Source organism: Alistipes sp. An31A (genome assembly GCF_002159425.1).
GTDB lineage: Bacteria > Bacteroidota > Bacteroidia > Bacteroidales > Rikenellaceae > Alistipes > Alistipes excrementigallinarum.
In genome coordinates, this window is sequence record NZ_NFIO01000009.1 from 57,672 (window position 1) to 111,051 (window position 53,380).

Annotated in this window: 44 protein-coding genes (1 of these 44 running past the window's edge); 15 read left to right on the plus strand and 29 right to left on the minus strand. The window is 63.5% G+C overall.

The genetic code is table 11. From position 1 onward, the window contains the following. On the minus strand, positions 1-1,321 hold the 5' portion of the coding sequence (locus tag B5F90_RS08430) for a sodium-translocating pyrophosphatase (protein ID WP_087362363.1). 896 nt of this gene lie to the left of the window's left edge; 1,321 of the gene's 2,217 nt are visible here — the first part of the coding sequence; its start codon is at positions 1,319-1,321; the stop codon falls past the left edge of the window. Between the two features lie 378 nt (positions 1,322-1,699). Then, on the minus strand, positions 1,700-4,120 hold the full coding sequence (locus B5F90_RS08435) for an outer membrane beta-barrel family protein (protein ID WP_239307773.1): 2,421 nt from the start codon (positions 4,118-4,120) through the stop codon (positions 1,700-1,702). 368 nt (positions 4,121-4,488) lie between these two features. Between B5F90_RS08435 and mgtE the strand changes: the two genes are divergently transcribed. Then, positions 4,489-5,856: a magnesium transporter gene (gene mgtE / locus B5F90_RS08440; RefSeq protein ID WP_087362364.1), complete on the plus strand. Its 1,368-nt coding sequence runs from the start codon at positions 4,489-4,491 to the stop codon at positions 5,854-5,856. Between the two features lie 374 nt (positions 5,857-6,230). On the opposite strand, the gene nqrF is transcribed toward mgtE, so the two are convergent. From nqrF to B5F90_RS08470, 6 genes are read right to left on the minus strand one after another with little or no spacing between them, the layout of a single operon-like run. Further along, positions 6,231-7,493 (minus strand): NADH:ubiquinone reductase (Na(+)-transporting) subunit F, encoded by a 1,263-nt coding sequence (gene nqrF / locus B5F90_RS08445; protein ID WP_087362365.1) that lies wholly within the window; start codon positions 7,491-7,493, stop codon positions 6,231-6,233. 22 nt (positions 7,494-7,515) lie between these two features. Continuing rightward, positions 7,516-8,124 carry an NADH:ubiquinone reductase (Na(+)-transporting) subunit E gene (gene nqrE / locus B5F90_RS08450; RefSeq protein ID WP_087362366.1) on the minus strand — a complete coding sequence of 203 codons (609 nt, stop codon included), beginning with the start codon at positions 8,122-8,124 and terminating at the stop codon, positions 7,516-7,518. A gap of 10 nt (positions 8,125-8,134) precedes the next feature. Beyond that, positions 8,135-8,791 carry an NADH:ubiquinone reductase (Na(+)-transporting) subunit D gene (locus B5F90_RS08455; protein WP_087362367.1) on the minus strand — a complete coding sequence of 219 codons (657 nt, stop codon included), beginning with the start codon at positions 8,789-8,791 and terminating at the stop codon, positions 8,135-8,137. After that, the gene (locus tag B5F90_RS08460) at positions 8,784-9,674 is read right to left on the minus strand and encodes a Na(+)-translocating NADH:ubiquinone reductase subunit C (protein WP_087362368.1); all 891 of its coding nucleotides are present in this window, start codon (positions 9,672-9,674) and stop codon (positions 8,784-8,786) included. Before B5F90_RS08460 ends, B5F90_RS08455 begins: the two co-directional genes overlap by 8 nt. An 8-nt stretch (positions 9,675-9,682) precedes the next feature. After that, complete coding sequence (nqrB, locus tag B5F90_RS08465) at positions 9,683-10,792, minus strand: NADH:ubiquinone reductase (Na(+)-transporting) subunit B (protein ID WP_087362408.1); 1,110 nt, start codon at positions 10,790-10,792, stop codon at positions 9,683-9,685. A 20-nt stretch (positions 10,793-10,812) separates the two neighbouring features. Continuing rightward, complete coding sequence (locus B5F90_RS08470) at positions 10,813-12,168, minus strand: Na(+)-translocating NADH-quinone reductase subunit A (RefSeq protein ID WP_087362369.1); 1,356 nt, start codon at positions 12,166-12,168, stop codon at positions 10,813-10,815. A 187-nt stretch (positions 12,169-12,355) separates the two neighbouring features. Here B5F90_RS08470 and B5F90_RS08475 point away from each other — a divergent pair, with 187 nt between their 5' ends. From B5F90_RS08475 to B5F90_RS08495, 5 genes are all read left to right on the plus strand, one after another. Further along, the gene (locus tag B5F90_RS08475) at positions 12,356-12,964 is read left to right on the plus strand and encodes a TatD family hydrolase (protein WP_087362409.1); all 609 of its coding nucleotides are present in this window, start codon (positions 12,356-12,358) and stop codon (positions 12,962-12,964) included. Further along, positions 12,961-13,692 carry a tRNA threonylcarbamoyladenosine dehydratase gene (locus B5F90_RS08480; protein WP_087362370.1) on the plus strand — a complete coding sequence of 244 codons (732 nt, stop codon included), beginning with the start codon at positions 12,961-12,963 and terminating at the stop codon, positions 13,690-13,692. The genes B5F90_RS08475 and B5F90_RS08480 overlap by 4 nt, the downstream gene beginning before the upstream one ends. Positions 13,693-14,055: 363 nt before the next feature. Further along, entirely contained in the window at positions 14,056-15,012 is a 957-nt protein-coding gene (locus B5F90_RS08485) for an NAD(P)-dependent oxidoreductase (protein ID WP_087362371.1), read from the plus strand. Between the two features lie 12 nt (positions 15,013-15,024). Further along, positions 15,025-15,531, plus strand: coding sequence for a prolyl-tRNA synthetase associated domain-containing protein (locus B5F90_RS08490; RefSeq protein ID WP_087362372.1), 507 nt, complete (start codon positions 15,025-15,027; stop codon positions 15,529-15,531). A 56-nt stretch (positions 15,532-15,587) separates the two neighbouring features. After that, a complete protein-coding gene (locus B5F90_RS08495) occupies positions 15,588-16,031 on the plus strand; it encodes a YbjN domain-containing protein (protein ID WP_087362373.1) in 444 nt (147 codons plus the stop codon). Positions 16,032-16,274: 243 nt separating this feature from the next. On the opposite strand, the gene B5F90_RS08500 is transcribed toward B5F90_RS08495, so the two are convergent. Further along, a complete protein-coding gene (locus tag B5F90_RS08500; RefSeq protein ID WP_087362374.1) occupies positions 16,275-16,589 on the minus strand; it encodes a hypothetical protein in 315 nt (104 codons plus the stop codon). 4 nt (positions 16,590-16,593) lie between these two features. Continuing rightward, positions 16,594-16,848 (minus strand): hypothetical protein, encoded by a 255-nt coding sequence (locus tag B5F90_RS08505; protein ID WP_087362375.1) that lies wholly within the window; start codon positions 16,846-16,848, stop codon positions 16,594-16,596. 133 nt (positions 16,849-16,981) lie between these two features. On the opposite strand from B5F90_RS08505, the gene B5F90_RS08510 reads away from it, so the two are divergent. Further along, positions 16,982-18,499 carry a hypothetical protein gene (locus tag B5F90_RS08510; protein WP_087362376.1) on the plus strand — a complete coding sequence of 506 codons (1,518 nt, stop codon included), beginning with the start codon at positions 16,982-16,984 and terminating at the stop codon, positions 18,497-18,499. A gap of 413 nt (positions 18,500-18,912) precedes the next feature. On the opposite strand, the gene gpmI is transcribed toward B5F90_RS08510, so the two are convergent. Both gpmI and alaS read right to left on the minus strand, forming a co-directional pair. After that, on the minus strand, positions 18,913-20,439 hold the full coding sequence (gene gpmI / locus B5F90_RS08515) for a 2,3-bisphosphoglycerate-independent phosphoglycerate mutase (protein WP_087362377.1): 1,527 nt from the start codon (positions 20,437-20,439) through the stop codon (positions 18,913-18,915). Positions 20,440-20,849: 410 nt separating this feature from the next. Next, the gene (alaS, locus tag B5F90_RS08520; protein WP_087362378.1) at positions 20,850-23,471 is read right to left on the minus strand and encodes an alanine--tRNA ligase; all 2,622 of its coding nucleotides are present in this window, start codon (positions 23,469-23,471) and stop codon (positions 20,850-20,852) included. Positions 23,472-23,917: 446 nt separating this feature from the next. Here alaS and B5F90_RS08525 point away from each other — a divergent pair, with 446 nt between their 5' ends. The 3 genes from B5F90_RS08525 (at position 23,918) to B5F90_RS08535 (ending at position 26,575) form a co-directional block, all read left to right on the plus strand. After that, positions 23,918-24,934: a M23 family metallopeptidase gene (locus tag B5F90_RS08525; protein ID WP_087362379.1), complete on the plus strand. Its 1,017-nt coding sequence runs from the start codon at positions 23,918-23,920 to the stop codon at positions 24,932-24,934. Positions 24,935-24,936: 2 nt separating this feature from the next. After that, on the plus strand, positions 24,937-25,887 hold the full coding sequence (locus B5F90_RS08530; protein WP_087362380.1) for a M23 family metallopeptidase: 951 nt from the start codon (positions 24,937-24,939) through the stop codon (positions 25,885-25,887). A 76-nt stretch (positions 25,888-25,963) separates the two neighbouring features. Continuing rightward, a complete protein-coding gene (locus B5F90_RS08535; RefSeq protein ID WP_087362381.1) occupies positions 25,964-26,575 on the plus strand; it encodes an HAD family phosphatase in 612 nt (203 codons plus the stop codon). Positions 26,576-26,835: 260 nt separating this feature from the next. Here the strand turns inward: B5F90_RS08535 and B5F90_RS08540 are convergent, their stop codons facing one another. The 3 genes from B5F90_RS08540 to B5F90_RS08550 all read right to left on the minus strand — a co-directional run bounded on the left by B5F90_RS08540 (position 26,836) and on the right by B5F90_RS08550 (position 31,035). Beyond that, a complete protein-coding gene (locus B5F90_RS08540; RefSeq protein ID WP_087362382.1) occupies positions 26,836-27,117 on the minus strand; it encodes a hypothetical protein in 282 nt (93 codons plus the stop codon). 359 nt (positions 27,118-27,476) lie between these two features. Then, positions 27,477-30,323, minus strand: a complete 2,847-nt coding sequence (locus B5F90_RS08545) for a PD-(D/E)XK nuclease family protein (RefSeq protein WP_087362383.1) — start codon at positions 30,321-30,323, stop codon at positions 27,477-27,479. Positions 30,324-30,327: 4 nt separating this feature from the next. Next, on the minus strand, positions 30,328-31,035 hold the full coding sequence (locus B5F90_RS08550) for a DUF2807 domain-containing protein (protein ID WP_087362384.1): 708 nt from the start codon (positions 31,033-31,035) through the stop codon (positions 30,328-30,330). Between the two features lie 121 nt (positions 31,036-31,156). On the opposite strand from B5F90_RS08550, the gene B5F90_RS08555 reads away from it, so the two are divergent. Then, on the plus strand, positions 31,157-34,522 hold the full coding sequence (locus B5F90_RS08555) for a UvrD-helicase domain-containing protein (RefSeq protein ID WP_087362385.1): 3,366 nt from the start codon (positions 31,157-31,159) through the stop codon (positions 34,520-34,522). Between the two features lie 847 nt (positions 34,523-35,369). Here the strand turns inward: B5F90_RS08555 and tsf are convergent. From tsf to mce, 9 genes are all read right to left on the minus strand, one after another. Next, positions 35,370-36,200 carry a translation elongation factor Ts gene (gene tsf / locus B5F90_RS08565; RefSeq protein ID WP_087362387.1) on the minus strand — a complete coding sequence of 277 codons (831 nt, stop codon included), beginning with the start codon at positions 36,198-36,200 and terminating at the stop codon, positions 35,370-35,372. A 45-nt stretch (positions 36,201-36,245) separates the two neighbouring features. Then, on the minus strand, positions 36,246-37,133 hold the full coding sequence (gene rpsB / locus B5F90_RS08570; RefSeq protein ID WP_087362388.1) for a 30S ribosomal protein S2: 888 nt from the start codon (positions 37,131-37,133) through the stop codon (positions 36,246-36,248). 210 nt (positions 37,134-37,343) lie between these two features. After that, positions 37,344-37,730 (minus strand): 30S ribosomal protein S9, encoded by a 387-nt coding sequence (gene rpsI, locus B5F90_RS08575; RefSeq protein WP_087362389.1) that lies wholly within the window; start codon positions 37,728-37,730, stop codon positions 37,344-37,346. 8 nt (positions 37,731-37,738) lie between these two features. After that, positions 37,739-38,194, minus strand: a complete 456-nt coding sequence (gene rplM, locus B5F90_RS08580; RefSeq protein ID WP_087362390.1) for a 50S ribosomal protein L13 — start codon at positions 38,192-38,194, stop codon at positions 37,739-37,741. 628 nt (positions 38,195-38,822) lie between these two features. Next, positions 38,823-40,034: a sodium ion-translocating decarboxylase subunit beta gene (locus tag B5F90_RS08585; protein WP_087362391.1), complete on the minus strand. Its 1,212-nt coding sequence runs from the start codon at positions 40,032-40,034 to the stop codon at positions 38,823-38,825. Between the two features lie 5 nt (positions 40,035-40,039). Then, positions 40,040-40,501: a biotin/lipoyl-containing protein gene (locus B5F90_RS08590; protein ID WP_087362392.1), complete on the minus strand. Its 462-nt coding sequence runs from the start codon at positions 40,499-40,501 to the stop codon at positions 40,040-40,042. A 13-nt stretch (positions 40,502-40,514) separates the two neighbouring features. Continuing rightward, complete coding sequence (locus B5F90_RS08595; protein WP_234025752.1) at positions 40,515-40,844, minus strand: hypothetical protein; 330 nt, start codon at positions 40,842-40,844, stop codon at positions 40,515-40,517. A gap of 17 nt (positions 40,845-40,861) precedes the next feature. Next, entirely contained in the window at positions 40,862-42,427 is a 1,566-nt protein-coding gene (locus B5F90_RS08600) for an acyl-CoA carboxylase subunit beta (RefSeq protein ID WP_087362393.1), read from the minus strand. A 156-nt stretch (positions 42,428-42,583) separates the two neighbouring features. Beyond that, entirely contained in the window at positions 42,584-42,994 is a 411-nt protein-coding gene (gene mce / locus B5F90_RS08605) for a methylmalonyl-CoA epimerase (RefSeq protein WP_087362394.1), read from the minus strand. A gap of 601 nt (positions 42,995-43,595) precedes the next feature. Here mce and B5F90_RS08610 point away from each other — a divergent pair. After that, a complete protein-coding gene (locus B5F90_RS08610; RefSeq protein WP_087362395.1) occupies positions 43,596-44,060 on the plus strand; it encodes a hypothetical protein in 465 nt (154 codons plus the stop codon). Between the two features lie 41 nt (positions 44,061-44,101). Beyond that, entirely contained in the window at positions 44,102-45,232 is a 1,131-nt protein-coding gene (meaB, locus tag B5F90_RS08615) for a methylmalonyl Co-A mutase-associated GTPase MeaB (protein ID WP_087362396.1), read from the plus strand. Positions 45,233-45,336: 104 nt separating this feature from the next. Here the strand turns inward: meaB and B5F90_RS08620 are convergent, their stop codons facing one another. Further along, complete coding sequence (locus B5F90_RS08620; RefSeq protein WP_087362397.1) at positions 45,337-45,957, minus strand: trimeric intracellular cation channel family protein; 621 nt, start codon at positions 45,955-45,957, stop codon at positions 45,337-45,339. A gap of 906 nt (positions 45,958-46,863) precedes the next feature. Beyond that, positions 46,864-47,577: a Sir2 family NAD-dependent protein deacetylase gene (locus tag B5F90_RS08625; RefSeq protein ID WP_087362398.1), complete on the minus strand. Its 714-nt coding sequence runs from the start codon at positions 47,575-47,577 to the stop codon at positions 46,864-46,866. Positions 47,578-48,438: 861 nt separating this feature from the next. Between B5F90_RS08625 and B5F90_RS08630 the strand changes: the two genes are divergently transcribed. Together B5F90_RS08630 and B5F90_RS08635 are read left to right on the plus strand one after the other, a co-directional pair. Continuing rightward, positions 48,439-48,819 (plus strand): hypothetical protein, encoded by a 381-nt coding sequence (locus B5F90_RS08630; protein ID WP_087362399.1) that lies wholly within the window; start codon positions 48,439-48,441, stop codon positions 48,817-48,819. 9 nt (positions 48,820-48,828) lie between these two features. After that, positions 48,829-50,994, plus strand: a complete 2,166-nt coding sequence (locus tag B5F90_RS08635) for a hypothetical protein (protein WP_087362400.1) — start codon at positions 48,829-48,831, stop codon at positions 50,992-50,994. Between the two features lie 267 nt (positions 50,995-51,261). Here B5F90_RS08635 and B5F90_RS08640 read toward each other — a convergent pair whose 3' ends face one another. From B5F90_RS08640 to B5F90_RS08650, 3 genes are read right to left on the minus strand one after another with little or no spacing between them, the layout of a single operon-like run. Next, a complete protein-coding gene (locus B5F90_RS08640) occupies positions 51,262-51,714 on the minus strand; it encodes a hypothetical protein (RefSeq protein ID WP_106634532.1) in 453 nt (150 codons plus the stop codon). After that, positions 51,711-52,172, minus strand: coding sequence for a hypothetical protein (locus tag B5F90_RS08645; RefSeq protein ID WP_087362402.1), 462 nt, complete (start codon positions 52,170-52,172; stop codon positions 51,711-51,713). The genes B5F90_RS08640 and B5F90_RS08645 overlap by 4 nt, the downstream gene beginning before the upstream one ends. Before the next feature lie 11 nt (positions 52,173-52,183). Continuing rightward, positions 52,184-53,143 carry an SPFH domain-containing protein gene (locus B5F90_RS08650; protein ID WP_087362403.1) on the minus strand — a complete coding sequence of 320 codons (960 nt, stop codon included), beginning with the start codon at positions 53,141-53,143 and terminating at the stop codon, positions 52,184-52,186. Positions 53,144-53,380 lie beyond the last annotated feature (237 nt).

Sequence of the window (53,380 nt, forward strand, 5' to 3'; positions counted from 1 at the left end):
TGCCCACGGCCGCAATGCCGATGCCGTAGAGGCCCAGCGAGAGGTTCTGCGGTTCGAGCATGTGGTGGACGTCGAAGCCGATGGCGCAGAGGTAGGCCACGATGATGGCGGCGCCGATGGTCACCACGGGAATCGCCGTCGAAATCATGCCCGAGCCCACGCCGGCGATAATCACCGTGGCGGGACCCGTCTGCGCGCTGCCGGCAATCTTCTGCGTCGGCTTGTAGGAGTGCGAGGTGTAGTATTCGGTCGCCTGGCCGATGATGATGCCTGCCACCAGACCCGTGATGACCGAGAAGGAGAGGCCCAGCCAGTTCTCGACGCCCAGCAGGTAGAGGATGCCGAAGGTGGCCAGCGCGATGAGCAGCGAGCTGAAGTTGACCCCCACGCCCAGCGAGCGCAGCAGCTGGCGCATCGTGGCCCCCTCCTTCGTGCGGACGAGGAAGATGCCGACAATCGAGAGGAGGATGCCCACGGCGGCAATCAGCATCGGCGCCAGCACGGCCCTGAGCTGCATCGCCTCGCTGCCCGACGAGGCGAAGGCCGCCGCACCGAGGGCCGCCGTCGCCAGAATCGAGCCGCAGTAGCTCTCGTAGAGGTCGGCGCCCATGCCGGCCACGTCGCCCACGTTGTCACCCACGTTGTCGGCGATGGTCGCCGGGTTGCGCGGGTCGTCCTCCGGGATGCCGGCCTCGACCTTGCCCACCAGGTCGGCGCCCACGTCGGCCGCCTTGGTATAGATGCCGCCGCCGACACGCGCAAAGAGCGCCTGCGTCGAGGCGCCCATGCCGAAGGTGAGCATCGTGGTGGTGATGACCACCAGCTTCTGCGGGCCCGCCACGTCGACGAACGACTCGAGCACCACGTACCAGAACGAAATGTCGAGCAGGCCGAGCCCCACCACGACGAGGCCCATCACCGCACCGCTGCGGAAGGCCACCTTCAGACCGCGGTCGAGCGACTGCCGCGCGGCGTTGGCCGTGCGGGCCGAGGCGTAGGTGGCGGTCTTCATGCCGAAGAAGCCGGCCAGACCCGAGAAGAAGCCGCCCGTGAGGAAGGCGAAGGGAACCCAGCCGTTCTGCACGCCGGCACCGTAGGCCAGGTAGGCGAAGAAGAGCGCCAGCACGACGAAAATGATGGCGACGACCTTGTATTGCTGACGCAGATAGGCCATCGCACCCTTGCGGACGTGCGCCGCGATTTCGCGCATGCGCTCCGTGCCCTCGTCCTCGCGCTTCATGGCGCGGTAGAAGGCCCAGGCCATGCCCAGTGCGACGACCGAGGCGGCCGGCACGGCCCAGAAAATCGAAGGAATGTTCATAACGGTATGTAAATTTATGGATTGGTCGAATACAAATTTAAGAAAAAATCGGGCGTTCTGTTCCCGATTTCTCCATTTTTTATTTCGAAAAATAATATCGAAGTATCGTTTCGAAACCTCCGCGCCACCCATCCATGCCCAAAAACCGGCTGAACGCGCCCGACCCCAACCAAACCGACTGAGCCCAACCGAACGCAACCGACCAAACCGACCGAACCGACCGGCCGCCCTGCCCCGCCCGGGAACAAACAGCCCCGCACCGGTTCGTACCGGTCCGGAACCGCCCCAACCGGGGACCATCTACCCTGCCCGTAATCGGGCACTTCCCGCACCGGAATCAGCCGGACCCGACCGGCCCCTCCCGGGCCAGAGCCCGCGCTACAGACGATTCAGTTCCTCAAGGTCGCGGTCGCTCCTGCGCTCGCGCCCGGCAGGGGCGCCGAAACGATAGGTAAGGTTGAACTTCACCTGCCGCGACTCCCATTTGCCCCAGTTGTAGAGGTAGAATCCTTCGTAACGGCTCGTACTGTCCCAGTTCGAAGTCCAGAAGAGGTCGCTCACGCCGAGGCTCGCCTCGAGGCGGTCGCCAAGGAACTTGCGGCTCAGCGCCACATCGACGCTGCCGGTCGGTTCGCACACCTCGATGGCCTCGCCCAGACGCCGCGTCGTGAAGCTGCCGCCGAGCTCGAGCCGCAGACGTCCCGGCAGGCGGAAGGTGTTGCGCAGCGAGAAGATGGCGGCCAGACGCTTCAGGTCGAAGCGCCGCATGCGGTCGTAGGCGATATCGTTGTTGAGCCAGTAGCAGGTGGCACCTGCCACGGCATCCCACCAGCGGGCGACGCGCACCTGCTGGAAAAGCTCGAGCGCGAGGCGGTGCTGCCGCCCGAGGTTGCGGGGTGTCATCACCAGACGCTTCACGTCGAGCGTGTCGCTGATTTGCGTCCTATAGTCGGTCAGACAGGTGTACGACGCCGTGACGGCCGTTTTGCGCCAGCTCCACGAGAGCGCCACGCGATGGCTCCGCTGCGGTTCGAGGAAGGGGTTGCCCTGCCAGCAGGTAAGCTCGTCGAGCATGTATTCGAAAGGATTGAGGTCCTGATAGGCCGGGCGGTCGATGCGGCTGCCGTAGGAGAGGGCGAAGGTGCTCTGCCCGCCCGCCTTCCAGCTGAGCGCAAGCGAGGGGAAGAGGTCGAAGTAGCGGCGGCGGTTGTGCTCGCGCGGAGAGCCGTCCGTGCGGCGCAAATCGCCGTCCGAACGGGTATATTCGCCGCGCAGCCCCACCTCGAGCGTCGCACGGCGTCCCAGCGGACGGTTGTACTGGAGGTAGGCGGCCAGCAGCTCCTCCTGGTAGAGGAAGCGGCTCGACTGCGACGGGTCGAGCTGCTCACCCGCCGGGGCGACCGTCGAGAACCGGTAGTCGTTGTCGGCCCGCACCCACGAATACTTCACCCCCGCGTGCAGGGTGCCGCCCCACAGGCGGTGCTGCTGCGCATAACTGAGAGCCAGGATGTCGATGGCGCGGCTGTTCACCGAGCGATAGAGGTCGTCGGAAAGGACGACGCCCGCCGGGTCTTCGTAACGGTTGGGCTGCAGGCAGCCGGCGCCTCCGTCGAAGAAGGCGTAGTCGACGTCGAGCGCATAGTGCTCGCCCTCGCGCGGCGCATAGGTGTAGAAGAGGGTTCCGCCGTAGCGGTTGCCCTTCTGGCGGTAGTAGTCGTTCGAGGCGCGAAGGAGCGATTCGACGTCGAGCGTCGCGGCGTCCCGCACCGTGGTGGTCGTGCGGGTCCGACCGGGTCCGAAGAGCGTGTTGACATCGACCCGCGCACCGAGCGTATGGTGCTCCGAGGGGCGGTACTCCACCCCGACGTTGCCCGTGACGGTGCGCCGCCGGTCCACGTCGTCGGTCGGACTCAGGTAGTCGGTCCCGTTCTGGATGCGGTGCATGCCGTAGTAGAGCCCCGTACGGCCGAGCGCATGGCTGTAGTTGGCGTAGAGACTCACCCGGCCGGTATTGCAGCTGAACGCGAGCTCGGTGTTCTGCCGCCAGTTGTCCCAGACCGAAAAGCCGTTGTTGAACGAAAGGGAGAGGCCGTCGGCACTTCGCCCGCGCTCGACGTTGATGTTGATGACGCCGGCCGACCCTTCGGCGTCGTACTGCGCCGAAGGGTTGCTCATCACCTCCACGGACGAAACCGACGAGGCGGGCATCGAGCGCAGCATGGCGGCCAGTTCCTCGCGCTGCATGTAGGTCTGCTTGCCGTTGAGCATCACCAGCACTCCGGAACTGCCGCCGAGCGAGATTTCGTTCTCGCCGCTGACCATCACGCCGGGGGTCTGTTTCAGCGCGTCGAGCGCCGTACCGCCCGCCAGCGAGGCGCTGTTGCGGGGCGTATAGACCATGCGCCCCTGCTCGACACGCAGCGTTGCGTTGGGATTCTCGGCCACGACCACCACGTCGTCGATACCGACGGCCGTCCCTTCGAGGCGCAGCTCCCCGACGTCGGTCGCCCGCTCCACGTCGAACGGTTCGCCGACATAGGGGGCAAAACCCAGGCAGCTGACGAAAAGACGCACGCGGCCCGAAGCCGAAAGCGTAAAACGCCCCTCGTCGTCGGTCACGGCGTGCTGCAGCATCGCCTCCGAGTCGGGGGCAAGGGTTGCGACCACAGCCGTCGGCACGGATTGGAGCAGAGAGTCAACCACGCGCCCGGTGAGCGGGAAGGCCTCTTGGGCCAACGTTGCAAACGGAGCGAGCAGGGCCGCGAGAAGCGACAGCAGACGGACGGATTTATGCATCATGTGAACGGATTTTTACACCTTACGCTCACAAAGATAGAAATTTTGCGGGGGGGGGAAATTTTTCACCTCCTTTTTTGAAAAAAATCTGCAAAACACGGCCGGAAGCTGTTCCCGGAGGCGTTTCCGCATGTCCATCTGTGAGGCACGGCACTCGGAAAACAGGGAAAAATGACACGCGGGGTTGTTTTTTCCGGTTCGGGAGCGTACATTTGCAGCGCCGGCAGCCGCCGGAACCCCGTGTCTAACTCAAAAAAACAAAAACATGGACGAAGGCCCGTACAGAAAACTCACGAAAACGACATCGAATTCTTGAACCACCTGTAAGGGCCCCGCGTGGTCTCCCTTGCAGGACAAAAGGAGACCATGCCATGAAAGAGACCAACATCCGACTGCTGCAGCTGCTCGCCGATGGCGACTGGCATGCACTCAGGGAGGCGTTGAGCCGTTGCGACCTGCCAACGCTCCACGCCCTCATCGAAGCCTCCCCCGCCGAGGCTCAAGCCATCCTTTTCCGACTCTCCCCGCATCGTGCGGCCGAGGCCCTCTTCGAAGGCTTCGCCCCGCCCCTGCGCCGCAGGCTGCTCACGGCACTCGCGGCGATGGCCGCCGCCGGAGACTCCCCGCTCGAGGCCTTCACGCCCGATGAACTCGACGAGATGCCCGCCGAAGCGGTGCGCCTGCTGCCGGAGTATACGGCCGGGCTCGCCCCCGAACGACGCTTCCTGCTGGCCGGCTACGACAGCGAATGCGTCGGGAGGCTCCTCTCGCACCGCTACCTCACCCTGCCACACGACCTGAGCGCCGGCTCGGCCGCCGAACGGCTGCGCCAGACGACCGCCGCTTCGCGTGCGGAACTGCTCTGCGTGACCGCACCCGGGTGCCGGCTCGTCGGAGCACTCCGTCCCGACGAGCTGCTGCTGGCAGACCCCGCCGAGCCGGTCGCGTCGCTCTGCCGCCCCTCCGCCGCGCCCCTTCATGCGCGCGACACGCTGGGCGAGGCCTCCGCCCGCATGGTGGGTCAGGCGACCACGGCGCTCCCCGTAACCGACGCCTCGGGGGCGCTGCTGGGCATCGTCACGGCCGACCGTCTGCTCAAGGCGCTGCGCGAGGCGGGCACCGAGGATTTCCAGAAGTTCGGCGGCGCCGAGGAACTGGAGCTCTCCTACACGCGCACGCCACTCCTCTCGCTGGTGCGCAAACGGGCCGGATGGCTCGTCATCCTCTTCCTGAGCGAGATGCTCACCGCCTCGGCCATGGGCTATTTCGACGACGAAATCGCCCGGGCGGTGGTTCTGGCGCTCTTCGTGCCGCTGATTATCTCGAGCGGAGGCAACTCCGGGTCGCAGGCCGCCAGTCTCATCATCCGCGCGCTGGCGCTCGGCGAACTGGGGATAAGGCAGTGGTGGTACATTCTGCGCAAGGAGCTGCTCTCGGGGGTGCTGCTGGGGGCGATTCTGGGGTGCATCGGACTGGTGCGCATCATCGTCTGGCAGCAGTTCGGCCTCTACGACTACGGCGAGTACTGGGGCTGGATTGGCGCAAGCGTCGCCGTATCGCTCCTCTTCATCGTGCTGTGGGGCACCGTTTCGGGCTCGATGATTCCGCTGCTGCTCAAACGCATCGGTCTCGACCCGGCCACCGCCTCGGCCCCCTTCGTCGCCACGCTGGTTGACGTGACGGGGCTCATCATCTACTTCACCGTCTCGGCCATTCTGCTGAGCGGCAAGCTGCTCTGACCCGGCGCGGGGCCGACTCCCAATTGCTCCATTCCCGAAGAACGACCCTCCTTCTCCCAAAAAGGAGGGGGCGGCCGGGGGGGGGAAAAAAGAAAAAGAAAAAGAAACCGAGAGCGGGCCTGCCGGGGGAAGAACCGCAGGCGCCCCGCTGGGGAAAGAACTGCAAGCGGGCCTGCCGAGGAAGGTTCGCAAGCGCCCCGCCGGGAAAGGTTCGCAAGCGCCCCGCCGGCAAAGGTTCGCAAGCGCCCCGCCGGCAAAGGTTCGCAAGCGCCCCGCCGGCAAAGGGTCGTACCATAAAAAAGGGAGGCGGCATCCGGTCGAAACCGGATTGCCGTCTCCCTGTCGTATGGCCCGTTGCCGGGCCGAAACTCAGGCTACGAGCCGAAGTTGTCGTAGAGGATGTTCTCGGGCGGTACGCCGAGCGAGTCGAGCATCTTCACCACCGACGCAATCATCATCGGGGGTCCGCACATGAGGTAGATGCAGTCCTCGGGTGCCTGATGGTGCTTCAGATAGTTCTCGTAGAGCACGTTGTGGACGAATCCCGGCGTATACTTCACGCCTGCTGCATCGGCCTCCGGGTCGGGACGGTCGAGCGCCAGGTGGAACGAGAAGTTGGGGAACTCCTTTTCGATTTCGTGGAACTCGTGCAGATAGGGAGCCTCCTTGAGCGCACGGGCACCGTACCAGAACGATACCGGACGCTTCGTCTTCTCGGTCTTGAAGAGGTGCATGATGTGGCTGCGCATGGGCGCCATACCGGCACCGCCGCCCACGAAGATGAGCTCCTGCGTGTCGGGCAGGTTGTCCGGCAGGAAGAACTCGCCGTAGGGGCCCGAAATGGTCACCTTGTCACCCGGCTTGCGCGAGAAGATGTACGACGAGCAGATACCCGGGTTCACCTTCTTGAACGTGCCGGTCGCACGGTCGAACGGAGGAGTGGCAATACGGATGTTGAGCATGATGATGTTGCCCTCGGCCGGGTGGTTGGCCATCGAGTAGGCGCGGAAGGTCGGCTCGGGGTTGGTGGCCACCAAATTCCACATCTTCATGCGGTCCCAGTCGGCGCGGTACCTCTCGTCAACGTCCATGTCCGAGAACTTGATGGCATCGTACTTCGGGATGTCAATCTGGATGTAACCGCCGCTGCGGAACTTGAGGTGCTCGCCTTCGGGCAGCTTCACCACGAACTCCTTGAGGAAGGTCGAGATGTTGCGGTTCGAGACTACGGTGCACTCCCACTTCTTCACGCCCAGAACGGATTCGGGCACCTTGATTTTGAGGTCGTTCTTCACCTTCACCTGGCAGCCCAGACGCCAGTGGTCCTTGGCCATCTTGCGCGAGATGAAGCCCGTTTCGGTCGGCAGGATGTCACCGCCGCCCTCCATGACCTGGCACTTGCACATGCCGCACGAACCGCCGCCGCCGCAGGCCGAAGGCAGGAACACCTTGTTGTTGGCCAGCGTCGAAAGCAGCGAGTTGCCGCTCTCGGCCTTGATGACCTTCTCGCCGTCGTTGATGTCAATCGTCACTTCGCCCGACGAGGTCAGCTTCGCCTTCGCTACGAGCAGGATTGCCACCAGGACGAGCGTGATGACAAGGAAGGCCACGATTGCTATGATGATTGTCAATTCCATTTTCTAAATCACTTTTTACAGGTTAGAACTGGATGCCCGAGAATATCATGAAGGCGATACCCATCAGGCCGGTGATGATGAAGGCGATGCCGGGGCCCTTCAGCGCTGCGGGAATGTGCGAATAGGTCGTCTTCTCGCGGATGGCGGCCATCATGACGATTGCCAGCCACCAGCCAAGGCCCGAACCCAGTCCATAGGCTACGGTCTGCACGAACGAGGTGAGCTCGCCGGCGTCAACCTTCTGCTGCATGAAGAGCGAACCGCCCATGATGGCGCAGTTGACGGCAATCAGCGGCAGGAAGATACCCAGCTGGTTGTAGAGCGTCGGCGAGAACTTCTCGACAATCATCTCGACGAGCTGCACGAATGCGGCAATCGTTGCGATGAAGACGATGAAGGTGAGGAAGTTCAAATCGACACCCTCGACCAGTGCGTTGGCCTTGAGCACGTATTCATAGAGCAGATAGTTCAGCGGAACGGTCATCACCATCACGAAGGTAACGGCGGCACCGAGACCCAGTGCGGTCTTGACGCTCTTCGACACGGCGATGTAGGAGCACATGCCGAAGAAGAAGGCGAAGACCATGTTGTCGATAAAAATCGACCGGATAAAGATATTCAGTGTTTCCATACGTTATCTTCTATTTTTCCTGTAAATCCTTGTTGCGCGAACGGTGTACCCAGATGATGCAGCCGACGATAATCAGCGCCATGGGCGGGAAGAGCATCAGACCGCAGTTCGAATAGAAGCCGCCCTCGGACATGTACCAGCTTTCGGGAATGATGCGGTAGCCCAGCAGGCTGCCCGAACCGAGCAGTTCGCGGAAGAAGGCCACGATGACCAGAATCATGCCGTAGCCCAGGCCGTTGCCGATACCGTCGAGGAACGAAGGCCACGGCTTGTTGGCCAGCGCGAAGGCCTCGACACGGCCCATGACGATACAGTTGGTGATAATCAGACCCACGTAGACCGACAGCTGCTTGGAGACCTCATAGACGTAGGCCTTCAGCACCTGGTCCACCAGAATCACCAGCGCGGCGATGACCACCAGCTGGACGATGATGCGGATACGCGCCGGCACGCCGTTGCGCAGCAGCGACATCACCAGGTTCGAGAAGGCGGTCACCACCGTCACCGAAAGTGCCATGACGATGGCCGGCTTGAGCTGTACGGTGACGGCCAGAGCCGAGCAGATACCGAGAATCTGCACGATGACGGGGTTGTTCGCCGAGAAGGGACCCGTCAGGTATTTCATGTTCTTAGCCGAAAACAAAGGCTCTCTTTCGTTCTTACTCATTGCTTGCTACATTTTCATCGTTAGACACTTCCTCGGCGGCTGCCGGCTGCACGGCTGCGGCCTTCTTGGCCTCCAGCAACGGCAGATAGTGCGAGAAGCTGTCGAAGAGCATGGCCGTCACACCGTCCGAGGTCTTCGTACCGCCCGAGACGGCATCCACCTCGTGGGCGGGGTCCTGGGCGCCGCCCTTGCGCAACTTCACCGAGACGAACTGGTCACCCTCGAAAATCGTCTTGCCGAGGAACTTGGACTGATACTTCGACGTGGCGATTTCGGAACCCAGACCCGGGGTCTCGCCCTTGTGGGCCATGATGATACCCGAAATCGTGTTCATGTCCTTCTCGAGCGCCACGTAGCCCCAAATCGGGCCCCACAGACCGGCACCGTAGACGGGCAGCACCACGCGGCCGTCCTTGGCCTCGAAGACCGGGAGCTTCCCTTCGGCAAAGGCCGTGGGCAGGTCGTTCAGCAGCGCAAAGACATCGCCGTCGATACGCTCGCCGCGGTCATTGACCACATAGGCGCTGACGACATCGTCGTAGCTAATCGTGTCGATGAGCTTCTCCGCGTCGACCTGCATTCTTGCGGCATCACCCGCATAGAGCGACGCCAGAATGTTGCGCTTCTTCTCGTTCAGGTCGTTGGCATCCTGACGCGGCTTGAGCGCCAGCGCTGCTACGGCCAGCAGGACGGCCACGATGATGACCATCACCGTCGAGTACATGATGATATAGGCGTTGCTGTTCGTGTCGCTGAACAGCCCCTTCTTCTTCAGAGGGGTGAATTCCGATGCGGGAGCACCGCAGACGGGGCACTTTTCGGGAGCGGCCGCACCTTCATGGATATAGCCGCAAACATTGCATTTGAATTTTTTCGTTGCCATTCTACTCCCTATTTTGCCAGTTTAACACGTTTGTTTCTGCGCGAGATGTTCGCCTCGACCACGTAGTGGTCCACCAGCGGAGCCAGCGCGTTCATGAAGAGAATCGAAAGCATCATGCCTTCGGGGTATGCCGGATTGACCACGCGAATCAGGATGGCCAGGGCGCCCGTCATGAAGCCGACGATGTACTTGCCCGTGTTGGTCTGGGCCGAGGTCACGGGGTCGGTGGCCATGAAGACCGCACCGAAGGCGAAACCGCCGACAATCAGGTGCCACCATGCGGGATACTCCGTCACGCCGAGAGCCTGGAAGAGGTAGCCCATCGCCAGACCGCCGACAAAGACCGAAAGCATCGTACGCCACGAGGCGATGCCCGTCAGCAGCAGAATCGCGGCACCGATGAGGATGGCCAGCGTCGAGGTCTCGCCGAACGAACCGGGGATGAAGCCCAGGAAGGCGTCCAGCGGCGAGAAGGTCATCGTGCCGGTCGAGCCGAGCTGCTCGAGGGCCGTGGCACCGGTGATGCCGTCGACGTGAGCGCCCATCATCGTCCAGTCGGAGTACCAGACCGTCTCACCCGACATCGAGGGGGTGTAGGCGAAGAATGCGAATGCGCGGGCCAGCAGCGCGGGGTTGAAGACGTTCATGCCCGTACCGCCGAAGACCTCCTTGCCGAAGACTACGGCAAAGGCCGTTGCGAGGGCCACCATCCACAGCGGCGTGCTCACCGGCATAATCATCGGGATGAGCAGACCCGAGACGAGGAAGCCCTCGTTGACCTCGTGGCCGCGCGCCTGGGCGAAGGCGAACTCGATGCCCAGACCGACGATGTAGGAGACGCAGACCATCGGCAGCACGCGCACCAGACCGTAGAAGAAGGCCGTGAAGCCCGTCAGGCCGACCTGAATACCCGTATTGAAGCATCCGAAGAGGAATGCCGGCAGCAGCGCCACGACCACCACAATCATCGTACGTTTCATATCGTTGCAGTCGCGGATGTGCGCACCCTTCGTCGTAGTCGTATTGGGCACGAAGAGGAAGGTCTCGAACGCATCGAATGTCGATTCGAGGAAGCCCAGTTTACCGCCCTTGGTAAAAGTGGGCTTGATGTTGTCCATGAATTTACGCAGTCCCATCGTTAAGCCTCCTTAATCATTAAGTTAATACCGTCGCGGATAATCTGCTGAATCTCGGTCTTCGAGGGGTCGACGAACTCGCAGAGTGCAAAGTCCTCCTCCACGACCTCGTAGATACCCAGATTCTCCATCTTCTCGATGTCGCCGGCCAGGCAGGCCTTCAGCAGATACATCGGGTAGATGTCCATGGGCAGATACTGCTCGTAGAGACCCGTCACCACGAAGGGGCGCTCGCCGCCGTTGAGGTTCGTGTCCAGACGGTAGGACTTCTTCGGGCAGAGCCACGAGAAATAGGCGTGCGACACCGAGAACTTGTTGCAGCGGGGCATCGCCCAGCCCAGCAGTTCGTACTTGTCGCCCTCGGGAATCACCGTCAGCATGTTGGCGTAGAAGCCGATGAAGCCGTCGGCGGTGACCTTCGTACCCGTCAGCACGTTGCCCGAGATGATGCGGACGCTGTCGCCCGGCTTCTGGGGCTTGATGTTGTTGCCGAGAATCGATGCCACGCTGGCGCCCGAGACGATGCGCACGTAGTGCGGTGCGGCAACCTCCGAGCCGGCCACGGCGATGACCTTCGTCATGTCGACGCGGCCCTCGTTGAACAGGCGGCCGATGATGGCCAGGTCCTGGATGTTGACCGTCCAGACCACGTCACCCTTGTTGATGGGGTCGATGTGGTGAATCTGGACACCGACGTTGCCCACGGGGTGCTTGCCTGCAAAGGTGTGCAGCTCGACGTTTCTAAGCGACGGCATCGCACCTTCGGCGCCGGCGCGCATCGAGAGGTGCACCTTACCCTGGGTCAGACGACGCATCACCTCGATACCTGCCTGCAGGTTCTTCTGCTCACCCTGCAGCACGAAGTTGTAGTCGGGGGCCAGCGGCGCGGAGTCGAATGCGGAGATGAAGACCGCCTTCGGCACGTCGTTCGGGTCGGCAATGATGCCGTAGGGGCGCTGCACGAGCATCGGCCAGAGGCCCGACTTGAGCAGCAGCTCGACAATCTCCTCGCGCGAGGCCTTCGACGGCTCGAGCCGTGCGAACTCCTCGTAGTCGGTACGCTCGTCGGCAGCCACCGTCACGTTGAGCACCTTGCGCTTCTCACCGCGGTTGACCGCCGTCACCGTGCCGCTGACAGGCGACGTGAAGAGCACCCGCTCGTTGTACTTGTTGAAGAACAACGGCGTGCCCGCCTTCACCTTGTCACCCACCTTAACCAGCAGCTTGGGCGTCACGCCCTCGAAATCGAGGGGCGACACGGCATATTCGGACGAACGCGGCGCTTCCGCCAACGTCTCCTCGGCCTTGCCCTGAAGATTGATGTCGAGACCCTTGCGTAGTGTAATGATTTTCGACATTGATTAAAGATTTTGATTGTTATTTTGGAATATTTATGGGTTTCCGCATACGTTGTTAGCTGACTAACACACTAATTCGCGTGCGAAAATACGATTTTTTTCCGACAATTCCCCATCCGGAGCACAATATTTCTTAAATTAACTTACAAATCCACAATTTCCCCGGGAAATGCGTATTTTTGCCTTCATGACTGCACCCTGGGTCAATATCCACACGCATCGGCCGACGGGTCTGTGCATCGAGCTTCGGGCGGCGGGCATCCATCCGTGGAAGGTCGCGGCGTCCGGCGCCGGGGGGCTCGGCAGGGCGCTCGACGAGCTCGACCGTGAGCTCGACGGGGCGCAGGCCGTCGGCGAAATCGGGCTCGACCTTGCCTGCGGCGTGCCGCTCGCGCAACAGGAGGAGCTCTTCCGCGCGCAGCTCGAACTGGCCGAGCGGCGGGGGCTTCCCGTGGTGCTGCACTGCGTGCGGGCCTTCGAGCCGGTGATGAAGGAGCTGGAACGCCACCACCTCCGTGCGGTCATCTTCCACGGCTTCATCGGCTCGCCGCAGCAGGCGCGGCGAGCCCTCGCGCGGGGCTGCATGCTCTCGTTCGGCGAGCGGACCTTCGCCTCGCCCCGCACGCTGGAGGCGCTGCGCGCGACGCCCCTCGGGCAGCTCTTCGTCGAGACGGACGAGAGCCCGACGCCCATCGGGCGGCTCTACGAACGGGTGGCCGAAGCAAGGGGGGTGAGCGTCGAGGCGCTGCGCGAGGCGGCATGGGAGAACTACAAACGCATTTTCGAAACGACATGACAAACGACAACTGGCTGGAACGCACTGAATTGCTCCTGGGAGCCGAGAAACTGGAACGGCTGCGCCGCGCCCATGTCCTCGTGGTGGGGCTGGGGGGCGTAGGGGCCTATGCCGCTGAAATGATAGCGCGCGCGGGCGTGGGACGCATGACCATCGCCGACGCCGACACGGTCTCCCCGTCGAACATCAACCGCCAGCTCGTGGCGCTCCACTCGACCGTCGGCCGACCGAAGGCCGAGGTGCTGGCCGAGCGGCTGCGCGACATCAATCCCGACATCGAGCTGACGGTGGTCAACCGCTACATCCGCGACGAGGAGACCTACACGCTGCTCGACGCCGCGCGCTACGACTACGTCGTCGACGCCATCGACACCCTCTCGCCCAAGCTGGCCCTCATCAAGGGGGCGCTCGACCGCCAGCTGCGGCTCGTCAGCTCGATGGGGGCCGGTGCGAAGACGGACCCCACGCGCATGGAGATTGCGGACATCGGCCGGACGCACCACTGCCCGCTGGCCCACATGCTGCGCAAGCGGCTCCACAAGCTCGGCATCCGGAGCGGATTCCGGGCCGTCTTCTCGGCCGAACCGATGCACGAGGGGGCGATGATTCTCTGCGAGGAGCAGAACAAGAAGTCGAACGTCGGGACCATCTCCTACCTCCCGGCGCTCTTCGGCATCGGCTGCGCCTCGGTGGTCATCCGCGACCTGGCGGGCGAGCCGATTCCCTGACGCGACGCCCCTTTCCGGAAGGGGTCGGCCCAGAGCCGGCAGAGGGACGAACGGGGCGGAGGCGGCAGAGGGACGAACGGGGCGGAGGCGGCAGAGGGACGAACGGGGCGGAGGCGGCAGCCGCCGGAAACGCACTCGTCAAACGGACGCCGCGACCGCCGGAAACGAACCCGGCAAGACGGAGCAGGCGGCCGTCGGAAACGTACCGGCAAGGCGGAGCAGGCGGCCGTCGGAGGTACCCCGAAACGGGAACGAAGGCCTCCGGAAAACCGCCGCGAAGGGACCGGCAGGGAGCCGCTACCGGGCAGCGGACAACAACGGACGAAAACGGACAAGCAATATAACAACTAACTGACTGTCAAGATGGAAAACAACACGAAGAAACCTACCATCGTCTTTCTCGACGAATACACGCTGGGCGGCGCCGACCTGCGCCGCATCAAGGCGCTGGGCGACTATACGGGCTACGAAAACACCACCCGCGAGGAGGTCATCGAACGCTGCCGCACGGCCCGGGTCGTCATCACCAACAAGGTGGTGCTCGACCGCGAGACGCTGCGCGCGCTGCCCTCGCTCCGGCTCATCTGCGTCGCCGCGACGGGGATGAACAACATCGACCTCGAGGCTGCGGCCGAGCTGGGCATCGAGGTGCGCAACGCCGCCGGATACTCGACCCACTCGGTGGCCGAGACGACGCTCGGGGCCGCCATCGCGCTGCTGCGCCACAGCGTCTACTACGACCGCTACGTCAAGAGCGGCGCCTACGCCTCGTCGGGGCGGCAGTTCCACTTCGCCCTGGCCAACCACCAGCTGCACGGCTCATGCTGGGGCATCGTCGGGCTGGGCACCATCGGCCACGAGGTGGCGCGGCTGGCCGAGGCCTTCGGATGCGAGGTCCGCTACACCTCCACCTCGGGCGTCGCACGCGAGGAGCCCTACCCCGCCCTCTCGCTGGCCGAGCTGCTGAGCTGGGCCGACGTCGTCTCGATACACTGCCCGCTCAACGCCCGGACGCGCAACCTCATTGGCGCCCCCGAGCTCGAAATCATGAAGCGGTCGGCCATCCTCATCAACGTGGCGCGCGGCGGCATCGTCGACGAGGCGGCGCTGGCCACGGCACTCGACCGGGGCAGCATCGCCGGTGCGGCGCTCGACGTCTTCACGCAGGAGCCCCTGGCGGCCGACAACCCGCTGACGCACATCGCCGCCCCGGACCGCATCCTGCTCTCGCCCCACAACGCCTGGTCGCCCGTCGAGGCCGTCGAGGTGCTGGTGGGCTGCATCGAGCGCAACATCACGGAATTTTGCAACCGTCAATAGAGCGACGACCGCATGGAGACTACACCCGACGAACGCCGCCAGCGGGTCTTCGACTTCCTCGACGCCCACGGCATCCGCTACACCTGGTATGAGCACCCCGAGGCGCCGACCATCGACATCGCCCGTCAATACTGGCACGACGACGGCTCGAAGCACTGCAAGAACCTCTTCTTCCGCAACCACAAGGGCGACCGCCACTATCTGGTCTCGTTCGACTGCGAGCGGAATCTGGCCATCCACGACCTCGAACACCGGCTGCGGCAGGGGAAGCTCTCCTTCGCCTCGGAGCAGCGCATGGAGCGGTGGCTCGGGCTGCGGCCCGGCTCGGTGTCGCCCTTCGGGCTCATCAACGACGCGGAAACCCACGTGCACCTCTTCCTCGACCGCAACCTCGAACGCTGCGACGCCTACTCGTTCCACCCCAACGACAACCGGGCGACGGTGGTCATCACGCGCGAGGAGTTCATGCGCTATCTGGCGGCCGTGGGCAATTCGTTCGAATTCATCGACCTGTATTGAACGGCGGAAGCAAATTTTTTCTATCTTTGGTTAACCAAACCCAAAAAACACGACTCATGAAAAAATTGACGCTTATTCTGCTCCTGCTCTTCTGTGCGGCCGGCACGCTCCGGGCACAGGAGCTCAAACCCGACATCATGTCCTACCTGCGCAGCGAAGGCTACGCCCCCTCCTACGACGAGGACGGCGACGTACAGTTCAAGGTTGAGGGATATACCTACTACGCCATCACCCGCGACAGCGGCATGGGATACTCCTACGTCGAGGTCCGCGTACAGTTCGCTACGGACCAGCCGCTCGACAAGCTCATCACGATGGCCAACGACCTCAACCGCGGCAAATACGTCTGCAAGTATACGGCCTACGAGAACGACGGGGAGAATGTCTTCCAGTTCGGCGTGGAGTTCATCGCCTCGACCACGGCCCAGGTCAACTACATGATGGGACACGTGCTGCGTCTGCTCCCCTCGGAGGTGAATTCGGTCATCGACTCGCTCTGATTCATCCGGAGCACCTATTTATAAGAAGAGGGATGCACTCCGTTCGGGGGTGCATCCCTCTCTTCTCTGTATCGTATCGGCTTCTGTGTCCCACGTTCGCCCCGGCGGCGGAAGGGAGCCCCGGACGGGCGGGTGCAGGGCGCAGGGCGCAGGGCGCAAGGTGCAGGGCGCAAGGTGCAGGGCGCGGGAGACGAGCGCAGACCCGCCGCAGAACCGTCGCAGGCCGCCACGCCCCGGCAGCGCTCAGAGAAACTCCTTCTTGATGCGGCAGAAGTAGGCCTCGGTCACCCCGATGTAGGAGGCCAGCGTCCGCGCCGAGACCACCTCCAGAATCTCGGGCCGGTACTTCAGCACGGCGATAATCCGCTCGCGGGCATCGCCCTTGATGTACTTGAGCTTCTTCTCCGAGGTGTAGAACTGCCACATCGCCAGGTCGAACATCCAGCGGGCGAACTCGTGCGACTCGACCAGCAGCCGGTCGAACTTCGCCTTGGGGACCATGATGCAGGTGCACCCCTTCTTGCAGGTCTCGAACTGCATGACGGCCGGCTGGTTCATATAATTAGGAGTGGGGCGAAAGCAGAATCGTCCCCGGAGAGGCGAATCCGTAGGTCTCCTCCTTCTCCTTCTCGAAGTAGACCCCCCGCAGAATCCCCTCCTTGACGATATAGACGTTGCGGTTGATATGACCGAACTCGATGACGGCCTTCTTGGGACCGAAGTGCACCTCCTCGCCCAGCGCGAGCAGCTGGCGGACCACCTCCTCCGAAGGATGGAAATCCCCCTCGTGCATAATCAGGTCAATCAGTTCATCCATGGCTGAAAACTCTTTTCGGGGCAAATTTACCAAAAAAGAGTCAAAAAAAAACAATGTTTGACCTATGTCAATGTTTTTACGGCTCCCTTTCTCTATTTTTGAAACTGAATAAACAACCAAATCCCCTTGTATTATGAAAAAGTATCTACTCTTTACCATTGCGCTCTTTGCAGCCCTGGCAATGCAGTCGTGCAAGGACGACAAGACCGACGAGCCCAACCCCGGACCCGACCCCGAACCTACCGTGGAATACGACGTGGATACCGTCTCTTCCATTTGCGAAGGAATCTACTTCGGAGACGCCTACCTGTCCAACGATGAGGTCTACACCTACTACCTCTCCATCAGCGACCTGCCGGTTCTGGACGGCGGCTATACGGACAGCGAGGGCACCTATTACATCCTCCGGCTCAACACTCCGTTCGAGGAACAGATAGCCAACGGCACCTATACGATGACCGAGGAGACCAACAAATATACGGAATACACCATCCTCGGGGGCAATTACAGCTACATCGTCTACCAGAATCAGCAGTTCTTCATCAAGGAGGGCACCCTGACCGTGACGAACGCCGAGACCAAGCCCCGAATCGAAATCGAGATGACCACGACCGAGGGCTCTACATTCCATACCGTCTACGAAGGCATCTACTTCTACTACAACAAGAGCATCGAGTGGCTGAAGCAGGACATGAACACGAAGATGACCAGCGTCTACTCGTGGTATCTGGAGGAGATGAACGAAGACCGCAACGCCAATCTGAACATCACCCTCTATGAGAACATCGACGCGGACGGCTGGCTGGTTCCGCCCTCGAGCGTGCTGATTTTCGTGGGCCGCGGCGAGTTCGACGACGACGGCAACCTCATCCCCGGCACCTTCACCATCACCAACGACGAAGAGGCCTCGGACTACACCTTCCTCGCAGGCGGCTGCATCAACTTCATGAATGCACCCTTCCCGACCAGCACCAACTTCTGCTATTACTACGACCCGGAGAACTCGTCGGCCGTCCAGGTGGGTCTGGCCCAGTCGGGTACGGTCGAGATTGAGAAGAACGGCGACAACTACACGCTGACCTACGACCTGACGACCGACAAGGGCAAGAAGCTGACGGGCAGCTATACGGGCCCCATCGTCGTGCAGGACGCCCCGAAGGTGATTGAAAAGAACGAATGGGACCTCTCTGAAGACCACGAGCTGTCGTTCAATGCTCCGAATATCAACGTACAGGCGTTCGGCAGCAAATACACGATTTCGGGAGCGTACACCTGGCAATTCCAGTTCAAGCAGTACAACGAGAACTGGCAGTATGTCTCCGACCAGCTGGTTATCGAGGTCGTATGCGACCTGAATGAATCCGAGGAGCCCGTTTCCGGCGTATTCCAGATTAGCGACAGCGACGAAGTCGGCACGGCCCGGAAGGGTACCTTCAACATGTCGGGCGGCGTTGACGGATTTGGTCTGGGAACCTACTTCAAATACTACGAGAACGATGTCGTACGCTGGGCTGCCGGAGCAAACGGAGGTGAAGTAGAAATTACGAAGAACGACGACGGCACCTATACCATTACCTTCGACTTCCTCGACGGACAGGCCGAGCCCAAGCACTTCAAGGGCACCTGGACTGGCGAACTCGAAATCTTCTAACGGCAGAAAAAGAGCGAGTCAAATAAAACAACAAGGCACTTAAGGGAACAGCCCGGAGAATTTTCAGAATTCTCCGGGCTGCTCATTATCTGCTTCACATCTGCTTCTCGTCTGCTTCACGCTGTCGGGATGGAGCTGCGCCCCATGTCCGCGGCCAACGACGCTCCGGATGAGGTATGCCCCGAAACAAAAAAATTCCCGAAGCAAGGAACGATGCTCCGGGAATTTGCGTATGGCTCACCCCGCCAGGAACGGAGGCGTCTCACACCGGAAACGGAAGCATCCCGCGGGGGCGGCAACACCCTGCACCTCGCCCCCCACCCCACAGCCGGAAACAAAGACGCCCCGCCGCACAATGATGCGGCGGGGCGTCGCGGACGGAACCGAATCCGTCGTGCGGTTAACCGTGCGTGCTACTTCATCTCGACGAGCGAGTGTCCCGTCATCTCGGCGGGCTGCTCCAGACCCATCAGCTTGAGCACCGTGGGGGCCACGTCGGCCAGAATGCCGTTGTGAACAGCCTTCACGCGGTCCGAAACCACCACGATGGGCACCGGATTGAGCGAGTGCGCCGTGTTGGGCGTACCGTCGGGATTGATGGCGTTGTCGGCATTGCCGTGGTCGGCAATCATCACCACCTCGTAGCCGTTGGCCTTGGCAGCCTCGACCACCTTGGCGACGCAGCCGTCAACGGCCTTCACGGCCTTCACAATCGCGTCGTAGACGCCCGTGTGGCCCACCATGTCGCCGTTGGCGAAGTTCAGGCAGATGAAGTCGAACTTGCGCTCGCCGAGTGCCGCCACCAGCTTGTCGGCAACCTCCGGAGCCGACATCTCGGGCTGCAGGTCATAGGTCGCAACCTTGGGCGATGCGACCAGGATGCGCTCCTCGCCGTCGAACTTGTCCTCGCGGCCGCCGTTGAGGAAGAAGGTCACGTGGGCATACTTCTCCGTCTCGGCGATGCGCAGCTGCTTGAGGCCCTGCTTCGAAACCCACTCGCCGATGGTGTTGTGCACGTTCTCCTTGTCGAAGAGGATGTGCAGACCCGTGAACTTGGCGTCGTAGGGGGTCATGCAGCAGTAGTAGAGCGGCAGGGTGTGCATGCCGGCCTCGGGCATATCCTGCTGCGTGAGGACGATGGTGAGCTCCTTGGCGCGGTCGTTGCGGTAGTTGAAGAAAATCACCACGTCGTTGGGGCGAATCATGCCGATGGGCTGGCCGTTCTCGTCGATGCGGACGAACGGCTTGACGAACTCGTCGGTCACCCCCTCGTCGTAGGACTTCTGCATCGCCTCGACCATGTCGGACGAGTGGTCGCCAATGCCGTTTACCAGCGCGTCGTAGGCAATCTTGATGCGCTCCCAGCGCTTGTCGCGGTCCATGGCGTAGTAGCGGCCGATGATGGTGGCAATCTTGCCGGTCGTGGCGGCCAGATGCTCCTCCAGACGGGCGATGAAGCCCTTGCCGCTGTGCGGGTCGGTGTCACGGCCGTCCATGAAGCAGTGCACGTAGGTCTTCTCCAGCCCGTACTCGGCGGCGATGTCGCAGAGCTTGAAGAGGTGGTTGAGCGACGAGTGCACGCCGCCGTCCGAGGTCAGGCCCATGAAGTGCATCGCCACGCCGTTCTTCCTGGCGTATTCGAAGGCGGCCTTCACCTCGGGGTTCTGCATAATCGAGTTGTCGGCGCAGGCGCGGTTGATTTTCACGAGGTCCTGGTAGACCACGCGGCCGGCGCCGATGTTGAGGTGGCCCACCTCCGAGTTGCCCATCTGTCCGGCGGGCAGACCGACGTTCTCACCGTCGGTGCGCAGCTCGGCGTGGGGATAGTGCTCGGTCATGGCCGAAATGTATGCGGGATGCACCGTCGAGATGACATCCGCCTTGTCATGATGGCCGTTTCCCCAGCCATCGAGAATCATCAAAAGAACTTTGTTTGCCATAATTGTAGTTTTTTGCTTCGTGTTCTCTATTCCGTTGCCGGATGTTCCGTTGCCGGCAGGCGGAGGGGCGAAAATCGCCCGGATTCCGCACCGCCCCGTTCGGGCGGCCTTTTCCGACAGCCTCCGGCCCATTCCGGCGGCCTCAGCTGTTTTGGCAGCCCCGGTCCGTTTTGGCAGCCTTTTTCGACAGCCCCGGCCCGCATTCGGCCGCCTTTTTCGACAGCCCCCGGTCCATTCCGGCAGCCTCAGCTGTTTTGGCAGCCCCGGTCCGCATTTGGCAGCCCGCCTCGACCGTTTTGTCAGCCGCCGCACCGCATTTGGCAGTCGGTGGCAGGCTTTGGCAGGCTCCGCACGGCGGAACAATCCGCAGGACAATACGTCAAAAAGCGCGCCGTCCCGCTGCGCGGCCCCTATCGGAGCGCAGCGCCAATCAGCTCGACGGCCTTGTCCATGGCGGCCTGCAGGCCGTCGGGGTTCTTGCCGCCGGCCGTGGCGAAGAAGGGCTGGCCGCCACCGCCGCCCTGCATCAAACGGGCCGCTTCGCGGACCACGGCACCGGCATTGACGCCGCGTGCGGCAATCTCCTCGCCCAGCATGACCGTCAGCGTCGGCTTGCCGCCCGCAACCGTACCCACGACGAAGACCAGCTTCGGCGCGCGCTGGCGCATGGCGTAGGCCAAATCCTTGATGAAGTCGGCCGGACGCTCCAGCTGCGCCGATACCAGCTGCACGCCGTCGCGCTCGGGCGTCATCGCGAGCATCTTCTCGGCCCACTGGGCCACCTGCTCGCGGCGCATCGACTCGACCTCCTTCGAGAGCGCCTCGTTGTTCTCGACCATCTTGCGGACGGCCTGGAGCACCTGCGAATTGTGGAGCTGCTCGCCCACCGTGCGCAGCGTATCCTCGGCGGCGTAGAAGAGCCGCTCGGCAGCCTCGCCCGTCACCGCCTCGATGCGGCGGACACCGGCCGAAATGGCGCTTTCGTTGACAATCTTGAAGATGCCGATGTTACCCGTGGCGCTCGTATGCGTACCGCCGCAGAGCTCGACCGAGGGGCCGAACTTCACCGTGCGGACGCGGTCGCCGTACTTCTCGCCGAAGAGCATCATCGCTCCGCAGCGCTCGGCCTCCTCCTTCGTGGCATTGCGGTTCTCCTCGAGCGGGTAGTTGGCCCGCACGAAGCGGTTGACCAGCTGCTCGACGCGGCGCAGCTCCTCGGGGGTCACCTTCTGGAAGTGCGAGAAGTCGAAGCGCAGCGCCTCGGGGGTCACCATCGAGCCCTTCTGCTCGACGTGCTTGCCCAGCACCTCGCGCAGCGCGGCGTGCAGCAGGTGGGTGGCCGTATGGTTGTTGGCGGCATTCTGGCGCTTTTCGGCGTCGACCACCGCGGTGAATTCGGCCGCGGGGTCCGACGGGAGGTGCTCCACGATGTGGATAATCAGACCGTTCTCCTTCTCGGTGTCGACGACGGGCACCTTCTCGTCACCCGACTGGATGTAGCCCACGTCGCCAATCTGACCGCCCGAGTTGCCGTAGAAGGGCGTGCGGTCGAAGACCAGCTGATAGGTCGTGCGGCTCTTCGACGTCACGCGGCGGTAGCGCGCGATGCGCACCTGCTCGATGAGCGTGTCGTAGCCCGTGAAGATGCTCTCCTTCAGGGGGAAGAGCTCGACCCAGTCGTCGGTGTCGACCGCCGCGGCGTTGCGCGAACGGGCCTTCTGGGCCTGCAGCTCCTTGTCGAAATCCTCGAGGTCGACCTCGACGCCCTGCTCGCGGGCGATGAGCTCCGTGAGGTCAATCGGGAATCCGAAGGTATCGTAGAGCACGAAGGCATCCTTGCCCGAGATGCGGGAGGTGCCCTCCGCCTTGACGCGTGCTATCACGCCGTCGAGCAGGTTGATGCCCGTGGCCAGCGTGCGCAGGAACGAGGACTCCTCCTCCTCGATGACCTTCTCGATGAGGGCCTGCTGCGCCTTCAGTTCGGGGAACTGGCCGCCCATCTGCTCCACCAGCCCGGCGACAAGCTTGCAGAGCGTCGGCTCGGTAAAGCCCAGGTAGGTGTAGCCGTAGCGCACGGCGCGGCGCAGGATGCGGCGGATGACATATCCCGCCTTGACGTTCGAGGGGAGCTGTCCGTCGGCAATCGAGAAGGCGATGGCGCGCAGGTGGTCCGCCATGACGCGCATGGCCACGTCGCACTGCTCGTTCTCGCCGTAGCGCTTGCCCGAGAGGGCCGAAATGCGCTGGATGGTCGGCTGAAAGACATCCGTATCGTAGTTCGACTTCTTGCTCTGGAGAATCATGCAGAGGCGCTCGAAGCCCATGCCCGTATCGACGTTGCGCGCCGGCAGCGGCTCGAGCGAGCCGTTGGCCTTGCGGTTGAACTGCATGAAGACGAGGTTCCAGATTTCAATCACCTGGGGATGTCCCGCGTTGACCATCTCGCGGCCCGGCTTGGCGGCAATCTCCGCCTCGTCGCGCAGGTCGAAGTGAATCTCCGAGCAGGGGCCGCAGGGACCCGTCTCGCCCATCTCCCAGAAGTTGTCGTGCTTGTTGCCGCGGATGATGTGGTCCTCGGGCAGATACTGGCACCAGTAGTCGTAGGCCTCCTGGTCGAAGGGGACGCCGTCCTCGTCGGAACCCTCGAAGACGGTGGCGTACATCCGCTCGGCGGGCAGGTGGTAGACGTCGTGCAGCAGCTCCCACGCCCAGCCGATGGCCTCCTTCTTGAAGTAGTCGCCGTAGGACCAGTTGCCCAGCATCTCGAACATGGTGTGGTGGTAGGTGTCGTGTCCGACCTCCTCCAGGTCGTTGTGCTTGCCCGAGACGCGCAGACACTTCTGCGTATCGGCCGCACGGGGATACTTGCGGGGGGCGTTGCCCAGGAAGATGTCCTTGAACTGGTTCATGCCCGCATTGGTGAACATGAGGGTGGGGTCGTTCTTGACGACCATGGGCGCCGACGGCACGATGGTGTGACCCTTGCTTGCGAAGAAGTCCAGAAATGCCTGGCGGATTTTGTTCGATTCCATATTGTACGTTTACGATATAATCAAAAAAAGCGGCTTACGGAGCACGCAACCGCCTGCCCGGCCGACAGAGAGCAGCAGCGAACAAAGAGCGGCGACTGCCATCGGCCTTTCCCGAAGAGCGGCAGCCGACCCCGGCTCCAACCATCTGCAACCGAAGAGCGGCGACTGCCACCGGCCTTTTCCGAAGAGCGGCGACCACCGGCCCGGCCCTCTGCTTCCGGAAGTGTCATGCGGCCCTCCCAAAGGCAACGGCGGCCCCGGGACAACCCCGACGGCCCGGCAGACACCCCCCGGCTACCCGGCAGACACCCCCGCCAGGGGCCCTGCGACGAATTTATTTGCCCTGCGGCACACTTTCCGCCCGGGTGGTTCCGTTATCCGTTTCGGGTTGCAAAATTACGCATTTTCACCTAAATTTGCACCATCGCGACCCAGTTTTTTAGGTCATGGCACGAAAAGAGCAGATATTCGATACCGAGGCCCTCACTCACGAGGCGCAGCTCCTTACGCATGAGGCGCAGGTCATTACGCGCGAGGTGGTGACGGCCCCCTTCCGGCTGCGGACCTACCGGCTGCTGCGCAAGGTGCTCATCGGATTCATCCTCGTCTCCATCGCCAACGTGCTCTTCGCCTACTTCTTCTATACGCCCAAGATGTACCGCATCACGCGCGCCAACCGCGAACTGGTGCTCCGCTACCGCATTCTCCAGGACCGAATCCGCACGGCGCAGCGCCAGGTCGACGAAATCCACGAACGCGACAACTACGTCTACCGCTCGCTCTTCGCCACCGACACGCTCGCCATCGAGGGCATCGCCGAACCCTACCCCGCCTCGAAATACGCCTCGATGGCCGACGACGACTACGCGCCGCTGATGGTCGGCACGTGGATGAACATCGACCGCCTGGCCCGCACGCTCTACGCCGAGTCGGTATCGCTCGACGAGCTGCAGCAGCTCTCGAAGGACAAGGAGAAGATGTCGGCCGCCATTCCGGCCATCTGGCCCATCGACCGCAAGTCGCTGCACAACAACCACATCGGTGCATTCAACCTGCGCCGCATCCACCCCGTGCTGGGGTACATCCGCCCGCACAAGGGGGTCGACTTCGGCTGCGACCGCGGAACGGCCGTCTACGCCACGGGCGATGCGGTGGTCGAAATCGCCTCCGAAAGCGGCTACAACGGCGGCTACGGCCACATGGTGCTGCTCGACCACGCCTTCGGCTACAAGACGCGCTACGCCCATCTGAGCCGCGTGCTGGTCTCGCCCGGCGAGCATGTCGTGCGCGGCCAGAAGATTGCCGAATCGGGCAACACGGGCATCTCGACCGCCCCGCACCTCCACTACGAGGTGATTCACAAGGGGCAGCCCGTCAACCCCATCAATTACTTCAACCGCAACATGACCCCCGAGGAGTACGACCGTCTCCAGGAGACCATGCGTGAAACCAACTTCGAATAGCCATGGCCGGGAAAAAGGATTTGGAACGACTTCGCCGGCGCCGGCGCCGCAAACAGAACATCATCCGCTTCACGGTCCAGACGTTCGTGTGGGCCGGTGTGGCCGTGCTCTACTACATCGGATTCTCGCTCTTCTTCGACACGCCGGTCGAATACGAGCTCAAACACTCGACCGACCGCCTGCGCAGCGAATACGAGGCGCTCTCGGCGCGCTACGACACGCTCCGCATGGTGCTCGACAATGTCGCGGAGCGAGACCGCAACGTTTTCGGCATCCTCTTCGAATCGACGCCCTACGACTTCGACTCGGAGCGCGACAACGAAAAGGAGCTCGACTACGAACAGACGCTCACCCGCCCCACGCGGCAGCTCAAGCGCGAATTCCGCGACCGGCTCGACGACATGGAGCGCTCGCTCGCCCATCTGAACGAGAGCTACCAGACGCTGCAGCAGCGCATCGACTCGACGGGCAGCGGCTGCGACAACATCCCCGCCATCCAGCCCGTCATCAACAAGCAGCTCTCGCTGCTGACGGCCTCCTACGGCATGCGCATCCACCCCTTCTACAAGACGCTGCAGGCCCACCAGGGGGTCGACTACACCATTCCCGAGGGTTCGCGCGTCTTCGCCACGGCCGACGGCCGCGTGAGCGACGTCATGCGCCGCAACTCGACGCAGGGACTCACGGTGGTCATCGACCACGGCAACGGATACACCACCTCGTACAGCCACCTCTCGAAGAGCAACGTCACGAAGGGGCAGCAGGTGCGCCGCGGCGACATCATCGCCCTCTCGGGCGACACGGGCCTCTCGCTCTCGCCGCACCTCCACTACGAGGTGCGCCACAACGGCATGCGCGTCGACCCGATTCACTACTTCTTCATGGAGCTCTCCCCGGCCGAGTACCAGCACATCATGCGCATCGCGCAGTCGGGCATGCAGTCCTTCGACTGACGGCACTCCACGGCGGCCTCACCCGCGGCGGCCTTCGCTGCGGCATGTTTTTCACTGCAACAACACCATACGAACGATGAACAATCCCCGCACCGATACCCGCATCCGACTCATCCTGCTCGACTTCGACGGCACGCTGGCCGACACGCGGCGCGCCAACACGCTCGCCTACCTGCAAACGCTCGCCGAGGCGGGCATTCCGCTGAGCGAGGAGGAGTATGCGGCCCGCTACTTCGGCATGCGGTGCAGCGAGTTTCTGGCGAGCCTAGGCATCGCCGACCCCGCCGAGCGCGAACGGCTGCGGCGGCGCAAAATCGAGCTCTACCCCCGCTACTTCGACAGCGTGCGGCTCAACCGTCCGCTGTGGGAGTTCTGCCGCCAGTTCCAGCAGGGCGGCGGCCGGGTGTGGGTCGTCTCGACGGGGAGTCCCGACAACATCCGCAACGTGATGCGCCACACGGGCATCGGCGGCCCCGACGACCCGGCTGAGGCGTGCCCCGAAGGGCGTCTCGACGGCATTCTGACGGGTGCGGACGTCACCCGGAGCAAGCCCGACCCCGAGTGTTTTCTCGAGGCGATGAGGCGCGAGGGGTGCCGCCCCGAAGAGACGCTTATCTTCGAGGATTCGGACATAGGGATGGAGGCCGCGCGTCGAAGCGGCGCCGGCTACATCCGCGTCAAGCTGTAAAACGGTTCGGAAGGGGGCTGCCGCAGGCCCCGGGGCAGGAGCAGGGGGGGGGCAGCGGGCCCGGAGCGGGGGCGGCAGCCGGAAAGGGCTGCAACCGGCCCCGAGTGCAGGGCGACAAGGCTCAATACAAAGGCAGCGGGCCCCGATGCAAGAGCAACGGAGCCCGGTGCAGGGCAGCAGGACGCAGTACGGGGTCAGCGGCCCCGGAAAGGTCTGCGCGTCAGGCCCAGGCGTACAAGACTTCGGGCCCCGATGCAGGGTCAGCGGAGCCGGCCCTCCTCCAGCGGTCCTCGGTCGCGGCGCTCCTTCTTGGCGCGCTTCTCCTTCTTGGGCTTCTTGGGCTTTTTCGGCTTTTTGTGTTTTCCGGGCTGCTCCGGAGGAGCGGGATGGCCCGGATGTCCCGGATGACCGGGGTGGCCGGGAGGCAGCGGCGCCTCGTGAAGCGGACGGGGCGGACGGGGACGCGCCGGACGGTTCACGGCGCAGGAGGAGACGAGCAAGGCCAGCACCAGCAGCCACATGCTCCAGAATCTGCGTTTCATAAGGGTACTGCAAGGGGTTTACACCAACAAAGATTTTCACGGGACGGCAAAGCGCATGCCGCCCTTTTTTCTGCGGGTTCAGCGAGCCGGCGGCTGAGGGTCAGCAGTCACGGGTCAGCGGTCAGCGCCCCTGACCAGCGGCGGAACAGCGGGTCAGCGACGCGGGTCGAGGGTCGGCACCCCGGGTCAGAAGCAGAACAGCACCCCGGGTCAGCCCCCCGGCCGACACCCCGGGTCAAAGGCAGAACATCCCCCCGGTCAGCTCCTTGGGCCGGCACCCCGGGTCGGTCCCCCGGGTCAGCGGCAGAACAGCCCCCCGGTCGGCACCCTCGGTCGGCACCCCGGGTCAGCCCCCCCGGTCAGCGGCGGCAGATGACGTTGAAGTCGCAGAAGCGGCACGTATCGGTATCGGCGCACTGGCGGAAAGGCTGCGTCGGGTCGAAAAGCTCGGCGAGCGTTTCGCGCACCAGCTCCTCGAAGCGCCCCTCGTAGAGCGAATAGGGGGCCCCCCGCACGCCGAGCTCCCGGTCGGTGAGCAGCGGCGAATAGTCGCTGCGGTGCATCTGCCGCACGTAGTAGAGCTGCGGCACGGCGTCGCTGCCCCGCACGTGGCGCAGCATCATGGAGTAGAGCAGCGTCTGGAGGATGTTCGAGAGCCGCTGCTTGCCCTTGCCGCGGAAGAGCGACTCGAGCCCGTCGAACTCCAGGTGGGGCGTTCCCGTCTTGTAGTCGACCACGCGCAGCGAGCCGTCGTCGAGCCGGTCAATGCGGTCGGCAATGCCGGCGAACTTCATCCCGAGGCTCCGCCCGCCCGCCTCGAAGGGGAAGTCGTAGCGCACCTTCTCCTCGAGCCCCGTGACCGTAAAGCGGTCGTTGGCCGCATCGTAGGCCATCACGCCGTCGCGCAGGTAGCGGACCACAATCTCGCGGATGAGCAGCAGGTTGCCCGTATACTCCTCGGCCGAAGCGGAGGCGTCGCCGAGGTAGTTTTCGTTGATGGAGGCCTCGACGGCCCGCTCCACCTCGCCCGAGCACATCAGCGCGCGGAGCGTCTCTCCCGGATGCAGCTCGTCGCGCACCCGCCCGTAGAGCTGCTCCACGGCGGCGTGGAGAATCGTACCGAACATCGGGGCGTCGACCTCCTCAGCAACGTCATCGTCGACGCGCAGCCCCGCCACCGAGTGGAAGTAGAAGCGCAGCGGGCAGGCCACGTAGCGGAAGAAGGCCGTCGGCGAGAGGGTCACCGGACTTTCGGGGTCGACGAAGCGTTCGAGCGCCTCCATCACGGAGCCCTCCTTGGCCACCTCGATGGGGGCGTTCTCGACCAGATTGACATCGACGCCCACCTCGACGTGGTGCACCTTGAAGCCGCTCTCGTAGTCCAGCTGGCGGATGTAGCGGCTCGGCTCGCCGGTCGACTTCTCGTCGGCGTGCGAGCAGTAGAGCATGTGGACCGTCCGCGCCCGCTGGATGAGGCGGTAGAAGTAGTAGGCGTAGACACCCTCGTGGTGTTCGGGGGTGGGCAAATCGTAGGCGGCCCGCAGGTTGTAGGGGATGAACGACGACTGCGCAGCGAAGCTGCCGGGGAAGTTGTCGTCGTGCATCGAGAGCAGGATGACGTGCTCGAAGTCGAGGTTGCGCGTCTCGAGGATGCCCATCACCTGAATGCCCTCGAGCGGCTCGCCCTCGAACGGGACGCGCAGCGTCTGCAGGTGGCGGCGCAGCAGCGAGACGTAGGTCTCCATCGAGAGCTCGATGTCGCACTCCTCGAGCGTATTGCGCAGCTTGACGATTTCTTCGGAGAGGACGGCCAGGAACTCCCGGCGGCGGCGCACGTCGTCCCCCTCGAAGGGGAGCCGGGCCACCTCGTCGAGCGTGGCGAGCAGCCACTCCGAGAGGGCGCGCCACTCCTCGGCCCGCCGGAAGAGCCGCCCGAGGAAGGGGCTGCGCGCCAACCACTGCGCCTCGACCGAAATCCGCCGCTCGAGCACCACCTTGTCGGCCAGCTCGCGCGAGAGCGCCGCGTCGCTCTCGGCCACGTAGGGGTGCGCCAGCAGCCCCGTCACGTCGGCATGGTAGAAGAGCGTCTCGCCGCGGCGCGTGCGGCTGTGCTGCTGCAGCTCGATGAGCCGCTCGACGAAGGTGTAGGCCAGCGTCTGGCGCAGCGGATAGCCCATCGTGACGTTGACCTTGCCCACCTCGGGCGGCAGCGCATAGAGCAGCGGCAGCAGCAGGTTCTCGTCGGTCAGCACCACGGCGGTCTCCTTGCCCAGCGGCCCGTAGTCGCGGCGCAGGCGGCGCAGAATCTCACCGACGTACTTGCACTGCACGGCATTCGAGACGCACGAGACGGCGAAGAGCTCCTTCCCGCGGCGGAAGTTGTCGTGCGACACCCCGCCCGCCGGCGGGAAGGCCACGACGTTGCGCCGGATGAACATGCCGGCCTCCTGCTCCCGGTCGTCGCGGTAGTAGTCGTCGAAATCCCAGTAGAACCGGGCCCCGGCGGCCGTCGACAGGTACTTGAAGAGCTCCTGCTCGCACGCCGAGAGGGCGTTGAAGCCCGCCACGACGAAGCGCCGCGGGCGGTCGAAGGCGAAGCTGCCGCTGCGCAGCCGCTCGACGGCCGCGCGCTGCATCATGCCCCCGTAGGCGATTCCCAGCTCCGCCAGCCGCTCGCGGAAGCGGTGGTAGAGCGGCAGCAGCGTCTTCCAGAGGGTCAGGAAGCGGCGCTTCTCCTGCGAGAGGTTGGCCTCCTGTCCGAAGGTCGACCAGAAGGAGCGGACGAGCCGCTGCTGCTCGGGCGTGAGGTACGAGAGGTCCGATTCGAGCTCCTTCAGCTCCCAGAGGTTGCGCAGCAGCATGTCGGCATCGACCCGGTACTTGTCAATCGAGTCGAAGTCCGAGAGGAGCATCTCGCCCCAGAAGTAGAAGCGGTCGAAGGGTTCGTCGTGGTACTGGCGGTAGATTTTGTAGAGCTCGGTGACCAGCCGCACCCGCTCGGCCGTACGCAGCCCCGAGATTTCCGACATCAGCTCGTCGACCGTCGTCCAGCGCGGCTGCCAGAGCGGCCGGTCGACAAGCGACGAGAGGGCGTCGGCAAAGAAGATGCGGGCACGCCGCGACGGGAAGAGGAGCTCCATCGACGAGAGCTCCTCTCCGTAGCGGGCGTAGAGCTCCGCTGCAACTTCGTTCAGAAAACCCGCCATGGGGCTACTCCTCCTTCAGATGACGGATGTCGCCGCCGAGGAATTTCGCACCGCCCCGGACAATCGAGGGCGAGCCCTTGTAGCGGATGGTGGCGTTGGTCGAGGTCTTGCCCTCGAAGCGGTCGGTCACCCACAGCGAGACATTGGCGCCGCTCTGGGCGTTGACCGTGGCGGCCATCACCTCGAGCCCCGAGGCCTCGAGCTTGCCGGTTGTGGCAAAGAGCGACATGTAGCGCGCCTTGCCCGTCAGGTCGACTGTGCTCTTGCCCGCAAGGTCCATCTTCAGGTCGTCGACCTCGAGCGTGAGCACCAGCGAGGCGTTGCCCCCGACCGAGAGGTCGAAGAGCTTGCGGCGCAGCGTATCGGCGAAGGTCACCGAGGCGTCGTAGACGGTCAGCTGCTCCAGCTCGCTGTAGTAGAGCGTCACCTGCGAGCGGCCGACGCGCTGCGACGAGGGGCGCTCGGTAATCTTCAGCACGCGGTCCTTGACCGTGAAGCGGAATTTCGTATCGGAACCCTTCGTGTCGTAGACGATTTTCGGAGCCTCCGAGGCGGGAATCTGCACCAGGCGGATGTCCAGCGGAGCATCGACAACCAGGGCCGAATAGGAGGTGAGCCACTCGCTGACGCCGGTTGCGGGGTCCTGCTCCTGGGCACGGAGTCCGCCGAGGGTCAGCAGCGCCGCTGCGACGCTAAGAATCAGTTTCTTCATAGTCGTATAACTTAAATAATGCGTGAATAACACGCCTCTAAATTACAAAATTATCGCGAAAAACCGCCTCCGTTCGGCTTTTGTTTCGTACTTTTAGGGGACAAAATCCCACTGTTGCGCCATGCGGGCAAAGATACTCAATGCCAGTGCCGGTTCGGGCAAGACCTACCAGCTGGCCTACAAATACATACACGACGTCATCGAGCGTCCGGAGCTCTACCGCCACATTCTGGCCGTCACCTTCACCAACAAGGCCACCGAGGAGATGAAGAGCCGCATCCTGCGGGAGATTCACCTGCTGGCCACGGGCGACGAAAGCCCCTATGCCGCGCAGCTGCAGGAGGAGCTCGGCCTCGACGCGCGCACGCTCCAACAACGGGCGCACGACGTGCGGTCGCACATCCTGCACGACTATTCGCACTTCACGGTGCTGACCATCGATACCTTCTTCCAGCGCATCCTGCGGGCCTTCATCCGCGAGCTGGGCTTCGACCTCGACTACAACGTCGAAATCGAGACGGAGAGTCTGCTGGCCAAGAGCGCCGACTCGCTCGTGGAGGGCATCACCGAGAACCGCGAGCTGAAGCGCTGGCTCACGGACTTCGTCCAGGAGCGCATCGACGACGGCCGCCGCTGGGACATCCGCGACGGCATTCTGGCCCTCTCGGGCGAGCTCTTCAAGGAGAAGAACCGCGAGGCGCTCGGGCGCGCGCTGCCCAAGGAGGAGCTGCGCCGTCTGGTGGGCAAGGCGGGCGAGAAGGCGCGCGCAACGCGGCGCGCCATGCAGGAGAAGGCGCGCGAGGCGCTGCGTCTGATGGAGGAGGCGGGGGTCTCGCCCTCCGACTTCACGGGCAAGAGCCGCAGCTTCGCCAACTACTTCCTCGCGGCGGCGGGCGACGAACTGAAGGCGCCGTCGGCCACCGTCGAGCGGATGAGCCGCACCACCGAGGGGTGGTGCCCCAAAGGTTCGCCCGCACAGCCGCTCGTCGCCCGGCTGCAGCCCCTGCTGCGCGACATCTGCGACATCTTCCGGCTCAACGTCCGGCTGTGGAACACCGCGGCGCTGCTGCGCGAGAACTACCGCAGCTTCGCCCTGCTGGCCGACCTCTACGCGCAGGTGCAGCGCCTCTGCGACCAGGAGAGCACGATGCTCCTCTCGGAGACGAAGTACATCCTGGCCGAGTTCATCGGCCACAACGACGCGCCGTTCATCTACGAGAAGGTGGGCAACCGCTTCGAGCGCTACATGATAGACGAGTTCCAGGACACCTCGGCGCGCGAGTGGCGCAACTTCCTGCCCCTGCTGCACAACGCCATGGCGCAGTCGCAGCAGATATCGGTCTTTCTGGTGGGCGACATCAAGCAGTCGATTTACCGCTGGCGGGGCGGCGACTGGAAGATTCTCCACAGCGAGGCGCGCCGCGAGCTCTCGCCCGCGGATACCGAGGTGGTCAACCTGCGCGACAACTGGCGCTCGCTGCCGACGGTCGTCGAGTTCAACAACGGCATCATGGAGCGCATCGTCGCGGCCGACAACCGCGCGCTCAACACGATGCTCGACGAGGCGGCCGCCACGGGGGCCATCGCTGCGGAGCGGGCCGCCGAGCTGCACGACATCCTCGCGGCGGCCTACGGCGACCACGCCCAGGTGCCGCGCCGCGTGAAGGACGGCCCGGGATATGTCAGCGTGACGGCCTGCACGGGCGAGCCGCCCCTGGTGGAGCGCATCAAGCAGGTGCTCGACCGGGGATTCCGCCCCTCGGACATCCTGATTCTGGTCCGCAGCGCGACGGACGGCGCACGCGTGGCCGCCGAGCTGCTGCGCTTCAAGGGGGAGAACCGCGACGAGCGCTACTGCTTCGACGTCATGACGCGCGAGGCGCTCATCGTGGGCAACGCCCCCGTGGCGGGCTTCCTCATCGCCGCGCTGCGGCTGACGGTCAACACGGAGGACACGCTCAACCGCGCCATCTACAACCGCTTCCTGGGCCGGGCGTTCGGCGCGCCGCTTCCCGACGACGAGCGCGACTTCTGCCGCGCGCTGCGGCTGCTCTCGCCCGAGGAGGCCTTCGAGCGGCTGGTTATCCGCCACCACCTGGCCGAGCGCAGCGACCAGACCGCCTACCTGCAGGCCCTCCACGAGCAGCTCATCTCCTTCTGCTCGAGCAAAATCGCCGACATTCCCCTCTTCCTGCGCTGGTGGGACGAGCAGGGAAGCAGCCGCTCGCTGAGCATCGAGCAGAGCGAACGGACCATCGAAATCACCACGGTCCACAAGGCCAAGGGGCTCGAACGGCCGGTGGTCATCATCCCCTACTGCACGTGGCAGCTCGACCCCAAATCGAGCGGCAACGTCACCAACATCGTCTGGGCGCGGGCGAGCGACGAGGAGGCGGCCATCGGGCAGTTTCCCGTGCGCTACAAGCAGGCGATGGCCGATTCGGAGTTCTCGGAGGCCTACTACCGCGAGCTGGTCTACTCCCACGTCGACAACATCAACCTGCTCTACGTGGCGCTGACGCGCGCCGCCGAGTCGCTCCACGTCTTCATCCCCACGGGGGGCAAGGCGGCGAACGTGGGCTCGCTGCTGTGGAAGGCGCTGAATCCCAAGGCTGAAGGGTGCCCGCTCGGGAAAATCGAGGGGCGGCTGCAGACGACCGAGGCGGGCGAGGAGTGCACGTTCGGCAGCTTCGACGGCCCGGCGCCCCGCAAGGCGAAGAGGGACCTTCCGGAGCACGTGCTGCTGGAGCACTACCCCACGGCCATGGCCGACCTGAGGCTGCGGCTCCCCTCGCAGCGCTACTTCGAGGAGGAGCGCGACGCACTCCCCTCGCCGCGCGACTTCGGCATCCTGATGCACAAGGCCTTCGAGAATGCGGCCGACGAGGAGGAAATTCGCCGGAGCGTCACGCAGATGCAGAGCGACGGCATCCTCTCGCAGAGCGAGGCCGAGGCGCTCGGCACGATGCTCGACGAGGCGCTTGCCAACCCCGTCGTGCGGGAGTGGTTCGCCGGCGAGTGGGAGGAGGTACGCACCGAGAGCGACATCATCCTCCCGGCCGCCCGGGCGCAGCGCGCTGCGGCAGAGGATGCGGCCGCGGGGGCCGGAAAGGCGGCGGTTGCGGCAGAGAGCGCGGCGGTTGCGGCCGGGAAGGCGGCCGCTGGAGCAGAGAGCGCGGCAGCCGGGGCCGGGAAAGCGGCCGCTGGAGCAGAGGGCGCGGCAGCCGGGGCAGGCACCGCGCAGCGCAGCTCCGTGACGCGGCGTCCCGACCGTGTGATGATGCGGAGCGAGCGCGTCGGGGAGCGGGAGTTGCGCCGGGTTGTGGTGGTCGACTACAAGTTCGGCGAGCACGAAACGGCGGGCCACCGCCGGCAGATTGCCGAGTACATGCGCCTGCTGCGCGAGATGGGCTACGACGAGGTCAAGGGCTATCTGTGGTACATCCGTCTGCGTAAGGTGGTGGAGGTCTCCGCCCGGGAGGCGTAATCCGCCCCGAAGGCGGGGCACCCCCGCCGGTGCGCACCCGTCAACAGCCATCCAGGGGACCGCACCGTCCCATGCCAAGCCATGCCCTCCTGCCGCCCGACACACACGCATCCGCCCTGCCACCTCGCTGCCCGACACCGTTCAGAGCCATGCCCTCCTGCCCCGGCATCACGCTGCACGGCAACGCTCCACTTTCGCTGCCCGGCCGCCGTGCTCATGCGGAAGCCCGCACCGGAACGCAAACCGGAGCTCAAGCCGGGGCCGGACCCGCCCTACGGCAATGCGCCGCCGGATAGAACATTCCGCCGCGCATCCACGCCGGTAAACAACAGCCGCCGCTCCCCTCCCCCAACACACACATCCGCCCCACCGCCCGACACCTCGTTCCCCGGCTCCTCGCCACCCGACACCGCCCCCCAACTCCATTCCGCCCCGAAACGCGCATCCACGCCGGCAAGCAGCCCCGCCACCTCACCTCCCGACACACCGTCCCACAGCAATACGCCGCGGAACAGAAGATTCCGCCGCGCATTCTCGCCGGCAAACGGCGCCCGGCACCACCGCCCGACTCCTCACCACCGAACAGCCCGCAGTGCATTCCCGTCGGCAAACAACCGCCGCCGCTCTCCTCCCCCGACACACACCCACACACGCAGCCGCCCCGGAACACGCATCAGTCCCGGGACGCGCATCCAACCCAAGACCATCCTCCCCCGCCGCCACGCCGCTCCGCCGCCACATGCCGTCGCCCGCCACCTCACCGTTCCGCTCCGCCAGACGCACGCGCGCACAAAAAAGCGAAGCACCCTTGCGGATGCTTCGCCTCTCTTTGGAAACGTGGAGTTCGTTACTCGCCCAGAGCGAAACGCTTGTAGGCAACTACGGTAGCCTCCTTGTCGGCCTTGTGGATGAACTCGGCAATCGTCTCCTTCTCGCCTACGACCAGCTGGTTGAGCAGCGTGTTCTCCTCGAAGAACTTGCGCATCTTGCCCTCGGCAATCTTCTCGAGAATGGCCTCCGGCTTGTTGGCGTTCTTCGGGTCCTGCTTCATCGCCTCGACGGCAATCTTGCGCTCGTGCTCAACGACCTCGGCCGGGCAGTCGGCCTCCGAAATCGAAACGGGGGCCATGGCCGTAGCCTGCATGGCAACGGTGTGTGCCACCTCGGCGGGTACCTCCTTGTTGAAGCCCAGAATCACACCGAGCTTCTTGTTGAAGTGCACGTAGGTCGCGCAGTAGGGAGCCTCGATGCGGCCGTAGTAGGCCAGCTCAATCTTCTCGCCCGTCTGACCCGACTTCTCGGTCACCATCTCCTCGACGGTGTGACCCTCATCGTTCTTCGCGGCAAGCAGCGCGTCGCGGTCGGCTGCGTCGTTCTTCACGGCTACCTCCAGCATGGCCTGTGCCGAAGCGGAATACTCGGCGTTCTGGGCCACGAAGTCGGTCTCGCAGGCCAGGCAGAGCATGTATGCCTTCTGGCCGACGATTTTCGTTACAACGACACCCTCCGTAGCGGTACGGTCGGCACGCTTGGCAACCACCAGCTTACCCTTCTCGCGGATAATGTCCTGAGCACGCGCATAGTCGCCTTCCGCCTCCTGAAGGGCCTTCTTGCAGTCCATCATGCCGGCGCCGGTCATCTTGCGGAGCTTCATCACATCAGCAGCTTTGATTTCCATAGTCTTTGTATCTTTAATCGTTCGTAAATTCAATAATTCCCGAGCCTACTCGGCCTTGGCCTCCTCGGCGGCGAGCTCAGCGGGCTCCTCGAACGGGGTCTCCACCGAAGCTACGACGTCGGCTACGGCAGCCTCCTCGGCGTCGTACGACTCCTTGACGGCCTTCTTGATGCGGGGCTTGCCCTCCTTCTTGGGTGCAGCCTCACCGTTGGCGGCAGCCTCCTGAGCCTCCTTCTCCTTTTCGAGACGGCGCTCCTCGGTGCCCTCGGCGATGGCGGCGCACATGGCGTCTACCACTACGGCAATCGACTTGGCAGCATCGTCATTTGCAGGGATAACGTAATCAATGTCGGTCGGATCACAACAAGTATCTACCATTGCAAATACGGGGATGCTCAGTCGCTTGGCCTCCTTCACGGCGTTGGCCTCCTTCTGTACGTCTACGACGAACAGGGCGGCCGGCAGACGCGTCAGGTCGGCAATCGAGCCCAGGTTCTTCTCCAGCTTGGCGCGCTGACGGGCAATCTGGAGCTTCTCGCGCTTCGAGAAATTATCGAACGTGCCGTCGTTGGTCATCTTGTCGATGGTGGCCATCTTCTTGACGGCTTTACGGATGGTGGGGAAGTTGGTCAGCATACCGCCTGCCCAGCGCTCCGTAACGTAGGGCATTCCGACGGCTGCAACCTTTTCGGCAACAATCTCCTTGGCCTGCTTCTTCGTGGCTACGAACAGCACGCGACGTCCGCTCTTGGCAATCTGCTTGAGGGCTGCTGCTGCCTCATCGATTTTCAGCACGGTCTTGTGCAGGTCGATGATGTGGATGCCGTTCTTCTCCATGAAGATGTAGGGAGCCATTTTGGGGTTCCATTTGCGCTTCAGGTGACCGAAGTGCGCACCGGCTTCCAATAAGGTATTGAAATCTGTACGTGACATTTTTGTTTCTCTTTGTTTGTTTTAATTCTCTGTTCTTCAACTCTCCGGGTAGCGGCCCATGTCCGGTCCCGAGGAGTTTTCCGCGACGCGGCAAACGAAGGGTAATACCCCGTTGCACTGTCGGCCGACAGGACAACATATAATATATAACAGGTAGTCGCTCCGTTTTGGCAACCGTCGTCGTGCTTGCCGAAAATCCGGTCGTGCGTATTAACGCTTGCTGAACTGGAACTTGCGACGTGCTCCGGGCTGACCGGGCTTCTTACGCTCAACCTCGCGGGGATCGCGGGTCAGGAATCCGGCCTTCTTCAGCACCGGACGCATCTCGGCGTCAATCTCGCACAGTGCGCGAGCGATACCCAGACGAGCGGCTTCGGCCTGTCCCTTGATGCCACCGCCATCGAGGTTGATAGCGATGTCGTAGCTCTCGGCAGTGTTGGTAGCCAGCAGCGGCTGCTTTACCTGGAACTGGAGAATCTCGAGCGGGAAATAGGCGGCAAGCTCCTTGTGGTTGATTGTAATCTGACCCTTGCCCGGCTTCACGAATACGCGAGCCACAGCGGCCTTACGACGACCTACGGTGTTTACAACTTCCATAACTCCTCTTACTTAATCTCGTTCAACTTAATCTGCTTGGGGTTCTGCGCGGCGTGCGGATGCTCGGCGCCGGCATACACCTTGAGGTTCTTGAGCTGTGCGGCACCCAGACGCGTGCGGGGCATCATGCCCTTGACAGCCTTCTCAATCAAGAACGTCGGTTTCTTAGCCAGGTACTCGGCAGGCGTTGCATAGCGCTGACCGCCGGGATAACCCGTGTGACGCGTGTAGACCTTGTCGGTCATCTTGTTGCCCGTGAGCTTCACCTTCTCCGCGTTGATGACGATGACGTAGTCACCGCAGTCGGCGTGGGGGGTAAAGCTGGGCTTGTTCTTGCCGCGGAGAATCTTTGCAATCTGCGAGGCAAGACGTCCCAATACCTCGTTCGTAGCGTCGATGACAATCCACTCCTTGGTTACCGTCGATGCATTGGCCGAGATAGTCTTGTAGCTTAATGAATCCACTTTGTTTACGTTTAGTTTAACTTGTTTGTAATCCGTTTCCCGTATATTACGGGTGCGCAAAGGTACGAAATATTTTTCACTCCGCAATTTTCCGGCAAATAATTTTTCGTTTTGGTCCTGCAAAATGTCCGCTTTTTCAACCATTTCGGCACTCCGACGCCGTCGTCCGGAGGGCCTGCCGGAAGGAAACGCAGCCGCAGGGGGTGGCTTGCAGGGGGTGGCTTGCAGGGAGCGGCTCGCAGGGGGCGTTGGCGGACCGCCACCCCGTCCGAGGGATGTTCCCGCTTCTGGCTCTCCGCTCCGACCCGCTCCGACCCGCTCCGGCCCGCTCCGGCCCGACCAGTCCGGCCACCGGGCGACTTTCCGGCCTCTCCTCCCCTCAGGGCACCTCTCCGCTTCGGTCTGTTGCTCCGCCGCCGGAGCGTCCCCTCCCTCCGGCCCGCCTGCACTTCGGAGATGCCCCGCCGCCTCCGCACGCCCGCAACCACGCAACCTCACAACCCCGCAACCTCGCAACCCCGCAACCTCGCAACCACGCAGCCACGCAGCCTCCGCAACCCCTCAGCCACGCAAAAAGGGCCCTCCCCGCGTGGGGAGAGCCCTTTTGCATCGGGATGGCGTCGTGCGCCTATCCGAGGAACGAGAGCAGGATACCGGCTGCAACGGCCGAACCGACGACGCCGGCCACGTTGGGACCCATGGCGTGCATCAGCAGGTAGTTGCTCGGGTCCTCCTTCTGCCCCTCAATCTGCGAGACGCGGGCAGCCATCGGAACCGCCGAAACACCGGCCGAACCAATCAGCGGGTTGATTTTGTTCTCCTCCTTGCTGAAGAGGTTCATGAACTTGGCCAGCAGAACGCCGCCCGCCGTACCGAAGCCGAAGGCTACGACACCCAGCACCAGGATACCCAGCGTACGGAAGTTCAGGAAGGCTTCGGCCGTAGCCGTGGCGCCTACCGTCAGGCCGAGGAAAATCACGACGATGTTCATCAGCTCGTTCTGAACGGTCTTGCTCAGACGGTCCACCACGCCGCACTCCTTCATCAGGTTACCGAGCATGAGCGAGCCAATCAGCGGCGCAGCGCTGGGCAGCAGCAGGGCAATGATGACCGTGATGATGAGCGGGAAGAGAATCTTCTCGGTCTTCGACACGGGGCGCAGCTGGCGCATCTTGATGGCACGGTCCTTCTTCGTGGTGAGCGCCCGCATGATGGGGGGCTGAATCACCGGCACGAGGGCCATGTAGGAGTAGGCCGCAACGGCAATCGGGCCCAGCAGCTCGGGGGCGAGCATCGAGGTGAGGTAGATGGCCGTAGGACCGTCCGCACCGCCGATGATGCCAATCGAAGCGGCCTCGTTGGGGGAGAAGCCCAGCGCATAGGCGCCGATGAAGGTGAGGAAGATGCCAATCTGAGCGGCCGCACCCAGCATGAAGCTCTTGGGATTGGCAATCAGCGGACCGAAGTCGGTCATGGCACCCACGCCCACGAAGATGAGGCAGGGATAGATACCGAGCTTGACGCCCAGGTAGAGGTAGTCGAGCAGTCCGGCCTCCGCCACGAAGTTCTCCCAGTGTACATGACCGCCCGCAAAGAGCGACGTGTGGTACATGTTGGCATCGGGAAGGTTCGTCAGCAGCATGCCGAAGGCGATGGTCAGCAGCAGCAGCGGCTCGAATTTGTGTTTGATGGCCAGGTAGAGCAGGAAGAAGGCCACGCAAATCATCGCCACATTGCCCCAACCCATCGTATCGAACAGCGCTGCGATACCGGTCGAGCCGGCAAAGTCACGCAGACTGTCCCAGACGAAACTGGAGTTCGAGGTCAGGAAATTCCACATAGCGCCTATTCGATTACAATCAGGTTATCGCCCTCCATTACCGTAGCGCCCTGCTGTACGGAGATTTCCTTCACAACACCGCCGCGGTCGGCGTCGATGTTGTTCTCCATCTTCATGGCCTCGAGTACAAGCAGCGTCTGACCCGTGGTGACGCGGTCGCCCACCTTGACCTTGATGGCGAGCACCGTACCGGGCAGCGGGCTCTTCACAGCGTAGCCCGTGCTGGGTGCCGATGCGCTCAGACGGGGCGAGGGAGCAGCCGTTGCGGGCGTAATCATCGCGCTGTTGGCCGACTTGGGAGCCGGAGCCACCTGCGGCTTGGTCGTCTTGGAGGCCTTGGCGCCCTCGATTTCGACCTCATACTCCACGCCGTTGACTACAACATGGGCCAACGTCGAGGACTCGTTGACGTCGTCAATCTGCACGGCGTAGTTATGTCCGTTGATTTTCAAAGAGTAATCTTTCATTGCTTTCTAAAAGTTATTTTCTGTCTGGCATCTGGGTTAATCCGTGAATTTTCGAGTTCCAGGGCGAGTAGGCCCGCTTGATACTCATAATCGTCAGCACCTCCGACTCCTTGTCGTGCAGGGCGCCGCGATAGATTCGGAGAGCCGTTGCGATGGCTGCAATCACCTCCTCCTCGACCTCCACCTCGGCGGCGGGCTGCTTGGCCCGCTTGGCGGTGAAGATGTTACCGAAGATTTTCATGATTCCTACCAGCAGCAGCAGCATGACCACCACCAGGCAGAATCCGATGAGCGAGACCCAAAGAATCTCCGACCAGCTCCATTCAATTGCTAATACGTTCATGACAGGTACGGATGACATTACAGAGGAATGTTCGAATGTTTCTTGGGCGGGTTCTGCAGACGCTTGGTAGCGAGCGACTGCAGCGCACGGATGATGCGGAAACGCGTGTTGCGCGGCTCGATGACGTCGTCGATGTAGCCGTAGCGGGCAGCGTTGTAGGGGTTCGAGAACTTGTCGTTGTACTCCTTCTCCTTCTCGGCGATGAAGGCTGCCTTCTCCTCGGGCTTGTCGGCAAGCTCCTTGAGCTCCTTGCCGTAGAGCACCTCGACGGCACCGCTGGCACCCATCACGGCGATTTCGGCCGTCGGCCATGCGTAGTTGACGTCACCGCGGATGTGCTTCGACGACATGACGATGTAGGCGCCTCCGTAGGCCTTGCGCAGCGTGACGGTAATCTTGGGAACCGTAGCCTCGCAGTAGGCGAAGAGCAGCTTTGCACCGTGGGTAATCACACCGCCGTACTCCTGGGTCGTACCCGGCAGGAAGCCCGGAACGTCGACCAGCGTCACCAGCGGAATGTTGAAGGCGTCGCAGAAGCGTACGAAACGGGCGGCCTTGCGGCTGGCGTTGATGTCGAGCACGCCGGCCATGAACTTCGGCTGGTTGGCGATGATGCCGACCGACTGGCCGTTGAAGCGGGCGAAGCAGGTGATGATGTTCTTGGCATAACCGGCTGCCGACTCCAGGTACTCGCCGTTGTCGACGATGGCGCGGATGACCTCCGACATGTCGTAGGGCTTGTTGGCGTTGTCGGGGATAATCTCGTTGAGCGAATCCTCCAGACGCGTAATCTTGTCGGTGCAGACCGTCAGCGGGGCATCCTCCATGTTGTTCTGCGGCATGTAGGAGAGCAGCTTGCGAATCAGGCCGATGCCCTCCTCCTCGGTGTCAACGGCGAACTGGGCCACGCCGGACTTGGTGGTGTGCATGAGCGCACCGCCCAGCTGCTCCTGCGTCACGTCCTCGCCCGTCACCGTCTTGACGACCTTCGGGCCCGTGAGGAACATGTTCGAGGTCTCCTTCTTCATGATGATGAAGTCGGTCAGCGCGGGCGAATATACGGCACCGCCGGCGCAGGGGCCGAAGATGGCCGAAATCTGGGGAATGACGCCCGAAGCCATCACGTTGCGCTGGAAGATGTTGGCATAGCCGGCCAGTGCGTTGACACCCTCCTGGATGCGTGCGCCGCCCGAGTCGTTGATGCCGATGCAGGGTGCGCCGTTGCGCATGGCCATGTCCATCACCTTGCAGATTTTGTCCGACATCGAGAGCGAGAGCGAACCCGCCGTCACGGTGAAGTCCTGTGCGAAGACATAGACCAGACGGCCGTCGATGGTACCGTAACCCGTTACCACGCCGTCGCCGAACGTGTGGCTCTTGTCCATGCCGAAGTCGTAGCAGCGATGCGTCACGAACATGTCGAACTCTTCGAAGCTACCCTCGTCGAGCAGCATCTGAATACGCTCGCGCGCCGTATACTTGCCCTTGGCATGCTGCGCATCGATACGCTTCTGACCACCTCCCATACGCGCCTTCTCGCGGTTCTCGATGAGCTGGTTGATTTTGTTCTGAATTTCACTCATAAAGATATGATGCTTGATTTGTTGTTTTCAACTTTCCTGCGACCTTCCGGCGACCCTGCCTCCGTTCCCGGGAAAACCCCGCCGAAGCGGGGTGCGGCAACGCACGGGCGCTGTCCGGAGGGGCGACACGAGCCGCAAACGTCGGGTCGTCTGTCGTTATTTGTTCTTATTCTCGCACAGCTCGGTGAGGATGCCCTGCGTCGACTTCGGGTGCAGGAAGGCGATGGTCATGCCCTCGGCGCCCTTGCGCGGAGTCTTGTCAATCAGACGGATGCCGTGAGCCTCGGCGTCGGCGAGCTGCTCCTCGATGTTCTCGCAGGCAAGCGCCATGTGGTGGATGCCGATGCCGCGGTTCTCGATGAACTTGGCGATGGTCGACTCCTCCGAAGTGGGCTCCAGCAGCTCTATCTTCGTCTGGCCGAGCATGAAGAATGCCGTACGAACCTTCTGGTCGGGCACCTCCTCGATGGCATAGCACTTCAGACCGATTACGTTCTCCCAGTAGGGAATTGCTTCATCCAGGCTCTTCACTGCGATGCCGAGATGCTCGATGTGAGATACTTTCATAGCTAAATAAATTTAAGTAGGTTATTTCGTTGCAAATCTGTTCCGACTAAGTGTTATTTTGCGAACACAAAGATACATCTTTAATTATAAAGTAAAAATAAAAAAACAACTTTTTCGCTTTTCCCGAGCGGCGAAACCGCGGATTTGCAAACGGCGTCGGTTCCGGCGCGGCGGGACGCTGCAGAAAAGGACAAAAAGTGTCCGAAAACGGAGCATCGGGCCCCTTCCGGAGGGCGCTGCGCGCGAAGATGGGAGGCCTTGCGTCCGGGGGATGCGACGGGCCCGTCCGGAAACGACGGCGACCCGTACGGAGATGCGACCGGCCCGTCCGGAAACGGCAGCGGCTCCATGCCTGCCCCGCCGGAACAGAGGGTCCACGCCGACCCTCGTCGCTCCCAACGGTCCGCACCGACCCGATGCCGGGCCCGCCGGAAGAGAGGCTCCACGCCGGAACAGGGGCTCCGTCCGGGGGATGCGACCGGCCCGAACATATTCCCCCCTCCCGGGATGCGCCGCGGCCCGATTTTCGCAAGATATTCGCCGAATGTGCTTCCATCTGACAAATAATTCGTATCTTCGCTTGCGGATAAACCCGCAGGCCATGAAAAAAATCCTACTCCTCTGTCTGCTGCTTCCGCTGGCATGGTGCAACGCGGCGCACGCGCAGCGCATCCTCATCGGTAAGCGCGCCCCCGAGCTCCGAATCGCCACATGGCTCGCCGACAGCAAGCCTGCGTCGGCTCCGCTCACCTATATCGAATTCTACCACTCGTCGAACCCCTCGGGGCTCGCCTCGCTCGACCGGCTGCGCGAGCTGGTCCGCCATGCCGACAGGCGTCTGCGGGTCATCATCGTCACCCGCGAAGCGCCCGAAGCGGTCGCGGAGCGGCTGGCACCCTACGTCTCGGAGGTCACCGGCGTGGGTTTCGACCCCTCGGGGCAGAACTACTCGGCCTTCGAGGTCGACTATGTCCCCTTCGGGGTGCTCACCAACGCGCGCAACCGCGTGCTGTGGCTGGGCAACACGCTGCAGCTGACGCCGGAAGACATCGACCGGAACCTCTGACGGAACGCAATCTCACATACCTATTAATAAAACACAACCGCATGTCATTCACCAAAATAAACCACTACGAGAAGGAGTACTGCGACGCTCATCACGACAGCGCGCTCAACGTAGCCGAAGGTGTTGAAGACCAGCCCATCATAAATCCCTACTTCACACGGCGCAAGAAGCGCGTGCTGACCACCGACGAATACGTCGAGGGCATCCTGCGCGGCGACATCACGATTCTCTCGCGGGCCATCACGCTCGTCGAGTCGAGCAACCCGAAACACTACGCCCAGGCGCAGGAAATCATCGAACGCTGCCTGCCCCACGCCGGCAAGTCGGTGCGCATCGGCATCACGGGCGTCCCGGGCGCCGGCAAGTCGACCTTCATCGAAGCCATCGGCAACATGGTCACCTCGCTGCGCCACAAGCTGGCGGTGCTGGCCATCGACCCCTCGTCGGAGCGGAGCGGCGGCTCGATTCTGGGCGACAAGACCCGCATGGAGAGCATCTGCCACAACCCCGACGTCTTCATCCGCCCCTCGCCCTCGGCCGGTTCGCTGGGCGGCGTGGCACGCAAGACGCGCGAGACCATCGTACTGTGCGAGGCGGCGGGCTTCGACGTGATTTTCATCGAGACGGTGGGCGTCGGGCAGTCCGAAACGGCCGTCCACTCGATGGTCGACATGTTCATGCTGCTGCAGATTTCAGGCGCCGGCGACGAGCTGCAGGGCATCAAGCGCGGCATCATGGAGATGGCCGACATGATGGTCATCACCAAGGCCGACGGCGAGAACGTCCACAAGGCCGAGCTGGCCAAGACCCAGTTCCAGAGCGCGCTGCGCCTCTTCCCCGTACCCGAATCGCAGTGGCGGCCCCAGGTCTACACCTGCTCGTCGGTCGACGGCACGGGGCTCGAGGAGGTGTGGAAGGGGGTCGAGGAGTTCCTCGACCACACCGAGCGCAACGGCTACTTCCAGCACAACCGCAACCGGCAGAACAAGTACTGGATGTACGAATCCATCAACGAGGCGCTGCGCAACTCCTTTTACCAGGACCCGGCCATCGAGAGCCGCATCGGCGACTACGAGCAGCGGGTGCTCGACGCGCGCATCTCGTCGTTCGTGGCGGCCAAGGAGCTGCTGGACCTCTACTTTGCCGACAAGGCGGCCGAGGGCGGGAAATAGGCGGCACGCCTCCCGGCGGGGCGGTGTCAGCGAAACGAAAAGAGCGGGAAGGCGACGGCCTTCCCGCTCTTTTCTCTGTCAGCGGATGGGAGCTGCGGCCTCCCCTACGGCTCCTGGGAGCCGGAGGCGCGGAGCGTCGGGAGCTTCAGCCCGAAGTAGACGGCCACGATGCGGGCCGCGATGACCGCCACGGCGGTGATGACCTGCAGCGCGGCGCCGCCGATGCCGAGGTGGCCGCAGAGCCAGAAGACCACGCCGCCGAAGACGCAGGCCAGCGCATAGATTTCCTTACGGAAAATCAGCGGCACCTCGTTAATCAGGATGTCGCGCAGCACGCCGCCCGCCGCGCCGGTGATGGTGCCCATGATGACGGCCACCCAGAGCGGGAAGCCGGCCGCGAGGGTCTTCTCGATGCCGACGACCGTGAAGAGCCCCAGGCCGATGGCGTCGAAGACGAAGAAGGTGTTGTTGAGCCGGATGAGGTAGCGCCCCAGCGCGATGACGATGCCCAGGGCGATGGCCGTGACGACCAGATAGACGCTGTCAAGCATCCAGAAGGGGGTTGTCGAGAGCATCACGTCGCGCAGCGTTCCGCCGCCAATGGCCGTGGTGAAGCCCACGACGTAGGCGCCGAACCAGTCGAACTTCTTGGCCGAAGCGAGCCGGATGCCGCTGATGGCGAAGGCCAGCGTGCCGAGCATCTCGATGACGAAAGAGACGGTCATAGTGTGTGCAGATTTAGAGGCGGACGGAGAGGCCCCGCCCGTTCCGGCCGCAAAGATAGCGAAGGTGAGGGCAAAAGCCATGCCCGCCGCGCGATTTTTGCCGGGGAGCGTCCCGAGGGGTCCGCGCCATGGGCTACGGCCGTGCGATTTTTGCGGGGGAGCGCTCCGAGGGATCCGCTCCATGGGCCACGGCCGTGCGCTCCCTGACGGGCTGCCGCAGAAGGGGTTGGGGCCGGCGGTTGCCTCCGGGCACGCACTCTGGCCGGACCGCAGACGGGCACACCCCCACAGGTCCCAGACTGACTACGATTACTCTTCCACCCTCGGACCGCAGCGCCACCGGGTAAACCCCTCCGGGCCGCCTTCGCCGGGCTGCCTTTGCCGAGCCGCCTTCGCGGGGCCGCGGGCGAAGAGATAATGCCGGGCCGACGTCCCGGACTGCATTTCCCCGCCGGGTCGCCCCTTCGAGCTACCCTGCCGGGCCACAGACGGACACGTAATTACTCCCCCGCCTGCCGAACCGCAGCGCCACCGGGTAAGCCCCGACGGTCTGCCACGGAAGGGGTTGGGGCCGGCGGTTGCCTCCGGGCATGCACTCCGGCCGGGCCGCGGGCGGACGAGTTTTGCGGGCGCCGCCTCCCGGACCACTGACGAGGCGCACAACGACTCCCCCACCCGCCGGGCCGCAGCGTCACCGGGTAAGCTCCGACGGGCTGCCTCTTCCGGGCCGCGGGCGGACGCGCTATTGCTCCCCTCTTCCGAGCCGCGGGCGAATGGTTTCAGCGGGCTCCCCCGCCTGCCGGGCCATCCCATCGGGCTGCGTCCGGGCATACACTCCGGCTGGACGGACCGCCGACGGACGCGCAATTATGCCCCTCCGCCGGGCCGCCGCAGAGGGACGCGCAACTACTTCCCTGCCTGCCGGGCATGCTCCGCCTCGCGCAGCTGGCGGACCAGACGTGGCATGCCGACGGCCGAACGCTCGCGGATGTGGGTCAGCGGATTGCGAATCCACGCCGTGTCGGGATTGCCCGGGTCGACCAGATAGACCGGAACCTCGGGCCGCACGTAGCGCACGAGCGAGGCGGCGGGATAGACCGCAAGCGAGGTGCCGGCGACAATCAGCACGTCGGCCCCGCGCACCAGCTCGACGGCCCGTTCGAACATCGGGACCGGCTCGCCGAAGAAGACGATGTGGGGACGCAGCAGCGCACCGTCCGGCGCCTTGGCGTCGAGCGGCTGCTCCCACCCTTCAATCGGCACGATGAGGTCGGGGTTGCGCTCCGAGCGGAGCTTCATCAGCTCGCCGTGGAGGTGGGTCACATGGGTCGAACCGGCCCGTTCGTGGAAGTTGTCGACGTTCTGCGTCACCACCTCGACCGCAAAGTCGCGCTCCAGCTCGGCAATGGCGTAGTGGCCGGCATTGGGCTGCTTTTCGAGCAGCTCGCGGCGGCGCATGTTGTAGAAGCCGATGACCTTGGCCCGGTCGCGCGCCAGCGCTTCGGGGGTGCAGACCTCCTCGATGCGGTAGTTGGCCCACAGGCCGTCGGAGTCGCGGAAGGTGGCCAGCCCGCTGTCGGCGCTCACGCCGGCTCCCGTAAAGACGACAATCTTTTTCATAGGACAGGATGCATTAGTGACCCTCAAAGATACGCTTTCGTGCGGGCAAAGACAAGTTTCGGCGCCGTTTTTCCGCGGCGGACATCCGATTTGCGGGAAGGCACGGACACGGGCACGGATACGGGCACGGACACGGGCACGGACACGGGCACGGACACGGGCACGCTCCAACGGCACGCATGCGGCAGAGGAGGTCGCCCACGCCCCCCCGGTCCATCCGCCGTCCGGCGCGACAATTGCCCAACACGACCGTCCGAGACCGCCAATCCGGCCATTCCGCCCGACACGCCTCCGCCTCCGTCCAAGACAGCCGCCGGCCCCTCCATCCGCCGCCCGGCTAAACCTCCGCTACCGCTCGGCGCCCCTCCATCCACCGCCCGGCACGACCGCCCAAAACCTCCGCCCCGCCCCTCCGCGGCCCGACCGGCACGACCGGCACGACCGGTACGACCTCCGCTGCCCGCTCTTCCGGGCCGCCGCACCGTAAGCACGGAACAGAACGCAAGGGTTGCAGCAGAGTGGTCGAAAGCACTCGAAACCAGAATGTCTGCACTTCGAAACCCCCAAAACGGGCAGACCCCGACGATAAAAAATATTATTAATAACACGCATTTTCATATTAAAATATTTGCAAACGTCGGCGTATTTATAATTTCGTCATCAAAACCCGAGAGACTGAAGAGAGAGCAAGAGAGCCGAGAAAGAGCCGGCCGAGAGCCGAAGAGAGAACCGAGAGAGAGCAAGCAAGACCCACAAGACCCGCAAGACCCAAAAGAACGACGAACCGAAGAAATCAATGCCCGCCAGGGTTCGGTCCGACGTTTTTTTCACCCCATCAAAACCCCTTAAAAATCTTATTCCATGAAACAACTTCTGCTGCTGATGTGTTCGGTTGCGCTGATGTTTGCAACCGGATGCAAGAACGATGAAACCAACCCCACACCACCCCCTGCAACGACCGGCAGCGACCTGAGCGCTGCGGGATGCGCCAACAGCTATCTGGTGCACGGCGCCGGCGCATATTCGTTCGACGTCACCGTAATGGGCAACGGCGTATCGACCGAACCGTTCGCCGCCACGAAGCTCTCCCCCTCGTCGGCCGCACTGCTGTGGCAGGATGCCCCCGCGCTGCTCTCCGACGTCCGCCTCGAGGAGGGCCGCGTCCACTTCACGGCCGGTGAAGGGCAGGGCAACGCCCTCATCGCCGTCCGCGACGCCGACGGCAGGATACTCTGGAGCTAGCACATCTGGGTGACGGACTACGACCCCTCGTCGCAGGCTCCGAAGCTCAACGGACTGAGCTGGATGACGCGCAACCTGGGCGCCCTGAGCGACGACTACGACGAGACGGGCTCGGCCAAGGGTTTCGTCTACCAGTGGGGACGCAAGGACCCCTTCCCGTCGGGCGCCGGATGGAACGACCTGAACGACATCACGGTCTATGACGCCTCGGGAACGGCAGCCACCGACCTCTTCGCCAACGAGCAGGTGACCGCCTCGAACAACCTGCAGAATGCCGTCGAGCACCCCACCACCTTCTACTACGGCACCCGCATCGGCGACGACTACTACGACCGGCTGACGGCCGACGGTACGGCCAAGAACAACCGTCTGTGGGAGACGGCGGCCGACGGCGGCAAGACGCTCTTCGACCCCTGCCCTCCGGGATGGCGCGTGCCGCGCAACGGCAGCTGGAAGGGGGTCAACGAGGCCAACTTCATCTACGACGAGGCCGCCTTCGGACGCCGCCACGCACTGCTGGGCTACTACCCCGCCGCCGGCAACCGCGGCGCCGCATCGGGCACCTGGAGCTTCGTGGGCGGACAGGCCTCCTATTGGACCTCGACCGCCACGCAGGAGCAGTACTCCTACATCCTCAACTTCCTGGCCGCCTACCTCAATCCGCAGAGCAGCTCGAACCGTGCGGCCGGATGTTCGGTGCGCTGCGTGAGCGAGACGCAGGGCGAGCCCGACCCCGAACCCTCGACGGGTGACACCTTCACGCTGACGACCGTCACCGACGCCACCTATCAGGGCGGCACGGGCAGCGACGGCTCGGCCAACTACTACATCGGACTGAGCAACGTTCCCTTCGAAATCGACGACCAGGGCGAACAGGTTCCCACCGAACCGGGCATCATCCTCTACCTCGACCTCTACGGCCAGGCCAGCCAGGACGCCTCGGCAGCCCGGCTGCCCGAGGGCACCTATACGCTCAAGAGCGGCGCAACCACCGGCACGGCCAACCCCGACTACACGTGGGCCCGCGAAAAGAAGCAGGACGGCACCATCGCCTACCGCAAGCCCGTCGAGGGCGAAATCACGGTTCTCCACACGCAGAAGGGATACCTCATCGAGGGCACCTTCGTGGTGGGCACCGAGGAGGAGAACTTCGCATTCACCTACGAGGGTGAGCTCGCCTTCGTCGACCGCACCGACCCGTCGGGCGGCGCACCGGTCATCCGCGAACCGGTCAATGTCACCTTCACCTCGGCTTCGGCCACCTGGGAGTACACCGGCGACGAGAGCGACCGCTACACCATCAGGCTCCAGGAGGGCACCGTCGAGGGCGGTTACCTGGCACACGGCCACCAGCTGACCATCGACCTGCTCTCGAAGCCCCTTTCGAGCAAGGAGGAGATGGTGCTGGCCGAGGGCGTCTACTCGCCGAGCAACGACTACGTCTCGCCGATGACCTTCACCCAGGGCTCGACCTTCAACCTGATGGGCTACGTCTACTACTACGGCACCTACCTCCAGCAGGTCGAGTCGCTCGAAGAGACGCCGCTGATTGGCTTCGCTCAGGAGGGCACCATCGAGGTGAAGCGCTCGGGCAGCCAGTATGAGTTCATCGTCGACGTCACCACGCCCGAGGGTGTCTCCATCAAGGGCACCTATCCGATGGGCGATGTCAACTTCATCGACAACGCACCCGAGAAGCCTGCGGGCGACTGGCTGAGCATCCTGCACGAGGACAAGACCGTGCTCTTCAATCCGGATGATGCTTCGGAGTGCCGCGTGTGGACCTACACGAGCTACTTCGAGGGAGCCACCGAGTTCGAGATTCTGGTAGACAACAACACCACCGACGAGGCCTTCCAGCTCGACGTGCTGGCCGCCGAGGGTGCCACCTCGATTGCCGGCACCTACACCACGCCGAAGGACCCCGACAATCCACAGGCCGGCGAGTTCATCCCCGGATACCAGGAGTTTGCCGTCAAGCGCGGTACGTGGCCCTACCTCTACTACGACTTCAGCGCCAGCCAGTACATCGGCGCACCCGCAACGGAGGGCACCATCGAAATCACCGAGCTGGAGGATGGCAAGGTTGAAATCCAGTACGAGATGAAGGACGACGCCGACCCGAAGAACACGATTCGCTCGGTATGGAGCGGCACGATTCGCAAGGTCAACTGAGCCGCACCGTCCAACCCACACAACAAAGGAGGGCGTTCCGCACGGAACGCCCTCCTTTTGTGTTTGTCAGCCTTTCGGCTGTATTTTCCAGCCCTCTTGCCGGGTTTCTCAGCCCACGGCCGTGGTTGTCAGCCTCTCGGCCGTATTTCCCAGCCCTCTCGGCCGTTTTTCCAGCCCTCTTGCCGGGTTTGTCAGCCCTCGGCAGCGGCTCTCAGCCCTTGGCCGGGTTTGTCGGCTTCTATGGCTCTTGTCGGCCTCTGCGGCGCGTCACTTCAACCGCTCGTGCAGCCACATGGGCAGCAGCACGGCCCCAGCCGCCAGCAGCCGCAGCAGGAGGGAGAAGCCTCCCTGCACGGGCGAGAGTTCACCCGCGGCCCACGCCAGCACCGGACGCAGGCAGACCAGCGCCACAAGGAGCAGCACACAGAACATCAAGGCGCGCCGCGATGCACCGCGCGGAGCCTCCTCGCGGTCGGATTCAACCTCGGGGGCCGTTGCGCCCCAGATGCCGATGGCCCAGCAAAGGGCGAGCGTCAGCGCATAGAAGGCCCCCTTGAGGACGGCATCGCCGGCCGGAAGCCCCTCGACATAGCGCCGATAGAGCCACAAGCAGCCGAAGCCCACCCCCGCAACGGCCGGCAGGGCCAACCACAGGCGGCTGCGCACGAAGGCCCGTATGCGCTCCGGCGCAAAAGCGCCATATGATTCACGACTCTTCATCTATTGCTTCTTTGGGTCTCGTTTTTTGCCTCGCTTTTTGCCTTGTCCGCAGCCGGACAGGTTCCCTCCGGCACGGCGTTTTCCGTGCCTGTCCCGGCCGGCGCGGGTTTCTCCAATGCGGCCTCAACCGACGCAGTCCCCTCCGGCGCGGCACTGTTTGCTCCGGCTCCTTCCGCTCCGGCACGGGCCGACACCGACCCGTCCGAAGCGGCCCCCTCCGGCGCAGCTCCCTCCGGCGCGGCCTCAACCGGCGCAACTTCCTCCGGCGCAACGCCGCGGCCGCTCCGCGCACGCCGCCGCCCGGGCAGCCGCCCGCTGCGGCGCAGGGCGTCGGCAAGAATCCACTGCAGCTGGCCGTTGATGCTGCGGAACTCGTCGTCGGCCCACGCTTCGAGCGCCTCCATCGCCGCGGCATCGACACGCAGCACGAAACTTCTGGTATCCTGACTCTTGGACATCGTTACCTTACTCAATGATGCAGCGTCCCGGCATTGACCACGGGCTGAGCCGCCTCATCGGCGCAGAGCACCACGAGCAGGTTCGAGACCATGGCGGCCTTGCGCTCCTCGTCCAGCTCGACCACCTCCTCTTCGGAAAGGCGCTCGAGGGCCATGCGCACCATCGTGACGGCCCCCTCGACAATCTTCTCGCGGGCCGAAATGATGGCGTCGGCCTGCTGGCGGCGCAACATGACGGCGGCAATCTCGGGGGCGTAGGCCAGGTAGTTGATGCGCGCCTCGACCACCTCGATGCCGGCCATCGCCAGGCGGTCGTTCAACGTCTGCTCGAGCTGCGCGTTAATCTCCTCGCTGTTGGAGCGGAGCGTGAGCTCACCCGCCTCAACGCCCGTATTGTCATAGGCATAGAGCCCGGCCACCTGGCGCAGCGCCGCATCGCTCTGCACCCCGACGAAGCGGTCCAGCACCGTCATCCGAGCCGCTGCAGAGACGTTGCCGCCGGGCGTTGCGGGGGCCGCGTCAATCTCGAAGACCGAGCGGTAGACCTCATCGCGTTTGATGCGCCAGACGAGCACGAGACCTATCATGACGGGGTTGCCGCACTTGTCGTTGACCTTGATGGGCTCGGCATTGAGGTTGCGGAGCCGCAGCGAAATCTGCTTGGCCGAGAGGAAGGGGTTGACCCACCAGTAGCCTGTCTCGTAGAAGGTCCCGCGGTATTGGCCGAAGAAGAGCATCACCCGCGCCTCGTTGGGTTCGAGCAGCATGAAGCCGCCCGACGAAAGCGCCGCCGCGAGGCAGAGCACGATGCCCGCAGCGAGCAGGCCGCCGCCACCGCTCAGCTGCGCGTCGAGCCGGATGCCGCCCTCGATTACCAGCCAGATGCCGACGCCGAGCAGCGCCAGCGTCACAAGCAGCATGGGAAGACCGCGCGTCTTCCAACCGGAATAGACAAAGTTGTCGTTTTTCATGATGATATTATTTTGATATCACAAATCTAAACAATTTTTCCGGTTTTTCAACCCTCGGACCGAAAAAAAGCGACGAAGCGGCGCCCCGCCAAAAGAGGGGACGGGGACAGGAACGGGACGGGAACGGGACGGAGCGGAGAGGGGACGGAGCGGAGAGGGGACAGAGCGGAGAGGGGACAGAGCGGAGAGGGGGCAGAGCGGAGAGGGGACAGAGCGGAGAGGGGACAGAGCGGAGAG

Coding starts and splice junctions, on each gene's coding strand:
- B5F90_RS08650 (WP_087362403.1), bottom strand. CDS start 53,143: ATGAAAAACGACAACTTTGTCTATTCCGGTTGGAAGACGCGCGGTCTT.
- B5F90_RS08600 (WP_087362393.1), bottom strand. CDS start 42,427: ATGAGTGAAATTCAGAACAAAATCAACCAGCTCATCGAGAACCGCGAG.
- B5F90_RS08475 (WP_087362409.1), top strand. CDS start 12,356: ATGACTGCACCCTGGGTCAATATCCACACGCATCGGCCGACGGGTCTG.
- B5F90_RS08640 (WP_106634532.1), bottom strand. CDS start 51,714: ATGAAGAGTCGTGAATCATATGGCGCTTTTGCGCCGGAGCGCATACGG.
- B5F90_RS08595 (WP_234025752.1), bottom strand. CDS start 40,844: ATGAACGTATTAGCAATTGAATGGAGCTGGTCGGAGATTCTTTGGGTC.
- meaB (WP_087362396.1), top strand. CDS start 44,102: ATGTCATTCACCAAAATAAACCACTACGAGAAGGAGTACTGCGACGCT.
- tsf (WP_087362387.1), bottom strand. CDS start 36,200: ATGGAAATCAAAGCTGCTGATGTGATGAAGCTCCGCAAGATGACCGGC.
- B5F90_RS08620 (WP_087362397.1), bottom strand. CDS start 45,957: ATGACCGTCTCTTTCGTCATCGAGATGCTCGGCACGCTGGCCTTCGCC.
- B5F90_RS08495 (WP_087362373.1), top strand. CDS start 15,588: ATGAAAAAATTGACGCTTATTCTGCTCCTGCTCTTCTGTGCGGCCGGC.
- B5F90_RS08460 (WP_087362368.1), bottom strand. CDS start 9,674: ATGGCAACGAAAAAATTCAAATGCAATGTTTGCGGCTATATCCATGAA.
- rpsI (WP_087362389.1), bottom strand. CDS start 37,730: ATGGAAGTTGTAAACACCGTAGGTCGTCGTAAGGCCGCTGTGGCTCGC.
- B5F90_RS08455 (WP_087362367.1), bottom strand. CDS start 8,791: ATGAGTAAGAACGAAAGAGAGCCTTTGTTTTCGGCTAAGAACATGAAA.
- B5F90_RS08505 (WP_087362375.1), bottom strand. CDS start 16,848: ATGGATGAACTGATTGACCTGATTATGCACGAGGGGGATTTCCATCCT.
- B5F90_RS08545 (WP_087362383.1), bottom strand. CDS start 30,323: ATGGCGGGTTTTCTGAACGAAGTTGCAGCGGAGCTCTACGCCCGCTAC.
- B5F90_RS08630 (WP_087362399.1), top strand. CDS start 48,439: ATGAAACAACTTCTGCTGCTGATGTGTTCGGTTGCGCTGATGTTTGCA.
- B5F90_RS08525 (WP_087362379.1), top strand. CDS start 23,918: ATGGCACGAAAAGAGCAGATATTCGATACCGAGGCCCTCACTCACGAG.
- B5F90_RS08625 (WP_087362398.1), bottom strand. CDS start 47,577: ATGAAAAAGATTGTCGTCTTTACGGGAGCCGGCGTGAGCGCCGACAGC.
- B5F90_RS08550 (WP_087362384.1), bottom strand. CDS start 31,035: ATGAAGAAACTGATTCTTAGCGTCGCAGCGGCGCTGCTGACCCTCGGC.
- B5F90_RS08645 (WP_087362402.1), bottom strand. CDS start 52,172: ATGTCCAAGAGTCAGGATACCAGAAGTTTCGTGCTGCGTGTCGATGCC.
- B5F90_RS08610 (WP_087362395.1), top strand. CDS start 43,596: ATGAAAAAAATCCTACTCCTCTGTCTGCTGCTTCCGCTGGCATGGTGC.
- B5F90_RS08530 (WP_087362380.1), top strand. CDS start 24,937: ATGGCCGGGAAAAAGGATTTGGAACGACTTCGCCGGCGCCGGCGCCGC.
- B5F90_RS08490 (WP_087362372.1), top strand. CDS start 15,025: ATGGAGACTACACCCGACGAACGCCGCCAGCGGGTCTTCGACTTCCTC.
- B5F90_RS08585 (WP_087362391.1), bottom strand. CDS start 40,034: ATGTGGAATTTCCTGACCTCGAACTCCAGTTTCGTCTGGGACAGTCTG.
- alaS (WP_087362378.1), bottom strand. CDS start 23,471: ATGGAATCGAACAAAATCCGCCAGGCATTTCTGGACTTCTTCGCAAGC.
- B5F90_RS08535 (WP_087362381.1), top strand. CDS start 25,964: ATGAACAATCCCCGCACCGATACCCGCATCCGACTCATCCTGCTCGAC.
- B5F90_RS08500 (WP_087362374.1), bottom strand. CDS start 16,589: ATGAACCAGCCGGCCGTCATGCAGTTCGAGACCTGCAAGAAGGGGTGC.
- gpmI (WP_087362377.1), bottom strand. CDS start 20,439: ATGGCAAACAAAGTTCTTTTGATGATTCTCGATGGCTGGGGAAACGGC.
- B5F90_RS08510 (WP_087362376.1), top strand. CDS start 16,982: ATGAAAAAGTATCTACTCTTTACCATTGCGCTCTTTGCAGCCCTGGCA.
- B5F90_RS08435 (WP_239307773.1), bottom strand. CDS start 4,120: ATGATGCATAAATCCGTCCGTCTGCTGTCGCTTCTCGCGGCCCTGCTC.
- B5F90_RS08485 (WP_087362371.1), top strand. CDS start 14,056: ATGGAAAACAACACGAAGAAACCTACCATCGTCTTTCTCGACGAATAC.
- nqrB (WP_087362408.1), bottom strand. CDS start 10,792: ATGGACAACATCAAGCCCACTTTTACCAAGGGCGGTAAACTGGGCTTC.
- B5F90_RS08540 (WP_087362382.1), bottom strand. CDS start 27,117: ATGAAACGCAGATTCTGGAGCATGTGGCTGCTGGTGCTGGCCTTGCTC.
- nqrF (WP_087362365.1), bottom strand. CDS start 7,493: ATGGAATTGACAATCATCATAGCAATCGTGGCCTTCCTTGTCATCACG.
- B5F90_RS08470 (WP_087362369.1), bottom strand. CDS start 12,168: ATGTCGAAAATCATTACACTACGCAAGGGTCTCGACATCAATCTTCAG.
- B5F90_RS08480 (WP_087362370.1), top strand. CDS start 12,961: ATGACAAACGACAACTGGCTGGAACGCACTGAATTGCTCCTGGGAGCC.
- rpsB (WP_087362388.1), bottom strand. CDS start 37,133: ATGTCACGTACAGATTTCAATACCTTATTGGAAGCCGGTGCGCACTTC.
- mce (WP_087362394.1), bottom strand. CDS start 42,994: ATGAAAGTATCTCACATCGAGCATCTCGGCATCGCAGTGAAGAGCCTG.
- nqrE (WP_087362366.1), bottom strand. CDS start 8,124: ATGGAAACACTGAATATCTTTATCCGGTCGATTTTTATCGACAACATG.
- B5F90_RS08590 (WP_087362392.1), bottom strand. CDS start 40,501: ATGAAAGATTACTCTTTGAAAATCAACGGACATAACTACGCCGTGCAG.
- mgtE (WP_087362364.1), top strand. CDS start 4,489: ATGAAAGAGACCAACATCCGACTGCTGCAGCTGCTCGCCGATGGCGAC.
- B5F90_RS08555 (WP_087362385.1), top strand. CDS start 31,157: ATGCGGGCAAAGATACTCAATGCCAGTGCCGGTTCGGGCAAGACCTAC.